General features: G+C 69.4%; 58 protein-coding genes and 2 tRNA genes (2 of these 60 cut by a window edge). 26 read left to right on the forward strand and 34 right to left on the reverse strand.

What is annotated here, in order from left to right:
• The 8 genes from sepIVA to BLW81_RS24930 all read right to left on the reverse strand — a co-directional run.
• Positions 1–622, reverse strand: partial view of a cell division protein SepIVA gene (sepIVA, locus tag BLW81_RS24895; RefSeq protein WP_083409503.1) — the 5' portion only. It extends 116 nt beyond the left edge of the window; 622 of the gene's 738 nt are visible here — the first part of the coding sequence; it begins with the start codon at positions 620–622; its stop codon lies off the left edge, out of view.
• A 284-nt stretch (positions 623–906) separates the two neighbouring features.
• On the reverse strand, positions 907–1,473 hold the full coding sequence (locus tag BLW81_RS24900; protein ID WP_083409504.1) for a hemerythrin domain-containing protein: 567 nt from the start codon (positions 1,471–1,473) through the stop codon (positions 907–909).
• Between the two features lie 85 nt (positions 1,474–1,558).
• Entirely contained in the window at positions 1,559–2,038 is a 480-nt protein-coding gene (coaD, locus tag BLW81_RS24905) for a pantetheine-phosphate adenylyltransferase (RefSeq protein WP_083409505.1), read from the reverse strand.
• A gap of 24 nt (positions 2,039–2,062) precedes the next feature.
• Positions 2,063–2,641 carry a 16S rRNA (guanine(966)-N(2))-methyltransferase RsmD gene (gene rsmD / locus BLW81_RS24910; protein WP_083410800.1) on the reverse strand — a complete coding sequence of 193 codons (579 nt, stop codon included), beginning with the start codon at positions 2,639–2,641 and terminating at the stop codon, positions 2,063–2,065.
• Positions 2,638–6,024, reverse strand: coding sequence for a pyruvate carboxylase (locus BLW81_RS24915; RefSeq protein ID WP_083409506.1), 3,387 nt, complete (start codon positions 6,022–6,024; stop codon positions 2,638–2,640). Before BLW81_RS24915 ends, rsmD begins: the two co-directional genes overlap by 4 nt.
• Before the next feature lie 34 nt (positions 6,025–6,058).
• Complete coding sequence (locus tag BLW81_RS24920; protein ID WP_083409507.1) at positions 6,059–6,688, reverse strand: vitamin K epoxide reductase family protein; 630 nt, start codon at positions 6,686–6,688, stop codon at positions 6,059–6,061.
• Complete coding sequence (locus tag BLW81_RS24925; protein WP_083409508.1) at positions 6,685–7,470, reverse strand: DsbA family protein; 786 nt, start codon at positions 7,468–7,470, stop codon at positions 6,685–6,687. The genes BLW81_RS24920 and BLW81_RS24925 overlap by 4 nt, the downstream gene beginning before the upstream one ends.
• A 34-nt stretch (positions 7,471–7,504) precedes the next feature.
• Entirely contained in the window at positions 7,505–8,599 is a 1,095-nt protein-coding gene (locus BLW81_RS24930) for an alpha/beta hydrolase (RefSeq protein WP_083409509.1), read from the reverse strand.
• Here BLW81_RS24930 and BLW81_RS24935 point away from each other — a divergent pair.
• Positions 8,598–9,428, forward strand: coding sequence for an aldo/keto reductase (locus BLW81_RS24935; RefSeq protein ID WP_083409510.1), 831 nt, complete (start codon positions 8,598–8,600; stop codon positions 9,426–9,428). The two genes, BLW81_RS24930 and BLW81_RS24935, sit on opposite strands and share 2 nt — an antisense overlap.
• Before the next feature lie 5 nt (positions 9,429–9,433).
• Positions 9,434–10,273, forward strand: coding sequence for an aldo/keto reductase (locus BLW81_RS24940; RefSeq protein ID WP_083409511.1), 840 nt, complete (start codon positions 9,434–9,436; stop codon positions 10,271–10,273).
• Positions 10,274–10,355: 82 nt separating this feature from the next.
• Here the strand turns inward: BLW81_RS24940 and BLW81_RS24945 are convergent, their stop codons facing one another.
• The 3 genes from BLW81_RS24945 to BLW81_RS24955 are packed head-to-tail and all read right to left on the reverse strand — an operon-like array spanning position 10,356 to position 14,901.
• On the reverse strand, positions 10,356–11,063 hold the full coding sequence (locus tag BLW81_RS24945; RefSeq protein WP_083409512.1) for an HNH endonuclease family protein: 708 nt from the start codon (positions 11,061–11,063) through the stop codon (positions 10,356–10,358).
• Entirely contained in the window at positions 11,060–13,270 is a 2,211-nt protein-coding gene (gene recG / locus BLW81_RS24950) for an ATP-dependent DNA helicase RecG (RefSeq protein WP_083409513.1), read from the reverse strand. The genes BLW81_RS24945 and recG overlap by 4 nt, the downstream gene beginning before the upstream one ends.
• A 2-nt stretch (positions 13,271–13,272) precedes the next feature.
• Complete coding sequence (locus BLW81_RS24955; RefSeq protein WP_083409514.1) at positions 13,273–14,901, reverse strand: fatty acid kinase ATP-binding subunit FakA; 1,629 nt, start codon at positions 14,899–14,901, stop codon at positions 13,273–13,275.
• 226 nt (positions 14,902–15,127) lie between these two features.
• Here BLW81_RS24955 and rpmB point away from each other — a divergent pair, with 226 nt between their 5' ends.
• Positions 15,128–15,322, forward strand: coding sequence for a 50S ribosomal protein L28 (gene rpmB, locus BLW81_RS24960; RefSeq protein ID WP_083409515.1), 195 nt, complete (start codon positions 15,128–15,130; stop codon positions 15,320–15,322).
• A gap of 60 nt (positions 15,323–15,382) precedes the next feature.
• Complete coding sequence (locus BLW81_RS24965) at positions 15,383–15,727, forward strand: hypothetical protein (RefSeq protein WP_083409516.1); 345 nt, start codon at positions 15,383–15,385, stop codon at positions 15,725–15,727.
• Here BLW81_RS24965 and BLW81_RS24970 read toward each other — a convergent pair.
• Complete coding sequence (locus tag BLW81_RS24970; protein WP_083409517.1) at positions 15,724–16,437, reverse strand: uracil-DNA glycosylase; 714 nt, start codon at positions 16,435–16,437, stop codon at positions 15,724–15,726. The genes BLW81_RS24965 and BLW81_RS24970 overlap by 4 nt on opposite strands.
• Positions 16,438–16,481: 44 nt before the next feature.
• A complete protein-coding gene (locus BLW81_RS24975) occupies positions 16,482–17,441 on the reverse strand; it encodes a thiamine-phosphate kinase (RefSeq protein WP_083409518.1) in 960 nt (319 codons plus the stop codon).
• A gap of 112 nt (positions 17,442–17,553) precedes the next feature.
• Between BLW81_RS24975 and BLW81_RS24980 the strand changes: the two genes are divergently transcribed.
• Complete coding sequence (locus BLW81_RS24980; protein WP_083410801.1) at positions 17,554–17,781, forward strand: Lrp/AsnC ligand binding domain-containing protein; 228 nt, start codon at positions 17,554–17,556, stop codon at positions 17,779–17,781.
• 10 nt (positions 17,782–17,791) lie between these two features.
• A complete protein-coding gene (locus BLW81_RS24985; RefSeq protein ID WP_235632089.1) occupies positions 17,792–18,361 on the forward strand; it encodes a DUF3515 domain-containing protein in 570 nt (189 codons plus the stop codon).
• Here the strand turns inward: BLW81_RS24985 and BLW81_RS24990 are convergent.
• The 3 genes from BLW81_RS24990 to BLW81_RS25000 form a co-directional block, all read right to left on the reverse strand.
• Positions 18,358–19,482 carry a D-alanine--D-alanine ligase family protein gene (locus BLW81_RS24990; protein ID WP_083409519.1) on the reverse strand — a complete coding sequence of 375 codons (1,125 nt, stop codon included), beginning with the start codon at positions 19,480–19,482 and terminating at the stop codon, positions 18,358–18,360. The two genes, BLW81_RS24985 and BLW81_RS24990, sit on opposite strands and share 4 nt — an antisense overlap.
• A 61-nt stretch (positions 19,483–19,543) precedes the next feature.
• Positions 19,544–20,647, reverse strand: coding sequence for a cystathionine gamma-lyase (locus BLW81_RS24995; RefSeq protein ID WP_083409520.1), 1,104 nt, complete (start codon positions 20,645–20,647; stop codon positions 19,544–19,546).
• Between the two features lie 3 nt (positions 20,648–20,650).
• Positions 20,651–21,649: an NAD(P)H-dependent glycerol-3-phosphate dehydrogenase gene (locus BLW81_RS25000; RefSeq protein ID WP_157897831.1), complete on the reverse strand. Its 999-nt coding sequence runs from the start codon at positions 21,647–21,649 to the stop codon at positions 20,651–20,653.
• A 43-nt stretch (positions 21,650–21,692) separates the two neighbouring features.
• On the opposite strand from BLW81_RS25000, the gene cofC reads away from it, so the two are divergent.
• The 3 genes from cofC to mutT1 are packed head-to-tail and all read left to right on the forward strand — an operon-like array spanning position 21,693 to position 25,498.
• Positions 21,693–22,337: a 2-phospho-L-lactate guanylyltransferase gene (cofC, locus tag BLW81_RS25005; RefSeq protein WP_083409521.1), complete on the forward strand. Its 645-nt coding sequence runs from the start codon at positions 21,693–21,695 to the stop codon at positions 22,335–22,337.
• Positions 22,338–22,390: 53 nt separating this feature from the next.
• A complete protein-coding gene (locus BLW81_RS25010) occupies positions 22,391–24,568 on the forward strand; it encodes an RNA degradosome polyphosphate kinase (RefSeq protein WP_083409522.1) in 2,178 nt (725 codons plus the stop codon).
• Positions 24,569–24,577: 9 nt separating this feature from the next.
• Positions 24,578–25,498, forward strand: a complete 921-nt coding sequence (mutT1, locus tag BLW81_RS25015) for an 8-oxo-(d)GTP phosphatase MutT1 (protein WP_083409523.1) — start codon at positions 24,578–24,580, stop codon at positions 25,496–25,498.
• Positions 25,499–25,624: 126 nt separating this feature from the next.
• Here mutT1 and BLW81_RS25020 read toward each other — a convergent pair whose 3' ends face one another.
• From BLW81_RS25020 to leuC, 3 genes are all read right to left on the reverse strand, one after another.
• Positions 25,625–26,257, reverse strand: coding sequence for an HU family DNA-binding protein (locus BLW81_RS25020; RefSeq protein WP_083409524.1), 633 nt, complete (start codon positions 26,255–26,257; stop codon positions 25,625–25,627).
• A gap of 193 nt (positions 26,258–26,450) precedes the next feature.
• Complete coding sequence (leuD, locus tag BLW81_RS25025; protein WP_083409525.1) at positions 26,451–27,044, reverse strand: 3-isopropylmalate dehydratase small subunit; 594 nt, start codon at positions 27,042–27,044, stop codon at positions 26,451–26,453.
• A gap of 11 nt (positions 27,045–27,055) precedes the next feature.
• Positions 27,056–28,510 carry a 3-isopropylmalate dehydratase large subunit gene (leuC, locus tag BLW81_RS25030; protein ID WP_083409526.1) on the reverse strand — a complete coding sequence of 485 codons (1,455 nt, stop codon included), beginning with the start codon at positions 28,508–28,510 and terminating at the stop codon, positions 27,056–27,058.
• 38 nt (positions 28,511–28,548) lie between these two features.
• Between leuC and BLW81_RS25035 the strand changes: the two genes are divergently transcribed.
• A complete protein-coding gene (locus BLW81_RS25035) occupies positions 28,549–29,250 on the forward strand; it encodes an IclR family transcriptional regulator (RefSeq protein WP_083409527.1) in 702 nt (233 codons plus the stop codon).
• Between the two features lie 47 nt (positions 29,251–29,297).
• On the opposite strand, the gene BLW81_RS25040 is transcribed toward BLW81_RS25035, so the two are convergent.
• The 4 genes from BLW81_RS25040 to BLW81_RS25055 all read right to left on the reverse strand — a co-directional run bounded on the left by BLW81_RS25040 (position 29,298) and on the right by BLW81_RS25055 (position 31,888).
• Positions 29,298–29,373, reverse strand: a tRNA-Glu gene (locus BLW81_RS25040).
• 62 nt (positions 29,374–29,435) lie between these two features.
• A tRNA-Gln gene (locus BLW81_RS25045) sits at positions 29,436–29,510 on the reverse strand.
• Positions 29,511–29,627: 117 nt separating this feature from the next.
• Positions 29,628–31,103, reverse strand: a complete 1,476-nt coding sequence (gltX, locus tag BLW81_RS25050; RefSeq protein WP_083409528.1) for a glutamate--tRNA ligase — start codon at positions 31,101–31,103, stop codon at positions 29,628–29,630.
• Positions 31,100–31,888, reverse strand: a complete 789-nt coding sequence (locus tag BLW81_RS25055; RefSeq protein WP_083409529.1) for a fumarylacetoacetate hydrolase family protein — start codon at positions 31,886–31,888, stop codon at positions 31,100–31,102. The genes gltX and BLW81_RS25055 overlap by 4 nt, the downstream gene beginning before the upstream one ends.
• Before the next feature lie 115 nt (positions 31,889–32,003).
• Between BLW81_RS25055 and BLW81_RS25060 the strand changes: the two genes are divergently transcribed.
• A complete protein-coding gene (locus BLW81_RS25060; protein WP_083409530.1) occupies positions 32,004–33,191 on the forward strand; it encodes an MFS transporter in 1,188 nt (395 codons plus the stop codon).
• On the opposite strand, the gene BLW81_RS25065 is transcribed toward BLW81_RS25060, so the two are convergent.
• Together BLW81_RS25065 and serA are read right to left on the reverse strand one after the other, a co-directional pair.
• Entirely contained in the window at positions 33,182–34,192 is a 1,011-nt protein-coding gene (locus BLW81_RS25065) for a 3-isopropylmalate dehydrogenase (RefSeq protein ID WP_083409531.1), read from the reverse strand. The two genes, BLW81_RS25060 and BLW81_RS25065, sit on opposite strands and share 10 nt — an antisense overlap.
• Positions 34,189–35,775: a phosphoglycerate dehydrogenase gene (gene serA / locus BLW81_RS25070; RefSeq protein ID WP_083409532.1), complete on the reverse strand. Its 1,587-nt coding sequence runs from the start codon at positions 35,773–35,775 to the stop codon at positions 34,189–34,191. Before serA ends, BLW81_RS25065 begins: the two co-directional genes overlap by 4 nt.
• Before the next feature lie 30 nt (positions 35,776–35,805).
• On the opposite strand from serA, the gene BLW81_RS25075 reads away from it, so the two are divergent.
• The 11 genes from BLW81_RS25075 (at position 35,806) to BLW81_RS25125 (ending at position 45,454) form a co-directional block, all read left to right on the forward strand.
• On the forward strand, positions 35,806–37,260 hold the full coding sequence (locus tag BLW81_RS25075) for a phytoene desaturase family protein (RefSeq protein ID WP_235632090.1): 1,455 nt from the start codon (positions 35,806–35,808) through the stop codon (positions 37,258–37,260).
• A 113-nt stretch (positions 37,261–37,373) separates the two neighbouring features.
• Positions 37,374–38,507 carry a polyprenyl synthetase family protein gene (locus BLW81_RS25080; protein ID WP_083409534.1) on the forward strand — a complete coding sequence of 378 codons (1,134 nt, stop codon included), beginning with the start codon at positions 37,374–37,376 and terminating at the stop codon, positions 38,505–38,507.
• The gene (gene crtI / locus BLW81_RS25085; RefSeq protein ID WP_083409535.1) at positions 38,507–40,015 is read left to right on the forward strand and encodes a phytoene desaturase family protein; all 1,509 of its coding nucleotides are present in this window, start codon (positions 38,507–38,509) and stop codon (positions 40,013–40,015) included. The genes BLW81_RS25080 and crtI overlap by 1 nt, the downstream gene beginning before the upstream one ends.
• Positions 40,012–40,959, forward strand: a complete 948-nt coding sequence (locus tag BLW81_RS25090; protein ID WP_083409536.1) for a phytoene/squalene synthase family protein — start codon at positions 40,012–40,014, stop codon at positions 40,957–40,959. The genes crtI and BLW81_RS25090 overlap by 4 nt, the downstream gene beginning before the upstream one ends.
• A 2-nt stretch (positions 40,960–40,961) precedes the next feature.
• Complete coding sequence (locus BLW81_RS25095; RefSeq protein ID WP_083409537.1) at positions 40,962–41,306, forward strand: lycopene cyclase domain-containing protein; 345 nt, start codon at positions 40,962–40,964, stop codon at positions 41,304–41,306.
• Positions 41,303–41,626 (forward strand): lycopene cyclase domain-containing protein, encoded by a 324-nt coding sequence (locus BLW81_RS25100; protein ID WP_083409538.1) that lies wholly within the window; start codon positions 41,303–41,305, stop codon positions 41,624–41,626. The genes BLW81_RS25095 and BLW81_RS25100 overlap by 4 nt, the downstream gene beginning before the upstream one ends.
• A complete protein-coding gene (locus BLW81_RS25105; protein WP_407662358.1) occupies positions 41,557–42,345 on the forward strand; it encodes a class I SAM-dependent methyltransferase in 789 nt (262 codons plus the stop codon). The genes BLW81_RS25100 and BLW81_RS25105 overlap by 70 nt, the downstream gene beginning before the upstream one ends.
• A complete protein-coding gene (locus tag BLW81_RS25110) occupies positions 42,342–43,859 on the forward strand; it encodes an FAD-dependent oxidoreductase (RefSeq protein ID WP_083409540.1) in 1,518 nt (505 codons plus the stop codon). Before BLW81_RS25105 ends, BLW81_RS25110 begins: the two co-directional genes overlap by 4 nt.
• The gene (locus tag BLW81_RS25115) at positions 43,856–44,863 is read left to right on the forward strand and encodes a DUF5914 domain-containing Rieske (2Fe-2S) protein (protein ID WP_083409541.1); all 1,008 of its coding nucleotides are present in this window, start codon (positions 43,856–43,858) and stop codon (positions 44,861–44,863) included. The genes BLW81_RS25110 and BLW81_RS25115 overlap by 4 nt, the downstream gene beginning before the upstream one ends.
• A 37-nt stretch (positions 44,864–44,900) precedes the next feature.
• A complete protein-coding gene (locus BLW81_RS25120; protein ID WP_083409542.1) occupies positions 44,901–45,110 on the forward strand; it encodes a hypervirulence associated TUDOR domain-containing protein in 210 nt (69 codons plus the stop codon).
• An 8-nt stretch (positions 45,111–45,118) separates the two neighbouring features.
• Positions 45,119–45,454: a DUF3140 domain-containing protein gene (locus tag BLW81_RS25125; protein WP_083409543.1), complete on the forward strand. Its 336-nt coding sequence runs from the start codon at positions 45,119–45,121 to the stop codon at positions 45,452–45,454.
• Here the strand turns inward: BLW81_RS25125 and idi are convergent.
• Together idi and BLW81_RS25135 are read right to left on the reverse strand one after the other, a co-directional pair.
• Entirely contained in the window at positions 45,420–45,992 is a 573-nt protein-coding gene (gene idi, locus BLW81_RS25130) for an isopentenyl-diphosphate Delta-isomerase (RefSeq protein ID WP_235632091.1), read from the reverse strand. The genes BLW81_RS25125 and idi overlap by 35 nt on opposite strands.
• A gap of 55 nt (positions 45,993–46,047) precedes the next feature.
• Positions 46,048–46,884, reverse strand: a complete 837-nt coding sequence (locus BLW81_RS25135; RefSeq protein WP_083409544.1) for a MerR family transcriptional regulator — start codon at positions 46,882–46,884, stop codon at positions 46,048–46,050.
• Positions 46,885–47,018: 134 nt separating this feature from the next.
• Between BLW81_RS25135 and BLW81_RS25140 the strand changes: the two genes are divergently transcribed.
• Positions 47,019–47,450, forward strand: a complete 432-nt coding sequence (locus BLW81_RS25140; protein WP_083409545.1) for a hypothetical protein — start codon at positions 47,019–47,021, stop codon at positions 47,448–47,450.
• 52 nt (positions 47,451–47,502) lie between these two features.
• Here the strand turns inward: BLW81_RS25140 and ilvC are convergent, their stop codons facing one another.
• The 3 genes from ilvC to BLW81_RS25155 form a co-directional block, all read right to left on the reverse strand.
• Positions 47,503–48,504, reverse strand: a complete 1,002-nt coding sequence (gene ilvC, locus BLW81_RS25145; RefSeq protein ID WP_173839747.1) for a ketol-acid reductoisomerase — start codon at positions 48,502–48,504, stop codon at positions 47,503–47,505.
• 62 nt (positions 48,505–48,566) lie between these two features.
• A complete protein-coding gene (gene ilvN, locus BLW81_RS25150) occupies positions 48,567–49,073 on the reverse strand; it encodes an acetolactate synthase small subunit (protein ID WP_083409547.1) in 507 nt (168 codons plus the stop codon).
• Positions 49,070–50,929 carry an acetolactate synthase large subunit gene (locus tag BLW81_RS25155; RefSeq protein WP_083409548.1) on the reverse strand — a complete coding sequence of 620 codons (1,860 nt, stop codon included), beginning with the start codon at positions 50,927–50,929 and terminating at the stop codon, positions 49,070–49,072. The genes ilvN and BLW81_RS25155 overlap by 4 nt, the downstream gene beginning before the upstream one ends.
• Positions 50,930–51,232: 303 nt before the next feature.
• On the opposite strand from BLW81_RS25155, the gene BLW81_RS25160 reads away from it, so the two are divergent.
• Positions 51,233–51,580: a PH domain-containing protein gene (locus BLW81_RS25160; protein WP_083410805.1), complete on the forward strand. Its 348-nt coding sequence runs from the start codon at positions 51,233–51,235 to the stop codon at positions 51,578–51,580.
• Here the strand turns inward: BLW81_RS25160 and BLW81_RS25165 are convergent.
• On the reverse strand, positions 51,577–52,407 hold the full coding sequence (locus BLW81_RS25165) for a DoxX family protein (RefSeq protein WP_083409549.1): 831 nt from the start codon (positions 52,405–52,407) through the stop codon (positions 51,577–51,579). The genes BLW81_RS25160 and BLW81_RS25165 overlap by 4 nt on opposite strands.
• 137 nt (positions 52,408–52,544) lie before the next feature.
• Between BLW81_RS25165 and BLW81_RS25170 the strand changes: the two genes are divergently transcribed.
• Positions 52,545–53,666, forward strand: coding sequence for a PQQ-dependent sugar dehydrogenase (locus BLW81_RS25170; protein ID WP_173839675.1), 1,122 nt, complete (start codon positions 52,545–52,547; stop codon positions 53,664–53,666).
• Between the two features lie 4 nt (positions 53,667–53,670).
• Here the strand turns inward: BLW81_RS25170 and BLW81_RS25175 are convergent, their stop codons facing one another.
• Together BLW81_RS25175 and BLW81_RS25180 are read right to left on the reverse strand one after the other, a co-directional pair.
• Positions 53,671–53,988, reverse strand: coding sequence for a DMT family transporter (locus BLW81_RS25175; protein WP_083409551.1), 318 nt, complete (start codon positions 53,986–53,988; stop codon positions 53,671–53,673).
• A 6-nt stretch (positions 53,989–53,994) separates the two neighbouring features.
• Positions 53,995–54,735: a 3-oxoacyl-ACP reductase family protein gene (locus tag BLW81_RS25180; RefSeq protein WP_083409552.1), complete on the reverse strand. Its 741-nt coding sequence runs from the start codon at positions 54,733–54,735 to the stop codon at positions 53,995–53,997.
• A 101-nt stretch (positions 54,736–54,836) separates the two neighbouring features.
• On the opposite strand from BLW81_RS25180, the gene BLW81_RS25185 reads away from it, so the two are divergent.
• Complete coding sequence (locus tag BLW81_RS25185; RefSeq protein ID WP_083409553.1) at positions 54,837–55,436, forward strand: TetR/AcrR family transcriptional regulator; 600 nt, start codon at positions 54,837–54,839, stop codon at positions 55,434–55,436.
• A 13-nt stretch (positions 55,437–55,449) separates the two neighbouring features.
• Here the strand turns inward: BLW81_RS25185 and gatB are convergent, their stop codons facing one another.
• Positions 55,450–55,778: the end of an Asp-tRNA(Asn)/Glu-tRNA(Gln) amidotransferase subunit GatB gene (gatB, locus tag BLW81_RS25190; RefSeq protein ID WP_083409554.1), read on the reverse strand. It continues 1,174 nt past the right edge of the window; 329 of the gene's 1,503 nt are visible here — the last part of the coding sequence; its start codon lies beyond the right edge, outside the window; it ends in the stop codon at positions 55,450–55,452.

Raw genomic sequence — 55,778 nt, forward strand, 5'->3', positions numbered from 1 at the left:
CGTAGATGTCGCATTCGCCGCGCAACCGGTCGGCCTCGGCATGCGCCGAGTCGATCAGCCGGGTCGCCTCGGCGGTCGCGGTCTGCACGATCTCGGTCTGCGACACCAGCCGCTGCTGTTCCTTGATGCCTTCCTGCACGGCCTTCTCGTAGGCGAGGTTGCCGCTCTCGATGAGCCGGTCGGCCTCAGTCTTGGCGCGCCCGGTGCTGGCCTCGTACTCGCGCTTCGCGGTCGCCGCGATGCGGGTGGCCTCGTCACGGGCCTCCACGACCATCCGTTCGCTGTGCTGACGCGCCTCGGCGACCATCCGGTCGGCCTGGGCCTTGGCGTCGGCCAGCAGCCGATCGGCCTCGGCGCGCGCGTGGTTGACCACCGAGTCGGCCTCGGCGGTGGCTGTCGAGACCATCGAATCGGAGTGTTCCTTGGCCTCGCGCAGCATCCCGTCGCGCGCGTCGAGCACATCCTGGGCGTCGTCGAGCTCACCGGGAATCGCGTCCTTGATGTCGTCGATCAACTCGAGGACATCACCGCGGGGCACCACACAGCCGGCCGTCATCGGCACGCCGCGGGCTTCTTCCACAATCGCGCTCAGTTCGTCGAGCGCCTCAAAAACTCGGTACACGGCAACACCCTCCAGGCGTAGTTGACGGTTACTAGTGTGCCTGGTGTTACGCCTGTGACTCAGCTTTCCGGGCGGTGTGTCGCCTCCGACGTCGGAAAATCGTGGATTGCTGTGTCTACCACTTCCCAGGCTGCAACTGCTGACTGAATTGCTGTCCGAATTATTTCAACCGGCGATCAGGCGGGTCGGACGAGGCTACGCCGCTGATGCCGAACCTGAGCTTGTGTGCGAGGAATCGGCGATTTTTCGAACGCAAGCTCAGGTTCGGCGGCAGCAAGGAGGGCCTACTTGAGCGCGCCGCCGATCAGGTCGCGCGCCCGGTCGAGCATCGACGCGAACGGCCCGACCGCGAAGTTCGCCTTGGCCGACTCGACACCGGCGTGCGGATGCGTCGGCGCGATGGCCTCGGCGGCCTGCACCGCGCCGGCCATCCGCTTGAGGTCCGCATCGTCGAGCTCTTTCGACAGCCGGTTAAACTCCTCGCGCTCCTCGTGTTCGGCGTGGTCGATCACGTCGTCGCGGAACTTGGTCAGCTCGTCAATGAACTCCTGCGAACCAATGTCCATCTTCTCCAGCCGCGACAGGAATTCCTTGGCCTCGTGCTCTTCCTTGAGCCGGGCGTCGACGATCGCGTCGCCGTCGTCGACCGCCATGCGCGCCCGCGGATGCACCACCATCTCCTCGGCGGTCTCGTGCACGGCGAGCAGTTGGCGCAGGTCGGTGAAGGCCTTCTCGCGGGCCTTCGTCTCGGAGGCGTTGAGCACCTCTTCGAACAAGTCCTTGATCAGGTTGTGCTGGTCGGTCAGAAACTTGACCACGTCATCGGTGTTCTGGACGAAGGTTTCGGCCATGGCGGGACTCCTGCGAATTTTCAGGTTGTGGTTGGGCGCGCGAAGGGGCTGTGCGCCTTAGCCGACTACCCGGGCAGGCGAACCGTTAACCCTGCCGCAGCTTGGCCTGCACCCGCTCGTTGACCGGCGCGGGCAACAGGTCGGAGACGTCGCCGCCGAGCGAGGCGACCTCCTTTGCCAGCGACGACGACACGAACGAGTACTGCGGCGTGGTGGCCACGAAGAAGGTGTCGACGCCGGCGACGTGCTTGTTCATCTGCGCCATCTGCAGCTCGTACTCGAAGTCGGTGCCGGTGCGCAGCCCCTTGACGATCGCCGTCAGTCCCCGCTGCCTGGCGAAGTCGACGACCAGGCCCTGACCGGATTCGGCCCGCAGGTTGGGCAGGTGCCGGGTGGATTCCTCGATCATCGCGATGCGCTCGTCGAGGGTGAACATGCCCTTCTTGTTGGGGTTGACGAGCACCGCGACTACCACCTCGTCGAACTGCGCGGCCGCGCGTTCGAAGACGTCGATGTGGCCGAGGGTCACCGGGTCGAAGGAACCCGGGCATACCGCGCCGCTCATGACCGAAGACGCTAGCAGGGCGGCTCAGCCGTCTCGGCCGTCGTACTGCGCCAGTTCCAGGCGGGTGTCGCCATAGCTGCGCGACGGCCACACGTGCCAGCCGTGCGGCCAGTCCAGGGCCGCGCCGTGCGCCGAGCGCTCGACGACGACGACCGTGCCCGCCGTCGCCCATCCGCCACGGACCAGCGCGTCGATCACCGAAACCACCTCCGCCGCGGCGACGTCATACGGCGGATCGGCGAGCACCAGGTCGACCGGGCTCGCCGCGCCCGCGGCCACCACGGCCGGCACTGAGCCGCGCCGCACCGCCGCGCCGGTCACGCCGAGCGCGGTGATGTTGTCCTTGATGACGCCTGCCGCGCGCCCGTCGGACTCGACGAACAGCGCCGAGGCCGCACCGCGGGAAAGCGCCTCCAGCCCAAGGGCGCCCGATCCCGCGTACAGGTCGAGCACGGCCGCGCCGTCGAGGTCCACCCGTGCGGCCAGCACGTTGAACAGCGACTCGCGCACCCGGTCGGTCGTCGGCCGGGTACCTGTGCCGGATCGCTGCTGGGGCACCGCGATCCGGCGCCCGCCCAGCGCGCCGCCGATGATGCGGGTCAGCTGACCACCACCAGCAGATCCCCGCCCTCGACCTGGGCCGTCGCCGACACCGCCACCCGGTCCACCTTGCCCGCCTTCGGCGCGGTGATCGCGGCCTCCATCTTCATCGCCTCGATGGTGGCGACGGTCTGGCCGGCCTGCACCTCGTCGCCGGCGGCCACGCTGACCGTGACCACGCCGGCGAACGGCGCGGCGATGTGGTCGGCGTTGGACCGGTCGGCTTTCTCGGCGGCCGGGATGTCGCTGGCCACACTGCGGTCGCGCACCAGCACCGGGCGCAGCTGACCGTTGAGGATGCACATCACGGTGCGCATCCCGCGCTCGTCGGGGTCGGAGATCGCCTCGAGCCCGATCAGCAACTCGACACCGCGTTCCAACTGGACCCGGTGTTCCTCACCGTGCCGCAGCCCGTAGAAGAACTGGTTCGCCGACAGGCTGGAGGTGTCGCCGAACTGCTCGCGGTGCGCCTCCAATTCCTTTGTGGGGCCGGGAAACAGCAACCGGTTCAGCGCGGCCTGCCGCTTGGGCCCGGCCTGTGCGAGCACCGCCTCGTCCTCGGCGTCGAGCTCGACCTGCGGTTTGGCCGGTGCCCGCCCGTCCAGCGCCTTGGTCCGCAGCGGTTCGGGCCAGCCGCCCGGCGGGTCGCCGAGTTCACCGCGCAGGAACCCGATCACCGAGTCGGGGATGTCGAAACGCGCCGGGTCTGAGGCGAACTCCTCGGCGCTGACGCCGGCGCCGACGAGTGCCAGCGCGAGGTCGCCGACCACCTTCGACGAGGGGGTCACCTTCACGAGCCGGCCCAGCACCCGGTCGGCTGCGGCGTAGCTGGCCTCGATGTCCTCGAAGCGGTCACCGAGGCCCAGCGCGATAGCCTGCTGCCGCAGGTTCGACAGCTGCCCGCCGGGGATCTCGTGGTGATACACCCGGCCCGTCGGCGCAGGCAGCCCAGATTCGAACGGCGCGTACACCTTTCGCAGCGCCTCCCAGTACGGCTCCAGATCGCACACCGCCTGCAGCGACAGCCCGGTGTCGTACTCGGTGTGGGCGGTGGCCGCCACGATCGAGCTCAGCGCCGGCTGGCTGGTGGTGCCCGCCAGCGGCGCCGACGCGCCGTCGACCGCGCTGGCACCGGCCTGCCACGCCGCCAGGTAGGTGGCGAGCTGGCCGCCCGGGGTGTCGTGGGTGTGTACGTGCACCGGCAAATCGAATCGCGCACGCAACGCGCTGACCAACGTGTGCGCCGCCTGCGGCCTCAGCAGCCCGGCCATGTCCTTGATCGCCAGCACGTGCGCGCCGGCCTCGACGATCTCGTCGGCCAACCGCAGGTAGTAGTCCAGTGTGTAGAGGTTCTCCCCCGGATCCGACAGGTCGCCGGTGTAGCTCATCGCGACTTCGGCGATGGACGAACCGGTTTCGCGGACCGCGTCGATCGCCGGGCGCATCGAGTCGACGTTGTTGAGCGCGTCGAAGATCCGATAAATGTCGATCCCTGTCGCGGTGGCCTCGGCGACGAACGCCTGGGTCACCGTCTCCGGATACGGGGTGTAGCCGACGGTGTTGCGGCCGCGCAGCAGCATCTGCAGACAGATGTTCGGCAGCGCCTCACGCAGCGCGGCCAGCCGCTCCCACGGATCTTCCTTCAAAAAGCGCAGCGCCACATCGTAAGTCGCGCCGCCCCAGCATTCGATCGACAGCAGTTGCGGCGTCATCCGCGCGATGTAGGGCGCGACCATCAGCAGCCCGGTGGTGCGGACCCGGGTGGCCAGCAGCGACTGGTGGGCGTCGCGGAACGTCGTGTCGGTGACGCCGACGGGCCCCGAATCGCGCAGCCAGCGGGCGAATCCCTCCGGACCCAGCTCGGTCAGCAGCTGCTTGCTGCCCGCCGGCGGCGCGGCGCCGAGGTCGATGTCGGGCAGCTTGTCCTGCGGGTACACCGACGCGGTACGCGGGCCATGCGGCTGGTTGACCGTCACCTCGGCCAGGTAGTTGAGGATCTTGGTGCCGCGGTCGGCCGGGGTGCGTGCGGTCAGCAGGTAGGGCCGCTCGTCGATGAACGACGTGCTGACCCGGCCGGCACGGAAGTCGGCGTCGTTGACCACCGCCTGCAGGAACGGGATGTTCGTCGACACGCCGCGGATGCGGAACTCGGCGAGCGCTCGGCGCGCCCGCGCCACCGCGGTGCCGAAATCGCGTCCGCGACAGGTCAATTTGACCAGCATCGAGTCGAAGTGCGCGCTGATCTCCGCGCCCAGGTGCGTGCCGCCGTCGAGTCGGATGCCGGCGCCGCCGGGTGTGCGGTAGCCGGTGATGCGGCCGGTGTCGGGCCGGAAACCGTTGGCCGGGTCCTCGGTGGTGATGCGGCACTGCATGGCGAACCCGCGCGGAGCCGTCATCATGTCCTGGCCGAGCCCCAGAGTTTCCAGCGTCTCCCCGTCGGCGATGCGCAACTGGCTCGAGACGAGGTCGACGTCGGTGATCTCCTCGGTGACGGTGTGCTCGACCTGGATGCGCGGATTGCACTCGATGAACACGTGGTGTCCGCGTTCGTCGAGCAGGAACTCCACCGTGCCCGCGTAGGTGTAGTCGATCTGGCGGGCGAACGCCACCGCGTCGGCGCAAATCCGTTGCCGCTGTTGCTCGGACAGGTTCGGGGCCGGGGCCATCTCGATGACCTTCTGATGGCGGCGCTGCACACTGCAGTCCCGTTCGAACAGGTGCATGATGTTGCCCTGGCGGTCGGCCAGGATCTGCACCTCGATGTGCCGCGGGTTGAGCACCGCCTGCTCGAGATACAGCGTGGCGTCGCCGAACGCGGACTCGGCTTCGCGCGCCGCGGCCTCGATCGCGTCGGGCAGCGCGTCGATGTCGGCCACGCGCCGCATCCCGCGCCCGCCACCCCCGGAGACCGCCTTGACGAACAGCGGGAACTCCATGTCGCGTGCAGCGGCGAGTAACTCGTCGGCCGACGCCGACGGCGCCGAGGACCGCAGCACCGGCAGCCCCGCCGCGCGGGCCGCCTCGATCGCGCGCGCCTTGTTGCCGGTCAGCTCCAGCACCTGCGCGCTGGGGCCGATGAACGTGATCCCGGCCTCGGCGCACGCGGCGGCCAGCGCCGGGTTTTCGGACAGAAACCCGTAGCCGGGATAGACCGCGTCGGCGCCGGCGTGTTTGGCGACGCGGATGATCTCGTCGACCGAGAGGTAGGCCCGCACGGGATGGCCGGTGTCGCCGATCTGGTACGACTCGTCAGCCTTCAGGCGGTGCAGGGAGTTCCGGTCCTCGTGCGCGTAGACCGCGACGGTGCCGATGCCCATCTCGTAGGCAGCACGGAACGCGCGGATCGCAATCTCGCCGCGATTGGCGACGACGACTTTGGAGATCACACGCTACCTTAACCCCCGGCCGCTGGGCGCAGCCTCAGAGCAGGGTGGACCAGTAGTACCAGAACCGGACCAGGATCATCAGCACCAGCGCCGTGAACCACAGCGCGACCAGCGACCAGCGCCAGGTGTAGAGGATCCGCGCGACCGCGTTGCCCTGCTGCGGCCGCAAAGCGACCGCGGCGACGACGACCAGCAGCGGGATCACCACCGCCCACACCACCATGCAGTACGGGCACAGCGCACCGATGCGGTACAGGCTCTGGAAGATCAGCCAGTGCACGAACGCGACACCCAGCAGCGTCCCGACGGCCAGCCCGGACCAGTACCACCGCGGCAACTGGACGCGGGCGAGCGCGAGCACGCCGCTGACCAGCACGACCGTGAACGCGACGATGCCGATCAGCGAGTTGGGGAAACCGAACGCCGACGCCTGCGGGGTGATCATCACCGAACCGCACGACAGCACCGGGTTCAGGCTGCAGGACGGCACGTACTCGGGATCGATCAGCAGCTCGATCTTCTCGACCGTCAACGCCACCGCCGCGGCCAGCCCCAGCACCCCGGCGATCAGGATCCACACCGCGCTCGGGCGCCCGACCGGTACCCCGGCAGGCCGGTGGGCCGCCGGTTCGGTCGGCGAGGCGTCGGGCGCGGTGACGGTCACGGGGCCGGCGGGGCCTGCGGCGGCGTCGGGTCCGGATTCGGCGGCGGCGCGCCGGCGTCGAGCGCGGGCACCTCACCGACGATCTTCTCGATCTCGGCGATCAACGCGTCCGGCGACGACGGCCGCCAGTCCTGGCCGTTGATCCGGATCGTCGGGGTCGAGTTCACCTCGGTCGCCTTGGCCAGGCCCTTGACCATGTCCTCGTAGCGGCCGTTGTTGATGCAATTGGGCACGTCACCGGCCACACCCGCCTGGCGGGCGACCTCGACGAGCCGGGCGTTGTCGGGGAACGGGCCGACCCCCTCGGCGGGCTGCTGGGCGTACAACGCGCCGTGGAAGCGGCGGAACGCCTCCTTGTCGGCGTCGGCGACGCAGTAGGCGGCGTTGGCCGCACGCGTCGAGTAGCCCTGGCCCTGCCGGTCCAGGATGGAGACCATGTAGTAGTCGGCGGCCACGGCGCCGCTGTCGATCAGCTTGTTGATCGTCGGGCCGAACTGCTTCTCGAAGTTGCCGCACGCCGGGCACAAGAAGTCCTCGTAGAGCGACAGCACGGCCTTGGGTTCGGTGCTGCCCTCCGCGGTGATGACGTTGCTCGACGCCACCCGGATCGACTTGGCTTCGCCCTCCCCCGGCTTGTCCTCTTTGGTCATCACGACGTACCCCACCACCGCGGCGGCGAAGATGATGACGACTGCGGTCAACGCGATCTGGATCGCCAGGTTGCGCTTCCGATCGGCCGCCTTCAGGTCGTAGCGCGGGGTCTTCTTCGGTTTCGTGGCCACGGGGTAAGCGTACCGGCGGCGGTTTCGCGTCCGGTCAGACGCGGGCCAGATGGGCGCGCAGGGCCGAGATCATGTCGGCGACGGCGGTCGCGCTGCCGCCGCCGACCGCGAACATGCTGGCGAATCCGTGGATCAGTGACCCGGCGGGCCGGAAGTCCACCGGCACCCCCGCGGCACGGAGCGCCTCGGCGTACCGGTTGCCCTCGTCGCGCAGCGGATCGAAGCCGCCGGTCAACACCAGCGCGGGCGCCAGTCCGGACAAGTCGTCGGCGAGCGCGGGTGACACGACGGGGTCGGTCACCGCGACCGTCGCGCCGGCGACGTACTTGTCACAGAACCACTCGAGGTCGGCCTTGGTGAGGAAGTAGCCGCGGGCGAACAGCGTCTGCGACCGCGTGTGACCGCTGAGGTTGGTCCACGGGTAGATGAGCAGCTGCAGCGCCGGCGTCGGGAGGCTTTCGTTGCGGGCGCGCTGCGCGACGACGGCGGCGATGTTGCCGCCCGCGCTGTCGCCGCCGACCGCGACGCGGCCCGGGTCGGCGCCCAGTTCGGCGGCGTGCTCGAGCGCCCACTGGTAGGCGGCAAAACCGTCGTCGGCCGCGGCCGGCGCCTTGTGTTCGGGTGCCAGGCGGTAGTCGACGGCGAGCACGTGCACGGCGGCGTCGCGGCAGATCAGGCGGCACAGGTCGTCGTGAGAGTCCAGGTCGCCAAGCACGAACCCACCGCCGTGGAAGAACACCAGGAGCGGGGCGTCGGGCGCGGCGGTGGCGTAGTGCCGGGCCGGGATGGGTCCGATCCCGCCCGCCACCGACAGGTCGGTGACCGCCGCGACCGGGATGAACGAGTCGAAGCCCGCGGACAGGCCGCGCAACTGCGCGCGGGCGGCGATCACATCATCGGGTCCGCTGAGGCCGTCGATGCCGACCAGTTTCTGCCCGGCCAGCAGCAACTGCAGCGTGGTGTCGAGGGTGTTGCCGTCGATGGTCACCGAGCGGCCGCCGAGCAGGAGTCGTTTGACCGCGTCCGGAATGCGCGGCAACGTGCGCAGCGTGACGCCTGCGGCCGCGTTGACCAGCGCCTCACGACGGCCCGGGCTCCAGGCTTCGCGAGCTGGCAGACTCTGGGTCATGGCATCTCCCTCGATCACGCTGAATGACGGTAACTCGATCCCCCAGGTCGGTCTGGGCGTGTGGCAGACCCCGCCCGAAGACACCGAACGAGCCGCGGCCACCGCGCTGGAGGCCGGGTACCGACACATCGACACCGCCGCCGCCTACCGTAACGAGCGCGAGGTCGGCCATGCGCTCGCGCAGTCCGGCGTGCCGCGCGACGAGGTCTTCATCACCACCAAGCTGTGGAACTCCGATCAGGGTTATGACACCACGCTGGCCGCGTTCGACAAGAGCATGGAGCGGCTGGGTCTCGAGTACCTCGATCTGTATCTGATCCACTGGCCGATGCCGAAGACGAACAAGTTCGTCGACACGTTCAAGGCCTTCGCCGAGCTGCGGGAGCAGGGCCGCATCCGCTCGATCGGCGTCAGCAATTTCGAGCCCGAGCACCTGCGCACGCTCATCGACGCGACCGGCATCGTGCCGACCGTCAACCAGATCGAGCTGCACCCGCTGCTGCAACAGCAGGAGCTGCGGGAGGCGCACGCTCAGCTGGGCATCGCGACCGAGGCGTGGAGCCCGTTGGGGCAGGGCTCGCTGCTGTCGAATTCCACCGTCACCACCGTTGCCGAGGCGCACGGCAAAACGCCCGCGCAGGTACTGATTAGGTGGCATATCCAACTCGGCAATATAGTCATCCCGAAATCCGTGACCCCCGAGAGAATCGTGAGCAATTTCGACGTGTTCGATTTCGAGTTGAGCGAGCAGGACATGGCGTCCATCTCGTCGCTCGGCGACGGCACTCGGATGGGTCCCGACCCCAGAAATTTCGAGTTCACAGGGTAGGTGACATGACCTCGTCGGCCACGATCCCCACGGTCACGCTCAACGACGACCACACGATGCCGGTGCTCGGCCTCGGCGTCGGCGAGCTGTCCGACGCCGAGACCGAACAGGCGGTGCTGGCGGCGCTGTCCGCCGGTTACCGTCTGATCGACACCGCCGCCGCGTACGGCAACGAGGAAGCGGTCGGTCGCGCGATCAAGGCGTCGGGGGTGCCGCGCGAGGAGATCTTCGTCACCACCAAGCTCGCGACGCCGGACCTGGGGTTCCAGTCCTCGCAGGACGCCTGCCGCGCCAGCCTCGAGCGGCTCGGCCTCGACTACGTCGACCTGTACCTGATCCACTGGCCCGCCGGTGAGCAGGGCAAGTACGTCGACAGCTGGGGCGGGCTGATGAAGCGCAAGGAGGTCGGCGACGCCAAGTCGATCGGCGTCTGCAACTTCCACGCCGAGCACCTGTCGAACGTCGTCGACCTGTCGTTCTTCACCCCCGCGGTCAACCAGATCGAGCTGCACCCGCTGCTGAACCAGGCCGAGCTGCGGGACATCAACGCCGGCTACGGCATCGTCACTGAGGCCTACGGCCCGCTGGGGGTCGGCCGGCTGCTGGACAACGAGACCGTCACCGCGGTGGCGCAGTCGCACGGCAAGACGCCGGCGCAGGTGCTGATCCGGTGGAGTCTGCAGCTGGGCAACGTGGTGATCCCCCGCTCGTCGTCGCCCGAGCGGATCGCTTCGAACCTCGAGGTGTTCGACTTCGAGCTCACCGACGACCAGATGGCCGCGCTCAACGGCCTCGACAGCGGCACCCGGTTCCGTCCGGACCCCGAAACCTACACCGGCACCTGAACTTCTCCTTGCCGAGCAGACGCAAAACGCCCTACTTTCAGAGCTTTTCGGGTCAATTTGCGACTGCTCGCGCTGAGAACAGCTAGCCCGTCGGGCAGGTGGCCGCGGCCTCGCGCAGCACCGTGGCCGACGGCGCGTCGACCGACAACCGGTATCCGCGCAGCACCTCGACGAACTGCATCGCGTACTGGCAGTGGAACGCGGCGTTCGGCGGCATCCACGCCGACGGCTCCTGATCACCCTTGTCCTGGTTGGCCGCACCAGCGACCGCGAGCAGATTGGCCGGGTCGTTGGCGAACCGCACCCGCATCTCCTCGGGCCAGCCGCGGGCGCCGAGGTCCCAGGCCAGCGCCAGCGGAACGATGTGATCGATCTGCACGTCCGCGCCGGTCTTCTCGCCGCGGGTGAACGGCACCACGGCATTGGTGTAGGGATCGATCAGCGTGCCGGTCGCAACGGCGTTGGGACAGCGCTTGATCGACACGAACGTCTTGTCGACCAGGTCGCGGTTGAGGACGTCGTTGCGGGTGTCGCAGCCGTTGTGCCCGCCGGGCGCCGACGTGTCGTCGGTCCAGCTGTCACCGAACGCCGCCCGACGGTAGTCGTGTCCCCGGATGCGCAGCGGTATCACCGGAATCCCCGCCAGCACGTCGGTCCCGGGGACGACGGTCGGGACGTCGGCCTCGGCGATGAACTCGGCGCGGTCGTGCGAGGACACCACGGTCTGCACGGCGACCGCCACGATCAGCGCGACGATCGCGGTCAGCCACAACAGGTACCGGCGTCTCATGCCTTGTCCAGGAACTCGACGCGGTCGTCGGTGAACGGCGCGGCCAGCGCCGCCATCCCGGTGTGCCCGGGATCCCGTTCGTAGAGCGCCGTGCAGAACTCGCGGGCCTCGACAATGAGTTCGAGGTGGGTCTGCAGGGACAAGAAGCGCAGGGTGATGGCGCGACCGGACTGGCTGTGCCCCAGCACATCCCCTTCCTGCCGCTCATCCAGATCGAGGTCGGCGAGCTTGAACCCGTCCAGCGTGGAGGCGACCGCGGTGAGCCGCTGGCCGGCCTTCGAGGTCTCTGGCAGCCGGGTGGCGAGCAGGCACAAGCTGGGGTGCTGGCCGCGGCCGATGCGGCCCCGCAACTGATGCAGCTGGCTGATGCCGAAGCGGTCGGCGTCCATCACCAGCATCACGGTCGCGTTCGGCACGTCGACGCCGACCTCGATCACCGTCGTGCACACCAGCACGTCGATGTCACCGGCGCGGAAAGCCGCCATCACCGCGTCCTTCTCGTCGGCGGGCAATCTGCCGTGCATCAGCCCCAGCCGCAGACCGGACAGCGGACCCCGGCTCAACCGGTCGAACAACTCGACCACGGTGATCGGCGGCGGGCCGCTGTCCTCCTTGTCCCCCTTGGGTTTGTCGTTCTCGTCGATCCGGGAGGCGACGATGTAGGCCTGCCGCCCGGCGCCGACCTCCTCGACGATGCGCTGCCACGCCCGCTCGAGCCACCGCGGCTTCTCCTTGAGGAAGATCGTGTTGCTGGTGATCGGTTGCCGTCCGCGCGGCAGCTCACGCAGCGTCGAGGTCTCCAGGTCGCCGTAATAGGTCAGCGCGACGGTCCGCGGAATCGGGGTCGCGGTCATCACCAGCAGGTGCGGTACCACCCCGTCGGGTGCCTTGCTGCGCAACCGGTCTCGCTGCTCGACACCGAACCGGTGCTGCTCGTCGACCACCACCATGCCCAGGCGTTGGAACTCGACCGCGTCCTGCAGCAGCGCATGCGTCCCGATCACGATGCCGGCCTCCCCGCCGGCGACCTCGGCCCGCACCGCGCGTTTCTGTTGCGCCGACATCGATCCGGTCAACAACGCCACCCGCGTGGCCCCCTCCACACCGCCCAGCTGTCCGGCCATCGCCAGCGGGCCGAGCACATCGCGGATCGACCGGGCATGTTGGGCGGCAAGCACTTCCGTGGGCGCGAGCAGGGCGCACTGGTAACCGGCGTCGACCATCTGCAGCATCGCCAGCACCGAGACGATCGTCTTACCTGAGCCGACCTCGCCCTGCAGCATGCGATTCATCGGCCGCGTGCCCGCCAGTTCGGCGGACAGCACGTCCAGCACGTCGCGCTGGCCCGCGGTCAATTCGAACGGCAGCCGTCCGCGCATCGCGGCCACCAGCCCGTCGTCGCGCGGCGCCACCGCCGGACCGGATCCGCTGAGCTCACTGTGGCGCCGTTCGGCCAGCGCCCACTGCAGTCCGAGCGCCTCGTCGTAGGTCAGCCGCGCGATCGCCGCGTCCCGCTCGGCAGACCTCTCGGCGGTGTGGATGGCCCGTAGCGCCTCGTCCTCGGTGATCAGACCATGCTGCCGCAGAAAGGGTTCCGGTAAGGGTTCGGGGATCGGATCGAGCACGTCGAGCACCTGCCGCACACACGCGTAGATCTCCCACGTCTGCACCTTCTTGCTGGCCGGGTAGATGGGAAAGAAGTCTCGCTCGAAGGCAGCCAGCAGATCGTCACCTGTCGCGCCGGAGGCCTCGGCGACCGCCCTGAGTGATTTCGATCCGCGCACCCCGCCGCTCTCATGCAACACCAGAAACGCCGGATGGGTGAGCTGCATGGTGCGCCGGAAATAACCGACCTCGCCCGACAGCATCACCTTGGCGCCTTTCACCAGTGTCGACTTGAGGTACTTGACGTTGAAGAAGGTCGCCGTCACCGTCGGTTGCCGGTTGCCCAGAGTGACGACGAGGTATTCACGCCGCGGCTGCCGGTTCGTCCACTTCAGTTCCGCTTTGGTGATGACGTCGATGAACGTGACGTGGACGCCTTCCTCCAATTCCTCGCCCTCGCCTGCGACCGTCATCTCGTCGCTGTACTTGCGCGGGTAGTGGCGCAGCAGATCGTTGACCGTGCGGATCCCGAAGTGTTCCTCGAGCGGGTCGGCCGCTTTGCGGCCGATCACGAAGTCGAGACGGTCGGACAGTTTGGCCACGGCTACTCGACCCCGATCAGCAGCGCGTCGCCGCGGTGGCCGGTGTGATAAGTCACCAGATCGGCGCCCAGATGCCGGTGGTGCACGTGCTCCTGCAGCGCGGCCGCCACGCCGTCGTCGACGCCGCTTCCGGTCAGCACAGTGACCAACTCGCCGCCCGCGGCCAGCAGCAGATCGATCAAACCGGCGCCGGCGGCGACCAGATCGTCCCCGACGATCAGCACCTCGTCGCCCGAGATGCCAAGCCCGTCACCGGGTTTGCACATTCCGGCCCACGTCAGCGCTTCCTCGGTGGCCAGCCGCACCGAGCCGTGCCGGGCCGCCGCCGCGGCCCGCGCCATCGTGTAGCCGTCGTCGACCGCTTGACGCTCGGCGTCGTGGACCGCGAGCGCGGCAAGCCCCTGCACCATCGACGCCGCAGGCACCGGGACCACGTCGATCCCCCAGCCGATCGCGGCGGTGCAGCCCGCCACCAGCTCCTCGGCGGCCACGTAGCCGTTCGGCAGCACCATCGCCTGCCCGGCGTCGGCGTTGACCAGCGCGTGCAGCAGCTGTTTCGCGCTGACGGGCCCGTCCTCGGCGAGCCGCAGCACCTGCGCGCCCTCACCGGCGAACAGCTCCTCGGCGCCCGCACCGTCGACCACCGCCAGCACCACCCGCCCGCGCGACCATCCGGTGGCCGGCCGCACACCCCCGGTCAGCGACGTCACCTGGATGCGGCTGGGCGTGCCCACCGCGAGGCCCGCCTCGATCGCCGCGCCGGCGTCGTCGGCGTGCACGTGCACCGAGTAGTGCGCGGCACCGTCCTGCGACGCCGCGATGGCCACCGAATCCCCCAGCTGGTCGAGTTCGGCTCGCAACGTCTCGACACCCGCGGGGTCGCAACCGGAGAGCAGATACATCACCTCGTAGAGCGGGGTGGCCGCAGCGGGTGCCTGCACCTCGTGGTGCGGATGGGCCGGCAGGTACTCGGCGCGCCGCGGCGCCTGGCCGGTCAGCGTGGCGGTCATCGCGTCCAGCAGTACCAGCAGCCCCCGCCCACCGGCGTCCACCACGCCGGCCTCGGCCAGCACGTCGAGTTGCTTGGGAGTCTCGTCCAGCGACCGGGCCGCCGCATCGGCCGCATGCACCACGACGTCGGACAGCGCCGTGTCGTCGGCGACGGCGCGCTCGGCCGCCGACGCCGCGGCCTGCAGCACGGTGACGATGGTGCCGGGCACGGTCTCGCCCATGGACCCTTCGACCAGGGCCACCGCGTGCCGCATCGAGGCCGCCAGCAGCGGCCCGTCGAGCACCGCGATCGGCCCACCGCGGTCGGCGGCAGCCTCGGCGGTCACGTCGGCCAGCGCGCGCAGGATCTGCGACAGGATCACCCCGGAGTTGCCGCGGGCACCGTGCAGTGCGCCGCGGGCCAGCGCGCCCGCGACCTGCGCGACGTCGTCGCCACGCGTCAGCGCATCGGCCTGCGCCCACGCCGCACGCATGGTGAACAGCATGTTCGTCCCGGTGTCGGCGTCCGCGACGGGGAACACATTGAGCCGGTTGATCTCGTCGGTGTGGGTGATGAGCTCGCCGACGGCGGTGTGGGCCCATTCGGTCAGGGTGGCGGCATCGAGCCGTCGAGCCGACATGGGAAACCTCCACCAGGTGTGACGCCGCGTCGCGCACTCGCGGTGCGGGTCAGCCTAGTCATTGGACCTGACAACGGTGCCGCGACGTTCCCGCCGGTCCCGGGGTTGGGGACGGCATTTTGGTGATCCCCGGGGCTATCGGTATCCTGGTCAGGTTGTCGGGTCACGCGGCGCCCCGCGGTGCAGCGGCCCGAACCCCCACGTACTGATCTGAGGAGTTCTGCATATGGCTGCCGTGTGCGATATCTGCGGGAAGGGCCCCGGCTTCGGCAAGTCGGTCTCGCACTCCCATCGCCGGACCAGCCGTCGGTGGAATCCCAACATCCAGACCGTCCGCGCCGTGACCCGCCCCGGCGGCAACAAGCAGCGGATGAACGTCTGCACGTCGTGCCTCAAGGCCGGCAAGGTCTCCCGCGGCTGACGCCCGCGAGCATTCCGCGCTGAGCGTTTAGCACCGTCGGCGCCGGGGAAGCCCGCGCGCATGACGGCTCATCGAGCACGACCCACCCTGTTCGCGTTGGCTTCCGGTGCTGCGCTGGCGTCGCTGTTGGTCGCCTGCGGCGACGACTCCGGCGGCGATGGCACCACCACCTCGTCGACCACCGAGACGACGTCGGTCACCACGTCGGTCGAGGTGACGGTGTCGCCCAGCGCGCCCGAGACCACCCCCGCGGCGCCCGAATCGCCGGCGCCCACCACCGACGGTGACGGCACCGTCCAGGTGCCGGTACCCGACATCCCGTCGCCGCCGGCCATCCCGTCGCCGCCGGCGATCCCCTCGCCTCCGCCGATCCCGTCCCCGCCGCCGATCCCGGGCGTCGGTTAAACAGCGTCCTCGCGCTGGTCTTCGCGTGAGGGCAGCCGCCAGTCGATCGGTTCGGCGCCCATCTTCTCGAGCAGTTCGTTGGCGCGGCTGAACGGCCGCGATCCGAAGAACCCGCGCGACGCCGACAGCGGCGACGGATGCGGCGACTCGATCGCCACGCAGTCGGCGCCGTCGAGCATCGGCTTCAGCGTCGACGCGTCCCGGCCCCACAGCACCGCGACCAACGGCTGCTTCCTGGCAACGAGCGCGCGGATCGCGCATTCGGTGACGGCCTCCCAGCCCTTGCCGCGGTGCGACGCCGGGCTGCCCGGCCGAACGGTGAGCACCCTGTTGAGCAGCATCACCCCGCGCTCGGCCCACGGCGTCAGATCGCCGGTGGCCGGCGCGGGATGGCCGAGGTCACTGGCGTACTCCTTGAAGATGTTGTCCAGGCTGCGCGGCAGAGGGCGCACCTCCGGCGCCACCGAGAAACTGAGTCCCACCGCGTGTCCCGGCGTCGGGTAGGGATCCTGGCCGACGATCAGCACCCGCACCCGCTCCAACGGAAACGTGAACGCGCGCAGCACATTCTGACCGGCGGGCAGATAGGTGTGGCCCGCGGCGAGTTCGGCGCGCAAGAACTCACCCATCTGCGCGACCTGGCCGGCGACCGGTTCGAGCGCCTGCGCCCAGCCGTCGTCGACGAGTTCGGTCAGCGGCCGCGCGGTCATCGATGTCCTTCGGTCGTCGCGGAAGTCACGAGTCGCCACCCTAGCTAGTCGAAGGACTGCCAGCCGGGATTCCCCTGCCACGCCGCGTCGTCGACGAGCACCCGCGGCGGTCCGTCGAGCACCCGGCCGATCGGTGTCCACCCGTTCGGCGGCGCCTGAGGGAACGTCGCGACCAGCGCGTGGTCCTCCCCGCCGCCGAGCACCCACGCCATCGGGTCGACGTCGAGCGCGGCCGCGGCCTCGGCCAGCGCGTCGCGGTCGGCGGACAGCGCATCGGTTCGCAACCCGATGCCCACGCCCGAACCGTCGGCGATGTGCCCGAGGTCGGCGAGCAACCCGTCGGACACATCGGTCATCGCGGTCGCGCCGGCGTCGGCGGCGACGCGGCCCTGCCCGTATGGCGGCTCCGGCACGAGATGGCGGCCGAGCAGACCGTCGAACCGCTCGATCCCGTTGTGCCACAACGCATATCCGGCAGCTGAGCGGCCCAGCTCGCCGCACACCGCGACGGTGTCACCGGGTCGCGCGCCCGTGCGGCGCACCGGTTCGCGCCCGTCGAGATCGCCGAGCACGGTCACCGAGATGACCCACTGCGGGGCGCTGACCAGATCACCGCCGATGATCCCCGCGCCCAGCAGTCCGGCCTCGTGCCACATGCCGTCAGCCAACTCCAGCGCCAGGTCCGCCGAGGTGTCGGCGGGCGCGCCAAACGCCACCACGAACGCCGTCGCACGCGCTCCCATCGCCTCGACATCCGCGGCGTTCTGCGCGATCGACTTGCGCCCCACCTGATGTGGCGTCGACCAGTCGAGGCGAAAGTGGCGGTCCTGCACGAGCATGTCGGTCGAGACCACGGTCCGGCCGTCGGCCGCACGCAACACCGCCGCGTCGTCACCGGGCCCCACCGCGACGGCGTCGGGCTGGCGCCTGCCGGCGACCAACCGCTCGATCACGGCGAACTCGCCGACCTCGGCCAAGCTCTCGCCGGCGTCGTCGGTCGCCATGTCACCTCCTGACTCCGCGCCATGAACCCCGGACGGACCTGCGGTACGTTAAGCCCCTGCGGCGTGGAGTCTATGCAGCGCCAGGGAGGAACTACGGGTGGTCGAGGCTTTCATGCTGATTCAGACCGAGGTGGGCCGCGCCGAGGTCATCGCGAACCAGCTCGCCGCGCTGCCGGGAGTGCTGTCGGCCGAATACGTCACCGGCCCCTACGACGTCGTGGTCCGCATCGGCGCCGACTCGCTCGAGGAGATGACGGCCTCCGTCGTGCCCGCGGTGCAGCAGGTGACAGGAATCACCCGCACCCTGACCTGTCCGATCGCCAACGGAGCGCATCCCTAGAGTTGGATCCGTGCACGACGACACGGACACCGACACCGACGGGCCGCCGCGAACCCTGCTGATCGCCGCCGTAGTGGTGGCCGTCGCGGCTGTCGTCGTGCTCCTCGTGATCGCCGTCGCGCGCCAGCGGCCCGTCCCGACGCAGCCGGTCCCGCTCGTGGGCATCCCGGCGCCGCAGGCGAGCAGTCCCGACTGCGCCGCCGTCCTCGATGCACTGCCTGCCGAACTCGGCGACAGCACCCGCGCGCCGCTGGCCGAACCGGCACCGCCCGCCGCGGCGGCGTGGCGCTCCGGCGAGCAGGACGAGGCGATCGTCTTGCGGTGCGGGGTGGACCGGCCCGCGGAGTTCGTGGTCGGCGCGCCCGTGCAGGCGGTCGACGACGTGCAGTGGTTCCGGGTCGGAGAGGCGGGCATCGCCGACCCGGGCGCCGGGCGCAGCACCTGGTACGCCGTCGACCGCGGTGTCTATCTGGCGCTGACGCTGCCGCAGGGTTCCGGACCCACGCCGATCCAGCAGATCTCCGACGTGATCGCGAAAACGTTGCCCGCCAAGCCCGTCGAGCCGGCACCGGTCGGCTAGCGCAGCCCGGTGCCCCGCTTCAGCGCGGTCTCGACCATCGTCGCCAGCAGCGTCGGATAGTCGACACCGCTGGCCGCCCACATCCGCGGGTACATCGAGATGGTGGTGAAACCCGGCATCGTGTTGATCTCGTTGATCACCGGGCCGTCCTCGGTGAGGAAGAAGTCCACCCGCGCCAGGCCCTGACAGTCGATCGCGTTGAACGCGCGAATCGCCAACTGCCGCACCGTATCTGCGACGTCATCGTCGACCTTGGCGGGCACGTCGAGCTCGGCGGCGTCGTCGAGGTACTTGGTGGCGAAGTCGTAGAACCCGTCCTCGCGGCCCCGCACACCGGCGACCCGGATCTCGCCGACGGTGCTGGCTTCGATTCGGCCGTCGGGGAATTCGAGCACCCCGCATTCGAGTTCGCGTCCCGGCACCGCGGCCTCGACGATGACCTTGGGGTCGTGGCGGCGGGCCGACTCGATCGCGGCGGGCAGCCGATCCCAGGCGGTGACCCGGCTGACGCCGATCGAGGAGCCGCCGCGCGCGGGCTTGACGAACACCGGCAGGCCCAGCCGCTCGCGCTCGTCGAGGCTCAGCGTCTCCGTGCGGGGCCGCAGCACCACCTGGTCCCCGATCGGGAGGCCCTCGGCCGCCAGCAGCTTCTTGGTGAACTCCTTGTCCATGCCGGACGCGCTGGCCAGCACCCCGGCGCCGACGTAGGGCACGCCGGCCAGTTCGAGCAGACCCTGAATTGTGCCGTCCTCGCCGTAGGGCCCGTGCAGTACCGGAAACACCACATCGACGGCGCCCAGCAGCCGGCCCGCACCCTGCCCGAGCGACAACAGCTGCCCGCCGCGGCCGGGGTCGGCGGCCAGCGCCAGTTCGGTGCCCGATTCCGGGGTCACCTCGGGCAGCCGGCCGTCGGTGATCGCCATGGTGTCCGGTTGCGCGTCGGTGAGCATCCAAGCCCCGCCGGGGGTGATACCGACGGCGACCACGTCGAAGCGCTCGGGATCGAGGTTGCGCAGGATGCTGCCTGCGGAGACGCAGGAGATCGCGTGCTCGGAGCTGCGTCCGCCGTAGACGACGGCGACCCGGACGCGACCCGAGCCGGAATCAGGGCGGGCAGTCACAATCTGGAGAGGCTACCGTCCGGTCCCGCGCCGAGTCGTCCCGGATTTCTGACCTGCGCGTTCAGGACAGCGCCTGCTCGACGTCGGCGACCAGGTCGTCGGTGTCCTCGATGCCCAGCGAGATCCGCGCGAAACCGTCACCGACCGCGTCGCCCCAGCGGGCCCGCCGGTCCACCGAGGTGTGGATGCCGCCGAAGCTGGTCGAGGCCACCAGCAGCGCGCTGCGCCGCACCAGCGCGTCGACCGCGGCCGCGTCGGCCAACTCGACCGCGATCAACCCGCCGAACCGCTTCATCTGCGCGCGTGCCACAGCGTGGGCCGGGTCGTCGGGCAGCCCGGGATAGCGCACCGAGCGCACCGCCGGGTGTGTGTGCAACATCACCGCCAGCGCGGCGGCGTTCTGGCACTGCCGCTCGAACCGCAGACCGGCCGTGCCCAGGCTGCGCAGCACCAGCCACGCCTCGAACGCACCGAGCACCGCACCCGCCAGCAGCCGCTCGCGGGTCAGGGCCGTCATCAGATCGGTGCGACTGCTCGCGACGTAGCCGGCGACGAGGTCGCTGTGGCCCGACAGCGACTTGGTGGCGCTGGCCACCACCACGTCGGCGCCCAGCGACAGCGGTTGCTGACCGAGCGGGGTCGCGGTGGTGTTGTCGACGACCAGGGTCGCGCCGCGGCGCCGGCACTGCATGGCTAGCCGGTACAGGTCGACGACGTCGAGGCCCGGGTTGGCCGGGCTCTCGGCGAGGATCACGTCGGCGTCGGCCGACGCCTCACACATCTGCGCGCTGGTCGCTTCGATGACCGTGACGCCCTGGGCGGCAAGGTATTCCGATGCGTACTGGCGGACCTGGTAGTAGCCGTCGGCCGGGACGACGAGGGTGCTGCCCGGCTTGGCCAGCACCCGCAGCACCGCGGTGATGGCGGCCATCCCGGACGCGAACGCCAGCGCGGCGGTCGCGCCCTCGAGTTCGGCCAGCGCCGACTCCAGTTGCCGCCAGGTCGGGTTCGAGCTGCGCCCGTAGGTGTCCAGCTCGGCGGACTCGTCCTGCGACAGGTGGAAGGTCGCGGCCGAGACCGGCTGCGGGGCCACCGGCGCACCCGGGACATGTTCGGAGGCAACGGCTTTGACGCTGCGAGTGGAGTCGCCGTACTGACCGTCCATCGGTCACTCCGGCTTGGTGCTGCGCCCGAGGAGCAGGGCGACGGCCTCGTGCACCGACAGACCCTTGTGACACACCCGCACGACCGCGTCGGTCAGCGGCATCTCGACGTCGTAACTGGCGGCCAGCGCCAGCACCGACTGACACGACGCCACCCCCTCAGCGACGTGGCCACCGGTCGCCTGCAGCGCGGATTCCATCGTCCCGCCGCGGCCGAGGCGCTCACCGAAGGCCCGGTTGCGCGAATGCGGCGAAGTGCAGGTGGCGACGAGGTCACCGACACCGGCCAGCCCCGCCAGGGTCGCGGGCTTGGCGCCCAACGCGATTCCCAGCCGCATGATCTCGGCCAGCCCGCGGGTGATGATCGCGGCCGCGGTGTTCTCCCCCAGACCGACGCCCGCCGCCATCCCGCAGGCCAGCGCGATCACGTTCTTGCAGGCCCCACCCACCTCCGCGCCGATCACGTCGGCGTTGGTGTACGGGCGCAGATAGCCGGTCGACAACGCACGCTGCAGCGCCACCGCTCGACCCGAGTCGCTGCATGCTACGACGGTCGCTGCGGGTTGCTCGTCGGCGACCTCGCTGGCCAGGTTGGGCCCGGTGACCACGGCCACCCGCGACGGGTCGGCGCCGGTGACTTGCACGATCACCTGGCTCATCCGCATCAGCGTGTCGAGTTCGATGCCCTTCGCGAGGCTGACCAGCGTGACGTCGTCACCGATCAGTCCCTTCCACTGTCCGAGGTTGGTGCGCAGCGTCTGCGCAGGAACCGCGAGTAGCACCGTGCACGCGCCGTCCAGCGCCTCGGCGGGATCACCGGTCGCGCGGATGGTCTTGGGAAGCTCGATGTCCTCGAGATATCCGGCATTGCGGTGGGTGTCGTTGATCTCCTCGGCCAACTCCGGGCGCCGTGTCCACAACCGGACGTCGTTGCCGGCGTCGGCGAGCACTTTGGCGAGCGAGGTTCCCCACGCTCCAGCGCCCATCACCGCTGCCTCGACCACGCCATCAGACTATCGCGGGCCGTCGGCTGGCAGGATGACGCACATGAGCGGGTCACCCGAAGCCGACATCGGATTGGTGATCGCCGTCAAGCGCCTCGCGGACGCCAAGACGAGGCTGGCGCCGGCGTTCTCCGCCGCCCGCCGTGAACGACTCGTGCTGGCGATGCTCCTCGACACGATCAGCGCCGCGATCGCCGTCCCGGCGGTCCGCTCGATCACCGTCGTCACCCCCGATGATGCCGCCGCCGAGGCGGTGCGCCGGCTGGGCGCCCAAGTGTTCACCGACCCGACACCTGCCGGACACGGCGACCCGTTGAACAACGCAATCCTTGCCGCAGAACGGGAGATCCGTCGCCGGACCCCCAATATCGTTGTGCTGCAGGGTGATTTGCCCGCACTGCGAACCGACGAGCTGAGCGCAGCCATCGCCGACGCCCGCTCGCATCCGCGCAGCTTCGTCGGTGACCGGCACGGCACCGGCACGTCGGCGTTGTTCGGTTTAGGGGTGGAACTTCACCCGCTGTTCGGCGCGGATTCCGCCGCGCGTCACCGGTCTTCCGGCGCCGTCGAACTCACCGGCGCATGGCCCGGACTGCGCTGCGACATCGACACTCCCGAGGACCTGTTGGCGGCGCGCGCACTGGGCGTCGGCGCGGCGACCACCGCCGCCGCCGACGCTGTGACCTGAGGTCGCCGACCAACGCTGGCACGAGTGCCGGTGTTTAGGGAATCATCTGAGGCATGACCGAAGCCGAGACGCAGACCCGCGACAGCGGCACCCAGCCGAACTCCAGGGGCGCGGAGGACTCCGGCGATTCGGCACCCGGCGCACCGCCCGCGGCGACCTCCCCCGCGATCGACAACGCCTTGCCCGAGGACCGCTACCTCAACCGCGAACTGAGTTGGCTCGACTTCAACTCCCGCGTGCTGGCGCTCGCCGCCGACCCGTCGCTGCCGCTGCTGGAACGCGCGAAGTTCCTCGCGATCTTCGCCTCCAACCTCGACGAGTTCTACATGGTTCGCGTGGCCGGCCTCAAGCGGCGCGACGAGATGGGGTTGTCGGTGCGTTCCGCCGACGGGCTGTCGCCGCGCGAGCAGTTGCGCCGCATCAACGAACGCACCCAACACCTCGCCAACCGCCACGCGCACGTGTTCCTCGACTCGGTGCGCCCGGCGCTGGTCGACGAGGGCATCGTGATCGTGACGTGGGCCGAACTCGACGAGCCGGAGCGCAACCGGTTGTCGACGTACTTCCACGAACAGGTGTTCCCGGTACTGACACCGCTGGCGGTCGACCCGGCCCACCCGTTCCCGTTCGTCAGCGGCCTGAGCCTCAACCTGGCCATCACCGTCAAACAACCCGAGGACGGCGGCGCCCACTTCGCCCGAATCAAGGTGCCCGACAACGTCGAGCGGTTCGTCGAACTCGCGCCGCGGCCCGATGACGCACAGATCGTGCGGTTCCTGCCGATGGAGGAGCTGATCGCGGCGTTTCTGCACGTGTTGTTCCCCGGACTCGAGATCGTCGAACATCACGCGTTCCGGATCACCCGCAACGCGGATTTCGAGGTCGAAGAGGACCGCGACGAGGACCTGCTGCAGGCGCTGGAACGCGAACTGGCGCGGCGCCGGTTCGGGTCGCCGGTGCGCCTCGAGGTGTCCGACGACATGACCGAGAGCATGCTCGAACTGCTGCTGCGCGAACTCGACGTCGCCCCCGGCGATGTCATCGAGGTGCCCGGCCTGTTGGACCTGTCCTCGCTGTGGCAGGTCTACGACCTGGATCGGCCTGCGCTCAAGGACCGTCCGTTCGTGCCGGCGACACCGCCGGCGTTCGGCGAGCGCGAAACACCCAAGAGCATCTTCTCCACGCTGCGCGACGGTGACGTGCTCGTGCACCACCCCTACGATTCGTTCTCCACCACGGTGCAGCGGTTCATCGAACAGGCCGCCGCCGATCCGAACGTGCTGGCGATCAAGCAGACGCTGTACCGCACTTCCGGCGACTCGCCAATCGTCAACGCGCTCATCGACGCTGCGGCCGCCGGTAAGCAGGTCGTCGCGCTGGTGGAGATCAAGGCGCGGTTCGACGAGCAGGCCAACATCAAATGGGCCCGCGCGCTCGAACGTGCGGGGGTGCACGTGGTGTACGGGTTGATCGGGCTCAAGACGCACTGCAAGACCTGCCTGGTGGTGCGCCGGGAGGGCTCGCTGATCCGCCGCTACTGCCACATCGGCACCGGCAACTACAACCCGAAAACCGCACGGTTGTACGAAGACATCGGGCTGCTGACCGCCGCGCCCGACATCGGCGCCGACCTCACCGACCTGTTCAACTCGCTGACCGGGTACTCCCGCAAGGACTCCTACCGCAACCTGCTGGTCGCGCCGCAGGGTGTGCGGCGCGGCATCATCGAACGCATCGAACGCGAGATCGCCGCCACGCGCGACGGTGCGGACGGCCGAATCCGGGTCAAGGCCAACGCGTTGGTCGACGAGCAGGTGATCGACGCGCTGTATCGCGCGTCGCAGGCCGGCGTTCGGGTCGAGGTGGTCGTGCGGGGTATCTGCGCATTACGGCCGCAGGCCGCCGGCTACTCCGACAACATCGTGGTGCGTTCGATTCTCGGCCGGTTCCTCGAACACTCGCGGATCATTCACTTCCGCGCCATCGACGAGTTCTGGATCGGCAGCGCCGACATGATGCACCGTAATCTCGACCGCCGGGTGGAAGTCATGGCCGAGGTGAAAGATCCGCGGTTGAAGCCGCAGCTCGACGAGATCTTCGAATCGGCGATGGATCCCGCGACCCGATGCTGGGAATTGGGTATGGACGGAAAGTGGACGGCATCGCCGAAGGAGGGGCAGACCGTTCGCGACCACCAGGTGTCGATGATGGAACGCCACCGGCAGCCGTGAGGAGTTGAGGTGTCGAAGGACACATCGAACGGCAGTCCTGCGCCGATCCTCGCCGCGGGCGCCGTGCTGTGGCGGCCCAACCATGACCTGAATGTGCCGGAAGTAGCGGTCATTCACCGCCCCCGTTACGACGACTGGTCACTGCCCAAGGGGAAAGTGGATCCCGGCGAGACCGAACCCGTGGCCGCGGTGCGCGAGGTGTGCGAGGAGACCGGGTACGCCGCGCGCCTGGGCCGGCGCCTCACCTCTGTGAGCTATCCCGTCGAGCAGGGCGTCAAGAAGGTGCGCTACTGGGCGGCCCGCCAGCTGCACGGCGAGTTCAGCCCCAACGACGAGGTCGACGAGCTCAAGTGGTTGCCGGTCGCCGAGGCGGCCAAACAGGTCGACTATCCGCACGACCGAAAGGTTCTGCGCCACTTCGTGAAGTATCCGGTCGACACCAAGACGGTGCTGATCGTGCGGCACGGCACGGCGGGCAGCAAGTCCCGCTACAAGGGCGACGACCGTAAGCGGCCGCTGGACAAGAAGGGCCGCGCGCAGGCCGAGGCGCTCGTCGGGGTGCTGCTGGCGTTCGGCGCCGACACGCTTTTCGCCGCCGACCGGGTCCGCTGCACAACGACGCTGGCGCCGTTGGCAGATGAATTGAACACGACGATCGCCGCCGACGAGCTGCTGACCGAGGAGGCCTACGCCGAACATCGCAAGGCGGCGCGGCAACGGTTCCTGGAGATCGCTGACTCGCCGGGCACACCCGTGATCTGCACGCAGGGCAAGGTGATTCCGGATCTCATCGGATGGTGGTGCGACCGCGACGGCGTCCGGCCCGACAAGTCACGCAACCGCAAGGGCAGCACGTGGGTGCTGTCGTTGCACGACGGGAAATTGGTGGCCGCCGATCACATGGGCAGTCCGCTGGCGGTGATGGTCTGACGCCGCCGCGAATGAATCCAAACTGCGGGGGCGAATCAGTCGCCCGGTAGCGGCTTTTGGCTGACCGAGCCCCGAATGCACAAACACGCCGTGGGTCTGGTGACCCACGGCGTGTTCGAGTGGAACTTACTTGCGGCCGCGCTTGGCGGGCGCCTTCTTGGCTGCGCTCTTCTTGGCCGGCGCCTTCTTGGCGGCGGTCTTCTTCGCGGCAGTCTTCTTGGCCGGCGCCTTCTTGGCGGCGGTCTTCTTGGCTGCGCTCTTCTTGGCCGGCGCCTTCTTGGCGGCGGTCTTCTTCGCGGCAGTCTTCTTGGCCGGCGCCTTCTTGGCGGCGGTCTTCTTGGCTGCGGCCTTCTTCGCCGGCGCCTTCTTGGCGGCGGTCTTCTTGGCCGCGGACTTCTTCGCCGGCGCCTTCTTGGCCGCCTTACGAGCGGTGCCCGCCGTGACGCCTCGCTTCACTGCTGGTCCTTCCGCCGGGAGGCGCTGCGCCCCAGAGACAACCGCTTTGAACTGTGCGCCGGGACGGAACGCCGGCACGGACGTGGGCTTCACCCGAACGGTCTCGCCGGTGCGCGGGTTACGCGCGACACGGGCGGCGCGACGGCGCTGTTCGAAGACGCCGAAGCCGGTGATGGTGACGCTGTCACCCTTGTGAACCGCACGCACGATGGTGTCAACGATGTTCTCCACCGCAGCGGTTGCCGACCGACGATCCGAGCCCAACTTCTCCGTGAGTACGTCGATGAGCTCTGCTTTGTTCATGCATAACCTCCGGAAACCAGTGGTCCACTTTGGACCGACTAGAGGACACGGTAAACCCATTCCCCATTGATTTCCAAGAGCCACGCGCAGTTTCAAGCGCAGCTAGCGAACTTTCTTGCCCCCCTTGACCTCCTGAGGGCACCCCCGAAAACGGGGTTCCGAGACGGCGATTTCGGCCCGCCGGCGGCCGAAATCAGGCCGGGAGCGTCCGCGGTTTCCAGTCCGGCCTGGCCGCTTCGTAGGCCGCGATTTCATCGCATTTCCGCAGCGTAAGACCTATATCGTCGAGTCCCTCGAGCAGCCGCCAGGCGGTGTAGTCGTCAATCCTGAACGGCACCATCACCGTTCCAGCAGAGACCGTTCGATCTTGAAGATTCACAGTGATTTCCAGGCCGGGCTGCTGCTCGATGAGCTTCCATAAAATTTCTACATCATCTTGCGCGATTTCGGCCGCCAGAAGGCCCGCCTTGCCCGCATTGCCGCGGAAGATGTCGGCGAACCGCGACGAGATCACGACCCGGAATCCGAAATCCATGAGCGCCCAGACGGCGTGCTCGCGTGAGGAACCGGTGCCGAAATCTGGCCCGGCGACCAACACCGAACCCCTGTCGAACGGGGGCAGGTTCAACACGAACGACGGGTCGTTGCGCCAGGCGGCGAACAGACCGTCCTCGAAACCCGTTCGGGTGACGCGCTTCAGGTAGACCGCCGGGATGATCTGGTCGGTGTCGACATTGGACCGGCGCAGCGGGACACCGATGCCGGTGTGGGTGCGGAAGGGTTCCATGAGCTTTCTCCTCAGGCGGTCAGGTCGGCGGGCGAGGACAGCGTGCCGCGAACGGCGGTGGCGGCGGCGACGGCCGGCGACACCAGATGCGTACGGCCGCCCTTGCCTTGCCTGCCCTCGAAATTGCGGTTGGACGTCGACGCGCAACGCTGCCCGGGCGACAGCTGATCTGGATTCATCCCAAGGCACATCGAGCATCCGGCCTGCCGCCATTCGGCGCCTGCCGCCGTGAAGATCTCACCGAGGCCCTCGGATTCGGCCTGGGCTCGGACCCGCATGGATCCCGGCACGATCAGCATCCGGACGCCGTCGGCGACCTTGCGCCCCTGCAGCACGTCGGCCACGACGCGCAGATCCTCGATTCGGCCGTTGGTGCACGAACCGACGAACACGGTGTCGACGGTGATGTCCCGCATCGCCGTACCCGGACGAAGGTCCATGTATGCCAGGGCCTTTTCGGCGGCCTGGCGCTCTCCGTCGTCGAACATCAATTCGGGGTCGGGCACCGAATCCGCCAGCGGCACGCCCTGACCGGGGTTGGTGCCCCACGTCACGAACGGGCTGAGGGAGGCGGCGTCGAGGTAGACCTCGGTGTCGAATTCGGCTCCCTCATCGGTGCGCAACCGCCGCCAGGCGGCGACGGCCTCGTCCCACTGCGCGCCCTGCGGGGCATGCGGACGGCCGCGCAGAAACTCGAACGTGGTGTCGTCGGGCGCGACCATCCCGGCACGCGCCCCCGCCTCGATGCTCATGTTGCAGATCGTCATCCGGCCTTCCATCGACAGGGATTCGATGGCGCTACCCCGGTATTCGATGACGTGGCCCTGTCCCCCGCCGGTACCGATCTTCGCGATCACCGCGAGGATGATGTCCTTGGCGCTGACCCCGGGCGGCAATTCACCGTCGACGTTGACCGCCATCGTCTTGAACGGGCGCAACGACAACGTCTGCGTCGCGAGCACATGCTCGACCTCCGAGGTGCCGATCCCCATCGCCAGCGCACCGAACGCGCCGTGGGTCGAGGTGTGGCTGTCACCGCACACGACCGTCATACCGGGCTGGGTCAGTCCGAGTTGCGGACCGATGATGTGCACGATGCCTTGTTCGGCATCGCCCATCGGATGCAGCCGGATGCCGAACTCCTCACAGTTGCGTCGCAGGGTTTCGACCTGAGTGCGCGACACCGGATCGGCGATCGGCTTGTCGATGTCGATCGTCGGCACGTTGTGGTCCTCGGTGGCGATCGTCAGATCCGGCCGCCGCACCGGACGCCCGGCCAACCGCAGTCCGTCGAACGCCTGCGGACTGGTCACCTCGTGCACGAGATGCAGATCGATGTAGATCAAGTCGGGCTCGCGGGCCGACCCCTCGCCGGCACCCGGGACGACGACATGGTCGGCCCACACCTTCTCGGCCATGGTGCGCGGCTTGTTGTCGCGGACTGCGCTGGACACATCGCTGGACATTCGCACTATCTCACAATCTGGGACGCTAGTATCTCCTTATGAGACAGGATAGCGGCATCGGCGTTCTGGACAAAGCCGTGGGCGTGCTGCACGCGGTCGCCGACTCTCCCTGCGGGCTGGCCGAACTGTGCGAGCGCACCGGGCTGGCGCGCGCGACCGCGCACCGGCTGGCGGCGGGGCTGGAAGTCCACCGCCTGCTCACCCGAAACGGCGACGGCCGCTGGCGGCTGGGGCCGGCGGTGACCGAACTCGCCGGCCACGTCAACGATCCGTTGGTGGCCGCGGGTGCGGTGGTACTGCCCCGGCTGCGGGAGCTCACCGGTGAGAGCGTGCAGCTCTACCGCCGGGAAGGGACGTCGCGGGTCTGCGTCGCGGCGCTGGAACCACCGGCCGGGCTGCGCGATACCGTGCCCGTCGGCACGCGGCTGCCGATGACGGCCGGGTCGGGCGCCAAAGTCCTGCTGGCATATGCGGACCCGGCCACCCAGGAGGCGGTGCTGCCGACGGCCAAGTTCACCGACCGCACACTGGCAGAGGTCCGCAAACGCGGCTGGGCGCAGAGCGCCGCCGAACGCGAACCGGGTGTGGCCAGCGTCTCGGCGCCGGTGCGCGACGGCCGCGGGACCGTGATCGCCGCGGTGTCGGTGTCGGGCCCGATCGACCGGATGGGCCGACGGCCGGGCGCGCGGTGGGCGGCCGACCTGCTGGCCGCGGCGGAGGCGCTGACCCGGCGGTTGTAGAAACGACTCGAGACTGCGCGATCTGTGCGCAGTCTCGTGGCGACCGGTGGTACCCCCGATGGGATTCGAACCCACGCTACCGCCGTGAGAGGGCGGCGTCCTAGGCCGCTAGACGACGGGGGCTAGAACTGTTTTCCGGATGGCCAGCATATCTCAGGGAGATTTGTCGGCCTAATCGCGGTGGTTGGCTGGGGTACCAGGACTCGAACCTAGAATGGCTGAACCAGAATCAGCTGTGTTGCCAATTACACCATACCCCATTGGCGACCCGTAACCGCTGGTCACGGACCTTTTTCGGCCTTCTCACCCGGCGAGTGGATCCCGTCGCGTGTTGTGTGGGCCGACGTGCAGACTACCAAAGATTCGCGGGCCGATTTTCACGCCTCCGTCGCCGCGGCGGCGTGCTCGCGGCCGGCCCGCAGTCGGGCCAGGCTCCGCTCCCGCCCCAGCAGGTCGAGCGATTCGAACAGCGGCGGGCTGACCGAGGCGCCGGTGGCGGCGACGCGGATCGGGCCGAACGCCTTGCGCGGCTTGAGCCCCAGGTTCTCCAGCAGCGCGTCCTTGAGCGCCGCTTCGATCGCCGGGGTGGTCCACTCGCCGACGTGGTCCAGCGCGGCCAGCGCGGCGTCGAGCACCTCGACGGCCCCGGCCTTCAACTCCTTGGCCGCCGACTTCTCGTCGAGGGTGAACTCGTCGTCGTTGAGGAACTTCAACAGATCCCACGCGTCGCCGAGCACCACGATGCGGGTCTGCACCAGCGCGGCCGCCTCGGCGAACCGCGCGTCGTCGAGGCCGGTGTCGTGGCCGTGGGCCGCGAAATACGCCGCCAGCCGGGCGGTGAAGTCCTGCTCGCCGAGCATCCGGATGTGTTCGGCGTTGAGCGCGTCGGCCTTCTTCTGGTCGAAGCGCGCCGGGTTGGAGTTGACGTCGGCGACGTCGAACGCGGCCACCATCTCCTCGAGGCTGAACACGTCGCGGTCCTCGGCGATGCCCCACCCCAGCAGGGCCAGGTAATTCAGCAGCCCCTCGGGGATGAACCCGCGGTCGCGGTGCAAGAACAGGTTCGACTGCGGATCACGCTTGGAAAGCTTCTTGTTGCCGTCGCCGAGAACACTTGGCAGATGCGCGAATTCGGGAATGCGTTCGGCGACGCCGATCCGGATCAGCGCCTCGTACAGTGCGATCTGGCGGGTGGTCGACGGCAACAGGTCCTCGCCGCGCAGCACGTGGGTGATCTTCATCAGCGCGTCGTCGACCGGATTGACCAACGTGTACAGCGGTTCCCCGGTGCCGCGGGTCAGCGCGAAATCAGGGACGGTGCCCGCCGGGAACGTCGTCTCGCCGCGGACCAAATCACGCCACCCGATGTCCTTGTCCGGCATCCGCAACCGGACCACCGCGCCGCGCCCCTCGGCTCGAAACGCCGCGCGCTGCTCGTCGGTCAGGTCCCGGTCGAAGTTGTCGTAACCCAGTTTCGGGTTGCGTCCGGCCGCCAGGTGCCGAGCCTCGACTTCCTCGGCCGTCGAGAACGATTCGTAGGCCTCCCCCGCCTCGAGGAGGCGGTCGATCACGTCGCGGTACAGGTCGAGCCGCTCGGACTGCCGGTAGGGCCCGTAGGGGCCGCCGACCTCGGGGCCCTCATCCCAGTCCAGGCCGAGCCAGCGCAACGCGTCGAGCAGCGCGAGGTAACTCTCCTCGGAATCGCGCGCGGAGTCGGTGTCTTCGATGCGGAACACGAACGCCCCGCCGGTGTGCCGCGCGTAGGCCCAGTTGAACAGCGCGGTGCGGATGAGGCCGACGTGCGGCGTGCCCGTCGGCGACGGGCAGAACCGCACCCGGACGGTGTCACTCATGACTTCCCCTTGCGGACAACGGGATTCGACAGGGTTCCGATGCCCTCGACGGTGATGCTGACGGTGTCGGAGTCTTCGATCGGGCCGACACCCGCCGGGGTGCCGGTCAGGATCAGGTCACCGGGCAGCAGCGTCATCACCCGCGAGATCCATTCGACGATGGCGCCCACGTCGTGAATCATGTTCGATGTCCGGCTGTCCTGTTTGACCGCGCCGTTGACCTCGGTGCGGATCGCGAGGTCCGCCGGGTCGAGGTCGGTGACGATCCACGGCCCGATGGGGCAGAACGTGTCATGGCCCTTGGCGCGGGTCCACTGACCGTCCTTCTGCTGCTGATCGCGCGCGGACACGTCGTTGCCGATCGTGTAGCCGAGGATGTTCTCGGCCGCCCGCGCGGCGGGCACGTCCTTGCACGGACGCCCGATCACCACGGCCAGTTCCCCCTCGAAGTGAACGGGATTGGCGTCGGCGGGCAGCTGGATCGGCACGTAGGGCCCGATGATCGCGGTGTTGGGTTTCATGAAGATGACCGGGTCGTCGAATGTGCCGCCGCCCATCTCCTCGATGTGTGCGGCGTAGTTCTTGCCGACGCAGACCACCTTGCTGGCCAGGATCGGCGCCAGCAGCCGGACGTCGGCCAGCGGCCACTGTCGCCCGGTGAACTGCGGGGTGCCGAACGGATGTTCGGCGATCTCGCGGGCGACTGCCTGGGTGGGATCGTCGGGCGGGCCCTCGATGCTGACGAAGGCGACCCCGTCGGGACTGGCGATTCGGCCAAGGCGCATGCGGTCAGCCTAATCGCCGCGGTCGTCCGCGGCTGCGACCGCTCCCCTCGAGGCTTCGTCTCACTATATGAAACCGAAGTTTCGGACTATGAGACGCCTGTGCCACGATGGTGCGATGACCGTCGAATCCATCGGCACCGTGCGGCGATGGTCGATGCTGGGCATCGCGTTGGCGGCCACCACGAGCGCCAACGTGTTCATCAACGGCGCGGCCTTCCTCATTCCCACACTGCACACCGAACGCGGCCTCGACCTGGCCGCGGCCGGTCTGCTGTCCGCCATGCCCAGCTTCGGTCTGGTTCTCACGCTGATCGCGTGGGGTTACGTGGTGGACCGGGTTGGTGAACGATTCGTGCTGACCGTGGGTTCGGCGCTGATCGCCGCCGCGGCGTTCGCGGCCGCGGCGGCGGACTCGCTGTTCGCGGTCGGTGCGTTCCTGCTGCTCGGCGGGATGGCTGCGGCGAGCAGCAACTCGGCCAGCGGTCGACTCGTCGTCGGCTGGTTTCCGCCGCACCAGCGCGGCCTGGTGATGGGCATCCGGCAGACGGCCACCCCGCTCGGAGTCGGGTTGGGCGCCTTGGTGATTCCGCGGCTGGCCGAGAGCCACGGCGTGTCGGCGGCGCTGCTGTTCCCCGCGGTGGTGTGCGCGGTCTCGGCGGTCGTGTGCCTGATCGCGGTGGTCGACCCGCCCCGGCCGCCGCGCTCGGAGGCGCCCGTCGAGCATCTGGCCAACCCCTATCGCGGTTCGGCGCTGCTGCTGCGCATCCACGCGGTCTCGGTGCTGCTGGTCGTTCCGCAGGCAGTCGTGTGGACCTTCACGTTGGTGTGGTTGATGACCGACCACGGCTGGTCGGCGGCGTCGGCCGGCGCGGTGGTGACGGTGGCGCAGGTGTTCGGGACCGCCGGCCGGATCGCGGCCGGCTATTGGTCGGACCGGCTCGGCGAGCGGTTGAAACCGATCCGCTGGATCGCCGCCGCGGCTGCGGTGTCAATGGCGCTGCTCGCGCTCTCCGACTGGGTGGGTTCACCGGTCAGTGTCGCGCTGGTGGTGATCGCCTCGGTGATCACGGTGTCCGACAACGGGTTGGCGTTCACCGCGATCGCCGAGATCGCCGGGCCGTTCTGGAGCGGGCGCGCGCTGGGCACACAGAACACCAGCCAGCATCTTGCCTCGGCCGCGGCGGCCCCGCTGTTCGGGGCGCTGATCGGCGTGGCGGGCTATCCGGCGGCGTTCGCGGCGAGCGCGGTGCTACCGCTGCTGGCGGTTCCGCTGGTGCCGGCGAACTCCCCGACTCAGAGGTAGCCCGCGATCCGTTCGCCGACCTGCGTCGTAGACAGCTTCTCGTCGCCGCGGGTCGCCAGGTGCTGCTCGACGGCCTTGTCCACGCGGGCGGCCGCGTCGGCCTCGCCGACGTGGGCCAGCAGCAGCGCGACGGACATGATCGCCGCGGTCGGGTCCGCGATCCCCTGGCCAGCGATGTCGGGCGCACTGCCGTGCACGGGCTCGAACATCGACGGGTTAATCCGGGTGGCGTCGATGTTGCCGCTGGCCGCCAGGCCGATACCACCGCAGACGGCGGCCGCCAGGTCGGTGATGATGTCGCCGAAGAGGTTGTCGGTGACGATGACATCGAACCGGCCGGGATCGGTGACCATGTGGATGGTCGCCGCGTCGATGTGCTGGTAGGCGACCTCGACGTCGGGGAACTCCGCGCCGACTTCGGCGACCACGCGCGACCACAGGCCGCCCGCGAACGCCAGGACGTTGGTCTTGTGCACCAGCGTCAGGTGTTTGCGCCGGCCCTGCGCCCTGGCGAACGCATCGCGCACCACCCGCTCGACTCCGTAGGCGGTGTTGACACTGACCTCGGTCGCCACCTCGTGGGCGGTGCCGGCGCGCAGCACACCGCCGTTGCCGGTGTACGGACCCTCCGTGCCCTCCCGGACGACGACGAAGTCGATGTCGGACACCGCTGAAAGCGGGCTGCTCACACCGGGATACAGCCGGCCCGGCCGCAGGTTGACGTGGTGGTCCAGCGCGAACCGCAGTTTGAGCAGCAGGCCCCGCTCCAGCACGCCGCTGGGCACCGAGGGGTCGCCGATCGCGCCGAGCAGGATCGCGTCGTGGCCGCGCAGCTCTTCGATGGTCGCTTCGGTGAGGAGCTCACCGGTGGCGTGGTAACGCCGTGCGCCGAGGTCGTATTCGGTCTTGTCGACGCCGGGCAGCACCGCGTCGAGCACCGTGACGGCCTCCCCGATCACCTCGGGTCCGATGCCGTCACCGGCAATGATCGCCAGTTTCACGTCAGGTCCACCACTTCGAGCAGTTTGGCGCCGACCTCCTCGGAGATCGTGGTGCGCACCTCGGCGGGCACCTCGCGGTCGATGCGCAGCAGGATCGTCGCGCCCGGGCCCTCGGCGTCCTCGCTCAACTGCGCGGCGTGGATGTTGATGCCCGCCGACCCCAGGATGGTGCCGATCTTGCCGAGCGTGCCGGGCTGATCGACGTAGTTGACGATGAGGTAGACGCCCTCGGCGCGCAGATCGAAGTTGCGGCCGTTGATCTGGACGATCTTCTCCACCAGCTGCGGTCCGGTGAGCGTGCCCGCGACGTTGGCGGTGGTGCCGTCGCCGTAGACCGCGCGCACGTCGACCACGCTGCGGTGGTTCGGGCTCTCCGAGGCGGTGCTGATGTCGGCCTCGACGCCGCGCTCGGCGGCCAGCGACGGCGCGTTGACGAACGTCACCGGATCCTCGATGACGGCGGAGAACAGTCCGCGCAGCGCCGAAAGTCGAAGCACCTCAACTTCTTCGGAGGCGAGCTCGCCGCGCACCTGCACCGACAGCGAGACCGGCAGCTCGCTGCACAGCACCCCGACGAGCAGGCCCAGTTTGCGGACCAGGTCCAGCCACGGCGCGACCATCTCGCCGACGACACCGCCGCCGACGTTGACCGCGTCCGGCACGAACTCACCGGCCAGCGCGAGCTTCACGCTCGCCGCGACGTCGGTGCCCGCGCGGTCCTGCGCCTCGCCGGTGGACGCCCCCAGGTGCGGCGTCACGACCACCTGCGGCAGGTCGAACAACGGGCTCTCGGTGGTCGGCTCCTTGGCGAACACGTCGAGCCCGGCTCCGCGCACATGCCCGGACCGCACGGCGTCGGCGAGCGCGTCCTCGTCGATCAGCCCGCCGCGCGCGGCGTTGACGATGATCACCCCCGGCTTGGTCTTGGCGAGCGCCTCTTTGCCGATCAGTCCCGCGGTTTCGGGCGTCTTGGGCAGGTGCACCGAGATGAAGTCGGCGCGCCCGAGCAGCTCGTCGAGCGTCAGCAGCTCGATGCCCAGTTGGGCGGCGCGGGCAGCCGAGACGTACGGGTCGTAGGCGACGATGTGGGTGCCGAACGCGGCCAGCCGCTGCGCCACCAACTGCCCGATGCGGCCCAGGCCCACCACACCGACGGTCTTGCCGAAGATCTCGGTGCCCGAGAACGACGAGCGCTTCCAGGTCCTGGCGCGCAGCGACGCGTCGGCAGCCGGGATCTCGCGGGCCGCCGCCAACAGCAGCGCCAGGGCGTGTTCGGCGGCGCTGTGGATGTTGGAGGTGGGCGCGTTGACCACCAGCACGCCGCGGGCGGTGGCGGCCTCGACGTCGACGTTGTCCAGGCCGACGCCGGCGCGGGCGACGATCTTCAGTTTGGGGGCGGCGGCCAGCACCTCGGCGTCGACGGTGGTTGCCGAACGCACCAGCAGCGCGTCGGCCTCGGGCACCGCGGCCAGCAGCTTTTCGCGGTCCGGGCCGTCGACCCAGCGGACCTCCACCTGGTCGCCGAGGGCGGCGACCGTCGACTCGGCCAGTTTGTCGGCGATCAATACAACGGGCAGACTCACGCGGTCAGCCTAATGGGCTTGAATGGTCCGGTGGCCAGTGGGAGAACCGCCAACGCGGATGTCACCGTCGTCGGCAGTGGACCCAACGGTCTGGCCGCTGCCGTCGTCTGCGCGCGAGCCGGGCTGTCGGTGCAGGTGTTCGAGGCCCAGCCGACGCTCGGTGGCGGCGCCCGCACGCTGCCCGACCCCGAGTTCCCCGGCGTCTCGCACGACATCTGTTCGGCGGTGCACCCGCTGGCGCTGGCCTCGCCGTTCCTTGCGGAGTTCGACCTGCCGGCGCGCGGGGTGCGCCTGGAGACGCCCGAGGTGTCCTACGCCAATCCGCTGCCGGGGGCGCGCGCGGCGATCGGCTACCGCGATCTCGACCGGACCGCAGCCGAACTCGACGACGGCCGGTCGTGGCGGCGGCTGCTGGGACCGCTGGTGCGCGACGACGCCGCGGTCGTCGACCTGCTGCTCGGCGACAAGCGCTCGATCCCGGCCAACCTGATCGCCGCCGTGCGGATCGGGCTGCGGCTGCTCGAGCAGGGCACCCCGGCGTGGCGCACCCTGTCCGGCACCGATGCCCGCGCACTGTTCAGCGGCGTTGCCGCGCATGCGATTTCGCCTATGCCGTCGCTGGTGTCCTCGGGCGCGGGGCTGATGCTCGCCACGCTGGCGCACACCGTCGGCTGGCCCATTCCGGTCGGCGGCAGCCAAGCCATCGCCGACGCGTTGGCCGCCGACCTCGTCGCGCACGGCGGCATCATCGTCGCGGGACAGGAAGTGACCGAACCGCCCGCCGGGGTCACGCTCTACGACACCGCCCCGACCGCGCTGCTGAACATCTACGGCGACCGCGTGCCGCCGCGGTACGCAAAGGCGTTGCGCCGCTACCGATTCGGCCCCGGGGTGGCGAAGGTGGACTTCGTTCTGAGCGGCGACATCCCGTGGTCGGACGAGCGGCTGGCGAACGCCCCGACGCTGCACATGGGCGGCACCCGCGAGCAGATGGCCGACGCCGAACGGGAGATCGCGGCGGGCCGGCACCCGGAGTGGCCGATGGTGCTCGCCGCCGTGCCGCATCTGGCCGACGCGAGTCGCATCGACGCCGACGGCAGGCGCCCGCTGTGGACCTACGCGCATGTGCCGTCGGGATCCACGGTGGACCAGGCCGACCGGGTGATGCGCATCTTCGAACGTTTCGCGCCCGGATTCCGTGACGTCGTCGTGGCCGTCCGGTCCGTGCCCGCCGCGCGGCTGGCCGAGCACAACGCCAACCTCGTCGGCGGCGACATCGGCGTCGGCGGCACCACCCTGCTGCACGCCCTGGCCGGACCCACGCCGCGGATCAATCCGTGGAGCACGCCGATCCCGCGGGCCTATCTGTGCTCGTCGGCGACGCCACCCGGCAGTGGCGTGCACGGGATGGCCGGCTACTTCGCCGCGCGCACGGTGCTGCGCCGCGAGTTCGGCATCAAGAGGATGCCCTCGCTGACGCCCTGACCCTATCGATGCAGATTCGATGCATAACTGCGCGAGTTCCGGGTACCCGGGTTGAGCGCAGCCAGACGGGGTACTTGCCTCGCATCGAGTGAAGGGGTCGCTGCTTGAGCGGTTTGAGCGGTTTGAACGGACACACCAGCGCCCCGGTGCTGGCAATAGCGCACCCATCCACTCCGGAGCTTCTGGTCTCTGGTTTCCCGGAGTGGCGCGCCGCGCTGCGCGACTCCGTGCTGACCGCCCTCGCCGACTTCGTCCGCACCCGGTGCGCCGACGACCTCGCCGGCGCGGGCGTCGACGCCGCCGCCGATGTGCTGACCTCGTTCGTCGACGGCGGCAAGTGTGTGCGGTCGACCTTCATGTACCTGGGCTGGCTGTGCGGCGCCGCCGACGACGTCTGCGCGCTGCGGGCGGCCGCCAGTTTCGAACTGCTGCACACCTTCGCGCTGCTGCAGGACGACGTGATGGACGGCGCCACCCTGCGCAGAGGCCGCCCCGCGGCACACGTGCGGTTTGCCGACTGGCATCGCGAGCGGGCGCTGTCGGGTTCGGCCGACCGTTTCGGCGAAGCCGCGGCCGTGCTGCTCGGGGACCTGTGCCTGGTGTGGGCGGAGCGGATGATGCGCGAAAGCGGGGTGCCCGCCGCGGCGTTGGGGCGCGCGTGGCCGCAGTACGACGCGATGCGCACCGAACTCGCCGTCGGGCAGTTCGCAGATCTCGTCAACGACGCCGCCGGTTTCCCGGAGCTGGACCAGGTCCTCGATGTGCTGCGCCGCAAGTCGGGCAACTACACCGTGCGCAGGCCGCTGGAGATCGGCGCAGCGATGGCCGGGTGCACCCCTCCGGTGCTCGAACAGCTCGGCGGCTACGGCGAAGCGGTCGGTGAGGCCTTCCAGTTGCGCGACGACGTGCTGGGCATCTTCGGATCCCCGGAGATCACCGGCAAGCCGGCCGGGAGCGACCTCTCCGAGCACAAGGCGACAAGCGTGGTGGTGGCCGCCTACCGGCTCGCCGACACCCCGACCCGGCGCCGGCTCACCCAACTGATGAGCTCCCCCGACCTCGACGACGCCGACCTCCGGCAGTGGCGCGCGCTCATCGTGACCACCGGCGCGGTGGAATGGGTTGAACAGCTTATCGATTCGCGTCTGGCCCACGCCCTGGACCTGGTCGACGGCGGGCATTTCGACGCGACGCTGCGCTCCGCACTGGCCGACATGGCTGCCGCCTGCACCGAGCGGGCCGCGTGATGCGCACCGTCGAGGGGCGCACCGAACGAGTGGTCGTGGTCGGCGCCGGGCTGTCCGGACTGGCCGCCGCGCTGCACCTGGCCGGGCGCGGACGCACCGTCACCGTCGTCGAACGCGGTCAGCATCCCGGCGGGCGGGTGGGGCGCGCCGACATCAACGGCTACCGTCTCGACACCGGCCCGACCGTGCTGACGATGCCCGACATCATCGACGACGCGTTCGCCGCCGTCGGCGGAACCCTCGGCGACCGACTCGACCTCATCAAGGTCGACCCCGCCTACCGCGCGTCGTTCGCCGACGGCAGTGCGCTGCACGTGCACAGCGACGCCGACGCCATGGCCGCCGAGATCGAGCGGTTCGCCGGACCCGACCAGGCCGACGGCTACCGGCGGCTGCGGGCCTGGCTGACCAAGCTGTATCAGGTCGAGTTCGACGGGTTCATCGCGGCGAACTTCGACTCGCCGCTGTCGCTGGTGACCCCGCAGCTGGCGCGGTTGGCCGCGATCGGCGGATTCCGCCGGTGGAACAAGATGGTGCACCGCTACATCACCGACGAGCGCCTCGCGCGGGTGTTCACCTTCCAGGCGCTCTACGCCGGCGTCCCGCCGCACCGCGCGCTGGCGGTGTACGCCGTCATCGCCTATATGGACACCATCGCCGGGGTGTACTTCCCGCGCGGCGGCATGCGGGCACTGCCCGACGCACTGGCCGCGGCGGCCTCCGATGCGGGTGTCGAATTCCGTTACGGCTCAGCGGTATCGGCGCTCGAGCGGGCGGGCGATCGGGTCACCGCCGTCTGCACCGACGGTGGCGACCGCATCCCCGCCGACACCGTCGTGCTGACCACCGAACTGCCCGACACGTACCGGCTGCTCGGCCGCACGCCGCGACGGGCGCTGCGGCTGCGGCCGGCGCCGTCGGCCGTCGTCGCCCACGTCGGCTGCCGCGCCCCGGCCGTCGACACCGACCACCACAACATCATCTTCGGCAAACAGTGGGAGCAGACGTTCACCGACATCATCGACGACGGCCGCGTCATGGCCGACCCGTCGCTGCTGGTGACGCGGCCCACCGCAGGCGACCCGTCGCTGGCACCGCCGGGCCGCGACCTGCTCTACGTGCTCGCGCCCGCCCCGAATCTCGATGTCGGACAGGTCGACTGGGCTGTAACCCGCGATAGCTACGTCGCGCAGATGATGGACAACGTCACCACGCGGTTGCCTCAGCTCGGCGCCGACGCCGAGGTGCTGCATGTCGTCGACCCCGCGGACTGGGCACGCCAGGGCATGGCCGCGGGCACGCCGTTCGCGTTGGCGCACACCTTCAGTCAGACCGGCCCCTTCCGCCCGGCCAACACCGTGCGCGGCATCGCCAATGTCGTGCTGGCGGGTTCGTCGACCGTCCCCGGCGTCGGCGTGCCCACCGCTCTGCTCTCCGGGCGGCTGGCCGCCGACCGAATCACCGGCCTGCCAACCCGGCAGACCCGTACCCAGGTGGTGTCCCCATGATCGGATCCGAACTCGACGCCGCAGGCGTACACGACCCGGCGCTGCGCGACGCCTACCGGCGGTGCCGCACGATCAACGCCGAACATGGCCGGACGTTCTTCCTGGCCACCAGACTTCTTGCCCCCGAACAGCGTCCGGCGGTGCACGCCCTGTACGGGTTCGCCCGCCGCGCCGACGACATCCTCGACGACTTCGACCCCGTCGTCAGCATGTCCGAACGCGCCGAGCAGCTGCAGCGGCTGGCCACCCAGCTGTTCAACCGCCTGGCCCAGGGCAGTTGCGACGACGGTGATCCGGCCCTGGCCGCCGTCGTGCACTGCGCGCGCCGCTACGGCATCCCATGGGAGCTGTTCGACGACTTCCTCGGTTCGATGCGGATGGACCTGACCGTCACCGACTATCCGGACCGCAGCGCACTGGACCGCTACATGTACGGCTCGGCCGAGGTGATCGGGCTGCAGCTGCTGCCGGTGCTCGGGACCGTCGGACCGCGCGAGGAGGCCGCGCCCTACGCCGCCGCGCTCGGAAAGGCGTTCCAGCTGACCAACTTCCTGCGCGACATCGACGAGGACCTCGAACGGGGCCGGGTCTATCTGCCCGCCGACGAGCTCGCCGTCCACGGCGTCGACCGTGACGTGCTGATGTGGTGCCACGAGAACCGCCGCACCGACGCCAAGGTGCGCCGTGCGCTCGTCGAACAGCACGCGATCACACGACGCGTGTATGACTATGCGCAGCACGGTATCTCGAAGCTCAGCCCACGCTCGCGGCCGTGTGTGTCGGTGGCGATGACCCTGTACTCGGAGATCTTGGACCGCATCGAGCAGATCGACTTCGCCGTCTTCACCGAACGCGCGACCGTCGGCACCGGCCGCCGGCTCCGCGTCGGCGGCGCCGGCCTGCTCAAGGCGTGGGGCGCCCGGCGCCGGAATCACGGGGCGTGACGATGGACCAGTGGCAGTACCTGCTCGTACTGGCCGCCTGTCTCGCGCTGACGGCGCCACTGGAACTTCTCGGACCCGGGGTCTACCGGCAGGCGGGCCGCGCCGCACGCGCGATCCTTCCGGTGGCGGCGGTGTTCGTGGTGTGGGACGCGATCGCGATCGTCGCCGACGTCTGGACCTACAACCCGCGCTACGTCACCGGCGCCGACATCCTGGGCGTGATGCCGATCGAGGAACTGCTGTTCTTCCTCGTGATCCCGCTGTGCGCGCTGCTGACCTACAACGCCGTCAGCACCATCCTGGGCCGGCTGAAGCGGGCGAAGGACCGCTCGGAGCAGACCACGTGAGCGGCTTGGGATACGCGCTCCCGGCCGTGCTGGCGGTGATCGCGGTATGTGTCTGGGAGTTGGGCTTTCTGCGCACCGGCCTGTTCCGCAAGACCGCGTACTGGATGTCGATCGCGATCGTGCTGGGCTTCCAGATCCCCGTAGACGGGTGGTTGACCAAGCTCAGCTCACCCATCGTGATCTACGACGAACAGCACACCACCGGTGTGCGATTCCCCTTCGACATCCCCGTCGAGGATTTTCTGTTCGGCTGGGCGTTGGTGACAGCGGTCCTGCTGCTGTGGGAGCGGCAGCGCGTCGTGAGGAAGGAAAAATCGTGACGGTCAACGCGAGCGGCGACCCGGCCGATGTGCCCGCCGCCTTCGACGAGGGCGCGCACGCCTACGACACGCTGGTCAACGCCAACCCCGGCTATCACGACCATCTGAGGATCTCCGCGCAGCGGATGCGGCTGCCCGACGAGGGGCGCGGGCTGCGGCTGCTCGATGCCGGCTGCGGCACCGGCGCCTCCACGGCCGCGCTGCTCGCCGCGGCGCCGCAGGCCGAGATCATCGGCGTCGACGGTTCGGCTGGCATGCTCGCCGAGGCCAGGGCCAAACAATGGCCGACGTCGGTTCGGTTCGTGCACAGCCGGATCGAAGACCTCGCCGATGCCGGCGTCTCCGGCCCGTTCGACGGTATCTTCGCCGCTTACCTGATGCGCAACCTGCCCGATGCCGATGCTCAACTGCGCGAGTTCCGTTCACTGCTGCGGCCCGGCGCGACGCTGGCCGTGCACGAGTACTCGGTGCGGGACTCGCGGCTGGCCACGGCGGTGTGGAACGCGGTCTGCTACGCGATCATCATCCCGAGCGGGCGGATCCGCAGCGGCGATGCGTCGCTGTACCGGTATCTGCGGCGCAGCGTCAACCGGTTCGACGGCGCCGCCGGATTCCGGGACCGGTTGCAGCGCACCGGGTTCACTGCGGTGCGTAGTGAAACCATGCCGGGCTGGCAGCGCAACATCGTGCACACCTTCCTGGCCGAGGCGCCGCGATGACCGATCGGCGTCGCGTCGTTCACGCCGCGCCGCCGGGCCTGCCCGACGCCGGTGCGCTGCGTGACCGGCCCCGCGTGGTGGTGGTCGGCGCCGGGATCGCCGGTCTGGCGGCGGCGACCGGGCTGGCCGAACGCGGGGTGGCCGTGGACGTGCTCGAGCGCGAGGGTTACCTCGGCGGGCGGGTCGGGGGGTGGACCGAACAGCTCGAGGACGGCACCGCGGTGGCGATGAACCGCGGCTTCCACGCGTTCTTCCGGCAGTACTACAACCTGCGAAAACTGTTGCGCCGCATCGATCCCGGGCTCGGAATGCTGACGCCGGTGCCGGACTACCCGCTGGTCGACGGGCAGGGCAGACGCGACACGTTCCGCGGGCTGCCGCAGACACCGCCGCTGAACGCACTGGCGTTCGCGCTGCGCAGCCCCACCTTCCGGCTGCGCGACCTGGCGCAGCTCAACGCCCGCGCGGCGGCGCCGCTGGCCGCGGTGCGCGTGCCGGGCATCTACACCGAGCTCGACGATGTCGACGCCGACACGTTCCTGCGCGACATCAACTTCCCGCCCGCGGCGCGGCATCTGGCTTTCGAGGTGTTCTCGCGCAGCTTCTTCTCCGAGCCGGCCGACCTGTCGGCAGCCGAGCTCGCGACGATGTTCCACATATACTTCCTGGGTTCGAGCGAGGGCCTGGTGTTCGACGTGGCGAACGCGAATTTCGAGGCCGCGCTGTGGGGGCCGCTGCGGGACTATCTCCATTCGCGGGCAGTGCGCGTGCACACCGGCGTCTCGGTCACCGACGTAAAGGGTGGATCGCGATTCGTCGTCGGGACGGACACGGGCGACGACGTCACCGCCGACGGCGTGGTGCTGGCCACCGATGTGGCCGGCCTGCAACGCATCGTCGCCGCGTCGCCGGATCTCGGCGACCCGTCGTGGCGGTCGCGGATCGCCGCGCTGCGCACCGCGGCGCCGTTCGTCGTGCAGCGGCTGTGGCTCGACCGCCCCGTGAACCCGGACCGCGCCGCGTTTCTCGGGACGGGCGGGCGGCCTCCGCTGGACAATGTCAGCGTGCTCGACAGATACGAACGCGAGGCGGTCACTTGGGCGCGGCGCACCGGCGGTTCGGTGGTCGAATTGCATTCGTATGCGGTCACCGACGGCGTCGCCGATGTGACCAGCCGCCTGCTGCCGCGCCTGCACGAGCTCTACCCGGAGACCAAGAACGCCAACATCGTCGGCGAGCGGGTGCTGTGCCGCAACGACTGTCCGCGGTTCGCGCCCGGCGACTTCGCCACGCGCCCACCGGTGGCCACCCCGACTCCGGGCGTCGCGCTCGCCGGCGACGGTGTCCGCATCGACCTGCCGGTCGCGCTGATGGAACGCGCCGCCACCACCGGGTGGGCGTCGGCCAACCTGCTGCTCAGCCGCTTCGGCATCACCGGACACGACCTGTACACCGTGCCCACCCAGGGTCGCTTCGCACCGCTGCGGCGACTGGCCGAAAGGCAGCACCGATGAAGAAGTTGAAGGAACTGACCGCTCGGTTCGCGAAAACCTCGCCGTTCGAGGTGCTTCCGCGCACCTCGTGGTCTGGTCAGGTGCCCACCTACGCCGATGCCGAACCCGCGCTGATCAACTCGGCGCTGCGCCGTTCCGCGGGGAGGCCGAGCGGGAACTGGTACGTGTTCGCGGCCAGCGACGACATCGGCAAGAAACCGGTCGCCGCGACAGTGGGCGGTGTCGAGCTGGTCGCGTGGCGCACCGCCGACGGCACCCTGGTCGTCGGACCGGCAGCCTGCCCGCATCTCGGCGCCGACCTGTCCACCGGGTCGGTCGAGTGCGGGGTGTTGATCTGCCCGTGGCACGGCCTGCGCTTCGACGGCGGACGCACCTGGGGCTGGCGCGCCTACCCCGCCCACGACGACGGTGTGCTCGCCTGGGTGCGGCTGGACCGGCTGGGCGGCGAAACCCCTACGGATGAACCGATAGTGCCGAAGCGGCCGGACGGTGTGCGGCTGTCGGCGGTGACCCGGCTGGACGGCACGTGCGAGCCGGCCGACGTGATCGCCAACCGGCTCGACCCGTGGCACGGCGCCTGGTTTCACCCGTACTCGTTCGCCCGCCTCGAGGTGCTGTCGGCACCGCCCGCCGACGACGAGCTCGCCGAGGACGCAGACCGCTTCCTCGTCGCCGTCACCTTCCACATCGGGCGTCTCGGCGTCCCGGTGATCGCCGAGTTCACCGCGCCGGAACCGCGCACCATCGTGATGCGCATCGTCGACGGCGAAGGCGCGGGCAGCGTGGTCGAAACCCACGCCACTCCCCTGGGTCCCGGTCCCGACGGGCTACCGCGCACCGCGGTGATCGAAGCGGTCATCGCGCATTCGGACCGGCCCGGGTTCGTGCACGCGCTGCGCGGCGCTGCGGTGATCACACCGATGATGCGCAGTGCGGCGACCCGGCTGTGGCGCGACGATCTCGCCTACGCCGAACGGCTCTACCGCATGCGCGCCCGGGCGTAACCCGTTTCACAGCAGGCGCCCCGGGTATACGCCCCCAATGAGCAAGGACATCAGCAAGGGCGACAAGGTGCAGTGGAAAAGCCACGGCAGCACCGTCACCGGAACTGTCGAAGAGAAGATCACCTCGGACACCGAGGCCGCGGGTCGCACGGTGCGTGCGGATTCCGACAATCCGCAGTACCGGGTGCGCAGCGACAAGAGCGGCCGCGACGCCGTCCACAAACCGGAATCGCTGAAGAAGAAGTAGCGGCACCGATGGGCAGTCAGGACAACGACACCACGTACGCCGAATTCAAGGACACCGTCAACATGACGGCAGCCGAGCTCGAGAAGTGGCTCGACACACCCGAATCCAAAGAGGTGGGCCAGAAGTGCGGTGACGGCGAGTCGACCGGGCACGCGAGCGGCCGGCGGATCATCGAGTTGTTGCGGACGAAGAAGTCAGATCTCAGCGACGACGACTTCGCGCACATGCGCAAGGTGGTCGGCTACGCGCACCGGCACCTGGCGCAGAAACCGCAGGGCAACACCACCGAATCGGCCTGGCGGTATTCGCTCATGAACCGGGGTCACGATCCGCGAAAGGACTAGCGTCATCCAGCAGCGGGATCTGCTCCATCGCCCACGGGCTGATCGCCCACGGCAGTCCGGCCGCTGAGCGCAGCTGATCCCAGGACACCCACATCCACTCCATGACCTCCGACGGGTCGGCCTGGATCGCGGTGTCGCAGCGCGCCACGAACACCGGGCAGATCTCGTTTTCCACCGTGCCGTCGGCGGCGACCGCGCGATACCGGAAATCGGGCAGCACGCACCGGGGCGCCTCGATGGTCACGCCGAGTTCCTGACGGGCGCGGCGCCGCACCGCCTCGTCGACCTGCTCCCCCGGTGCGGGATGCCCGCAGAACGAGTTCGACCACACCCCGGGCCAGGTCTGCTTGCCGAGCGCGCGGCGGGTCAGCAGCACACGCCCGTCGCTGTCGAACAGATAGCACGAGAAACCCAGGTGCAGCGGTGTTGCCGCGTGGTGCACCGTCGTCTTGGCGGCGCTGCCGATGGGGCGGCCATCCTCGTCGAGCAGGATCACGGACTCGCCGTCGGTGGCCACCGTCGCTGCAGTCGTCGTCACAGACACCCCGTCTACATACCCACAATTGGCGATTCGAAATGATGCCGGCGTCGGGTCATGCCGACCGCTCCCACCGGTGCAGCGCGTCGCGCAGGCTGGTCACGCGCACGCCCGGCGCGGGCTGCGGCACGTGGTCCCACCCGGGGCCGCCCAGCAGGACCTGCGCGTGCCTGCTCACCGCGCGCACGGTGTCGATGTCGGCGGTGTCGCGGGTGTGCGACCACAACACCGCGGTGACCGGCGTCGTCAGCCGGGCGATCGCGTCGATCATGGCCCACGCGGGCACGTCGGCCCCGAGCATCACCGCGCCGTGGCCCCGTTCACCGAGCGCGGCCCGCAACGCCTCCAGCGGCAACACGTGCGTTTCGCGTGCGGTGCAAGCCAATACGACCGACGTATCGGCTCCTGCCGGCGCCAGCGGCGCGCGTTGCAACGTCCGCGCCACCGCCCACGACAGCGCGTGTTCGACGTCGACGCAGCCGCCCTGCTGCTCCTGGCGGGACACGATCGCTGCGTAGGCGGGCCGTACGACGAGCTCCCAGGTGTCGAGCACGCCGAAGTGCTGCAGATGGGATTCGAGCAGCCGGCCCAGCGACAGCAAGTTCAGGTCGAGCGCGGCGGTCAGCAGCGCGTCGATGTCCCCGCGCGGCGGCATGATGGACTCGCCCGCCAGCTGGGCTGCGCTGCGGCGGCTGACGCCGTCGCGGATCAGCTCGTGCATGCGCTGCACGGCCTTGACGTCGTTCTCGCTGTAGAGCCGGTGGGTGCCCGGGGTGTGTTGCGACGGGCCGATACCGTAGCGCTGGCTCCAGCTGCGCAGTGTCGCGGTCGGCACGCCGACGCGTTCGGCCACGACGCGGACCGTGTACTTCGGCTGATCAGCGTCGGACATCGGGGCTGCTCACGGCGGTATCGACGGGGACAGAGTAGACCGCGGCACCCGCAGGCAAACCCGATCAATGCACTATCGATGCGGACATTCGCATTGTGGATAGAAACCCGGGCGGAAGCGGGTACAGGTCAGCCATGACCCAGACAGACGAACAGCACAGCCGCCCCGAGGGCCTCGACGACGCGACGGTCGAGGCCGTCGGCGGGGTGTCGGAGGCGTTGGAGTGGGTGGAACGCGCCCGCGGACACCTGTACTCGTTTCACCAGCTGATGGGTCGCGCCGACCTGCTGCTCGGAGAGGCGTGCGACAAGCTGCGCGAGGCCGGCCACGACAGCATCGCCGAACGGCTGGAGGAAGAGGTCGTCGGACGCAATGTGCTCTACGGGCGCTGGACGTTCCAGATCGTCGAGGATTTCGACGACAGCTACTGGTCGGTGTTCCGCGACCACGAGCGCCGGGTGCGCGACGAGTTGCAGCAGGGTCGCAGGCACGTCTTCGAGTCGGAAATGAAGGAGCGGCGCCGCACCCAGGGTCGCCCCGGGCACGAACGCCGCCCCAACGAGTGATTTCGGTGCACTACCGATCGCCCCGCGACAGGTAGTGCACCGAAATCGCCAATTAAGCCGTCTCGGTGATGGGCCGGTCGACCCAGCTCATCAGGTCGCGCAGCTTCTTGCCGGTCACCTCGATCGGATGCTCGGCGTTCTGCTTGCGCAGGCCCTCGAGTTCCTTGTTGCCGCCCTCGACGTTGGCGACCAACCGCTTGACGAAGGTGCCGTCCTGGATGTCCTTGAGGATGTCCTGCATGCGCTTCTTGGTGTCGGCGTCGATGACACGCGGGCCGGACAGGTAGCCGCCGAACTCGGCGGTGTCGGACACCGAGTAGTTCATCCGCGCGATCCCGCCCTCGTACATCAGGTCCACGATGAGCTTGAGCTCGTGCAGCACCTCGAAGTACGCCATCTCCGGGGCGTAGCCCGCCTCGACCATGACCTCGAAACCGGTCTTGACGAGTTCCTCGGTGCCACCGCACAACACGGCCTGCTCGCCGAAGAGATCCGTCTCGGTCTCCTCCTTGAAGGTGGTCTTGATGACACCGGCACGCGCGCCGCCGATCGCCGCGGCGTACGACAGTGCCAGCGCCTGGCCCTCACTCTTGGGGTCCTGGTCGATCGCGATCAGGCAGGGCACACCCTTGCCGTCGACGAACTGACGACGCACCAAGTGGCCGGGCCCCTTGGGGGCGACCATGCCGATGGTGACGTTGGCCGGCGGCTTGATCAGGCCGAAGTGGATGTTGAGGCCGTGGCCGAAGAACAGCGCGTTGCCGTCTTCGAGGTTCGGCTCGATGTCGTTTTTGAAGATCTCGGCCTGCGCGGTGTCGGGCGCCAGCAGCATGATGACGTCGGCCCACTTGGCGACCTCGGCGGGCGTGTCGACCTCGAGCCCCTGCTCGGTGACCTTCTCGCGCGATTTCGAACCCTCCTTGAGCCCGACCTTCACCTCGACGCCGGAGTCGCGCAGGCTCAGCGAATGCGCGTGACCCTGGCTGCCGTATCCGATGACGCCGACCTTGCGTCCCTGGATGATCGACAGGTCCGCGTCGTCGTCGTAGAACATCTCTACTGCCACTGAATTTCCTTATCTACTCACTGATTTGGGGTTACTCACCCGGTGTGGGCTTACTTGGCGGTACCGATGCCGCGGGGGCCGCGCGACAGCGACACCACGCCGGACTGCACGATCTCGCGGATTCCGTAGGGCTCCAGCACCCGCAGCAGCGCCTCGAGTTTCTCGGGCGTGCCGGTCGCCTCGATCGTCAACGACTCGGTCGAGACGTCGACGACCTTGGCGCGGAACAGGTTCACGGCCTCGATGACCTGGCCGCGGGTGGACGCGTCGGTGCGCACCTTGATCAGCGCCAGTTCCCTCGCGACCGAGTTGTCCTCTTCCTGCTCCACGATCTTGATCACGTTCACCAGCTTGTTGAGCTGCTTGGTGATCTGCTCCAGCGGCGCTTCCTCGACGCTGACGACGATCGTCATCCGCGACATGTTCTTCTGCTCGGTCGCGCCGACCGCCAGGGACTGGATGTTGAACCCGCGCCGCGAGAACAGCGACGCGACGCGCGCGAGGACGCCGGGCTTGTCCTCGACGAGCACCGACAGCGTGTGCGTGGTGGTGCTCATGCGTGGCCCTCCTCGTTGTCGAACAGCGGGCGGATACCGCGCGCGGCCTGGATCTCGTCGTTGCTGGTGCCCGCGGCGACCATCGGCCAGACCTGGGCGTCGGCGCCGACGATGAAGTCGATGACCACCGGGCGGTCATTGATCTCGCGTGCCTGACGGATCACGTCCTCGACGTCTTCGGCACGCTCACAACGCAATCCGACGCAGCCCAGCGCCTCGGCCAGCTTGACGAAGTCCGGGATGCGGCGCGAGTGCGTCGCCAGATCGGTTTGGCTGTACCGCTCTTCGTAGAACAGCGTCTGCCACTGCCGCACCATGCCCAGGTTGCCGTTGTTGATCAACGCCACCTTGATCGGCGCGCCCTCGACCGCGCAGGTGGCCAGTTCCTGATTGGTCATCTGGAAGCAGCCGTCGCCGTCGATCGCCCACACCTCGGCCTCCGGGCGCCCGAACTTGGCGCCCATCGCGGCGGGCACCGCGAAACCCATGGTGCCCAGCCCGCCCGAGTTGAGCCAGGTCTTGGGGTTCTCATAGGAGATGAACTGCGCGGCCCACATCTGGTGCTGGCCCACGCCCGCGACGTAGACGGCCTCGGGCCCGGCCATCTTGCCCAGTGTCTCGATGACGTACTCCGGGGACAGGCTGCCGTCGCTCTGCGGTCCGTAGCTCAGCGGGTAGGTCGCCTGCACCCCGCGCAGGTACTCCCACCAGTTGTCCATCGTCAGCGACGTGCCGTCGCGGCGCAGCGCCGCGATCAGTTCGCCGATGACCGCCTTGACGTCACCCACGATCGGCACGTCGGCGTGGCGGTTCTTGCCGATCTCGGCGGGGTCGATGTCGGCGTGGATCACCTTGGCGTCCGGTGCGAACGACTCCAGCTTGCCGGTCACCCGGTCGTCGAAGCGGGTGCCCAGCGCGATCAGCAGGTCGCTGCGCTGCAGTGCGGCCACCGCGGCCACCGTGCCGTGCATGCCCGGCATGCCCATGTTCTGCGGATGGCTGTCGGGGAACGCGCCGCGCGCCATCAGTGTGGTGACCACCGGGATGCCGGTCAGCTCCGCCAGGTCGAGCAGCTCGGCGCTGGCGTCGCCGCGGATCACGCCGCCGCCGACGTAGAGCACCGGCTTGCGCGACGCGGCGATCAGCTTGGCGGCCTCGCGGATCTGGCGGTTGTGCGGCTTGGTGTTGGGCTTGTAGCCCGGCAGGTCGATGCGCGGCGGCCAGCTGAACGTGCACTGCGCCTGCAGCACGTCCTTGGGGATGTCGACGAGCACCGGGCCCGGCCGGCCCGAGGACGCGATGTGGAACGCCTCGGCGATGGCCTGCGGGATGTCGTCGCCGTTGCGCACCAGGAAGTTGTGCTTGGTGATCGGCATCGTGATGCCGGAGATGTCGGCTTCCTGGAAGGCGTCGGTGCCGATCAGGCCGCGACCGACCTGACCGGTGATCGCCACCACCGGGATCGAGTCCATGTGCGCGTCGGCCAGCGGCGTCACCAGGTTCGTCGCGCCGGGACCCGAGGTCGCCATCATCACGCCGACCTTGCCGGTCGCGTGCGCGTAGCCGCTGGCGGCGTGACCGGCGCCCTGCTCGTGGCGGACCAGCACGTGACGCAGTTTCTGGGAGTCGAACAGCGGGTCGTAGACCGGCAGCACGGCACCACCGGGGATTCCGAAGATCGTGTCGACGTCGAGCTCCTCCAGCGACCGGATCACCGCCTGCGCACCGGTCATCTGCTGGGGCGCAACGCGTTTGGCGGGCGCGGGTGCTGATTTGGCCGGCGGCTGGCCCGCATGCCCGTCGTCGGGCACGGTCGCCACCGCCTGCTCCAGCGGTCGTGTTGTGGGTGCGCTCACGGTGTTCGTTCTCCTAAATCCTGTTTCGGATCCGTGTCTAGGGTCTCAAATCGGTGGTCGGGCAAGAAAAAACCCCCGTCAGCTGGGCTGCTGTACGAGGGTCGCGCGTCGATGCTGGTGGCTATGCCCGAGTGTGGGCCAGCGCATCAACGCGCTTCCCAATTACTACGAGCGTCCCCAGGGTCTGCATAACTGTCGACGGTAGCCTCCGCACTGGTCACAGGTCAAATTGCGGGTCGATGCGAAGATGGCCGGGTGACTTCCGACGCCGATCCCACCCCCGTCGTCATCCGGATCTCCCCGATGGCGCATTTCGCCGTCGCGTTCCTGGTGCTGGGCCTGCTGACGCTGGTCCTCGCGGGTCTGCCGTGGGTGCTGGCGCTGCTGGTGATCCCGGCCGGGCTGTCGGCCTATGTGGTGCGCAACCGCACCGTCGCCGACCGCGACGGCGTGACCGCGCGCACGCTGCTGAGCAGCGAGACCGTGCGGTGGGACGACGTCGACGGCCTGCGGTTCGGCAAGGGCTCGTCGGCCTACGCCCATCTCAAGGACGGCCGAGACATCCGCCTGCCCGCGGTCACCTTCGCGACGCTGCCGCTGCTGACCGAGGCCAGCGGCGGGCGGGTGCCCAATCCGTACTCGACGGACTAGGCGAACGGATTGCCGCCGTTGAGGACGACCCAGATCGCCACGCCCGCGCCGACGCCGAGCACCAGCGCGACGAACGATCCGACGAACGGCCGCCGCGCCCAACCCCGGCCGGCGTCGAACCCGTAGCGGCCCGGCCCGGTCAGCACCAGCACCGCGACGGCGCAGGCGAGGAAGACCTGGTACTCGTGCCCGTCGGTGAGGAAGTCCGAGAGCCGGGCCTCTTCGTGGGCGGTCATCGCCTCGGCGAGCACGCCGGTGACCAGATAGGCCAGCGCTCCTGCGGCAGCCACGGGGGTGAACAGCCCGAGGATCAGCAGCACGCCGGCGGCGATCTGGCCGCCGGTGGCGACGTAGGTCAGGATGTCGGAGTAGCGGAAGCCCATGTCGGACAGCTCGGATTGCCAGCCGTCGAGGCCGGGCCCGCCCCACAGGCCGAACGCCTTCTGCAGGCCGTGGCCGATGAACAGCACGCCGATCGCCAGCCGCAGCAGCAGCAGGCCGAGGTCGAGGGTGCCGCGCCGGTCCGATCCGCGGGTCAGTGGGTCGGGCTCGATCTCGGCCGGTTCGGCGCCGTAGCCGCCCATGGCGTGCCGTCCGCCGGGCTGCACGTAGGGCAGTGGTTCGGGCTCGTTGAGCAGGCCGAACGCGGGTGCGGCGGGCGCGGCGGCACCGGCGTCGTAGTGCGGTATCGCGGTCGTTTCGAAGTCGCCGCCGTAGTTGGCCGCCGGAAGATCGTCCTCGGGGTCGACCAGGCTCGCCGACACCGGTCGCCCGGCCGCGTCGTCGGGCCGCTGCCAGGTGCGTGGGTCATTGGGATGACTGGTCACATGGCCAGGGTAAGTGCAATTCACCCGGTAGCCGCGTATTGGCGCGGCGCTTCTGCACTCCAATTCGCGAGCTCAACAGGGCTGCGGGCGCGGGTGCGCGTGGCACGCCCGGCGGAATGATCCGTAACCTGGCTCGCATGAATGTGCGCCGGCCGCTGCGGGGTGTGTTCGCTGTGCTGTGCGCGGCGTTGCTCGTCGGGTCCGGATGTGCGCGTTTCGACGATGCGCAGTCCCAGCCGTTCACCACCGAACCCGAGCTCGCGCCGGGTCCGACGTCGACACCGCCGCCGCCACCCCCACTGCCGGCGACCCCGTTTCCCAAGGAGTGCCCGGCGCCGGGCGTGATGCAGGGCTGCCTGGAGAGCACCAGCGGCCTGATCATGCTGCCCGACAGCCAGTCGGCGTTGGTGGCCGAGCGCACGACCGGTGTGGTCAAGGAAATCTCGGTGCGGGCCGAGCCGAAGGTCAAGACCACGCTGCCGGTCGACGGTTCCGGTGATGGCGGGTTGATGGACATCGTGATGTCGCCGACCTATCAACAGGACCGGCTGATGTACGCCTATGTCAGCACCCCGAGCGACAACCGCGTGATCCGCATCGCCGACGGCGACATCCCCAAGCCGATCCTGACCGGCATCCCGAAAGGGCCGAGCGGCAACACGGGTTCGTTGATCTTCACCAGCCCGACGACGCTGCTCGTGCAGACCGGGGACGCGGGCAACCCGGCCGACGCCGGCAATCCGGGCTCCCTGGCAGGCAAGCTGCTGCGCATCGAGCAGCCCACCACGGTCGATCAGGCCCCGACGACGACCGCGCTGTCCGGCCTGGGCGCCGGGGGCGGCATGTGCATCGACGCCTCCGACGGCTCGCTGTACGTCACCGACAGCACCCCCACCGGTGACCGGCTGCAGCGGATCACCAAGGACTCCAAGACCTCGACGGTGTGGACCTGGCCGGACCGGCCGGGGGTGGCCGGTTGTGCGGCGCTCGACGGCACGGTGCTGGTCAACCTGGTCAACACCAAACAGACCGTCGCGGTGCGGATGGCGCCCGAAACCGGCGCGGTCACCGGCGATCCCGAGGTGGTCCGGCAGGACCAGCACGGCCACGCGTGGGCGTTGGCGATGTCGCCGGACGGCAACGTGTGGGGCGGCACGGTGAACAAGACCGCGGGCGACGCGCAGAAGCTCGACGACGTGGTGTTCCCCTTGTTCCCGCAGGGCGGCGGCTTCCCGCGCAAGAACGAGGACGCCACGTAATCCGTCACCCGTCAACGAGTCTCAACCCGACGATCCCGGTGACGATGACGGCCAGGAACACCATGCGTCCGACGCTGGCGCACTCACCGAGCAGGATCATCCCCGCCACCGCGACCCCGACCGCGCCGACCCCGACCCACACCGCGTAACCGGTTCCCGCGGGCAGGTGGCGCAGCGCCACCGTCAGCAGCACGAAGCTCAGCAGCGCGGCGGCGACGCCGATCACGCTGGGCCACAACCGTGCAAAGCCGTCGGACTGTTTGAGCGCGATCGCCCAGACGATCTCGAGCAGGCCCGCGACGACCAGGATCACCCACGCCATCGCGCGTCACGCATTCGTTCCACCGTCGACGGTGAGAACCGCGCCGGTGATGTTGGCCGCGCGGTCTCCGGCGAGAAACGCAACGGTGTCGGCGATCTCGCCGGGCGCGGCGTAGCGCTTGAGCGCCGACAAGGCGCGCTGACTGTCGGCGCCCGGGGCGTCGGCCGGGTTCATGTCGGTATCGGTGGAGCCCGGCTGCACGAGGTTGACGGTGATGGCGCGCTCCCCCAGGTCCCGGGCCAGGCCGCGGGTGAAGCCGAGCAGCGCGGCCTTGCTCATCGCGTACAACGTCACGCCCGGTGCCGGCACCCGCTCGGCGAGATTGCTTCCGATGCTGATGATCCGACCGCCGTCGGGCATGTGCCGCACCGCCGCCTGACTCGCGAGATAGACCGCGCGCACATGGATGTCGAGGGTGCGGTCGACCTCCTCCAGCGGCACGCCCTCGATCGGCCCGAAGGGGAACACCCCGGCGTTGTTGACCAGGATGTCGAGGCCGCCGAACGCGGCGGCGGTCTCGTCGACCGCGGCGATGACGTCCCCGGCGACGGCGCTGTCGGCCCGGATTGCCAGCCCGCGCCGACCATGCGCGGCGATCCGGTCGACCACCGCGTCGGCACGCTCCTTGGACTGCGCGTAGGTCACCGCGACGTCGGCGCCCAGCTCGGCCAGCCGGACCGCGATCTCGGCGCCGATCCCGCGGCTGGCCCCGGTCACCAGCGCTGATTTTCCGGACAGTTCAGCCATCCCAGCCTCCTCATATTTTTGTATCGATCACTAAATAATTGAGCCCGCACCGTACACTTGTCAATGGTTTTCTTGTCGGTCGTTACAGAAAGGTAGGTGCGATGGCCACCCGCGGCAGACCTCGCGCGTTCGACCGCGCCGAGGCACTGCGCCGCGCCATGGAGGTGTTCTGGGAACACGGGTACGAGGCCACCTCGATCAGCCACCTGACCGCCGCCATGGGCATCAACTCGCCTAGCCTCTACGGCGCGTTCGGCTCCAAGGAGACACTGTTCCGCGAAGCCGTCGCCCACTACGACGCGACGGAGGGTGCCGCGGTGGCCGCGGCACTGCGGGATCTGCCGACTGCCCGCGAGGCCATCGCAGAGTCGTTGCGCCACAACGCGATCGCCTTCACCGAGCCCGGGCTGCCGCCGGGCTGCATGATCGTGCTGTCAGCGTGTACCGACCGCAGCCAGACCGTGCACAACCATCTGTCGGGTCTTCGGCTCGAACTGGAAAAGGACTTCGCCGAGCGCATCGAACGCGGGATCGCCGACGGCGACGTCCCGGCCGGGGCCGACGCCGCGACGATCGCCGCGTTCTACAACACCGTCAACCACGGCATGGCGATCCAGGCCCGCGACGGCGCCGACCGCGCGAAGCTGTCGGCGATCGCGGAGTCCGCCATCGCGGCCTGGGACGCTCTGGTGTCGACCTGATCGGGCCGTCGGCTCAGCTGCAGGCCGCGAGCACCAGTTCGCGCACGCGAGCCGCGTCAGCCTGCCCCTTGGTGGCCTTCATCACCGCGCCGACGATCGCTCCCGCGGCCTGCACCTTGCCGCCGCGGATCTTCTCGACCACATCGGGATTGGCGGCCAGCGCCTCGTCGACGGCCGACTGCAGCGCGGAGTCGTCGCGCACGACCTCCAGACCGCGGTCCTTCATCACCTGCTCGGGCTCACCTTCGCCGGCGAGCACGCCCTCGACGACCTGACGAGCCAGCTTGTTCGACAGCTTGCCGTCGTCGACGAGCGCGACGACCGTGGCCACCTGTGCCGGCG

It is taken from the genome of Mycolicibacterium rutilum (genome assembly GCF_900108565.1).
Lineage (GTDB): Bacteria > Actinomycetota > Actinomycetes > Mycobacteriales > Mycobacteriaceae > Mycobacterium > Mycobacterium rutilum.

Coding starts and splice junctions, on each gene's coding strand:
- BLW81_RS25140 (WP_083409545.1), top strand. CDS start 47,019: ATGACCCAGACAGACGAACAGCACAGCCGCCCCGAGGGCCTCGACGAC.
- BLW81_RS24965 (WP_083409516.1), top strand. CDS start 15,383: ATGACGGCTCATCGAGCACGACCCACCCTGTTCGCGTTGGCTTCCGGT.
- BLW81_RS25185 (WP_083409553.1), top strand. CDS start 54,837: ATGGCCACCCGCGGCAGACCTCGCGCGTTCGACCGCGCCGAGGCACTG.
- gltX (WP_083409528.1), bottom strand. CDS start 31,103: ATGAGTGACACCGTCCGGGTGCGGTTCTGCCCGTCGCCGACGGGCACG.
- BLW81_RS25035 (WP_083409527.1), top strand. CDS start 28,549: ATGAGACAGGATAGCGGCATCGGCGTTCTGGACAAAGCCGTGGGCGTG.
- BLW81_RS25110 (WP_083409540.1), top strand. CDS start 42,342: ATGACCGATCGGCGTCGCGTCGTTCACGCCGCGCCGCCGGGCCTGCCC.
- BLW81_RS25160 (WP_083410805.1), top strand. CDS start 51,233: ATGGCGCATTTCGCCGTCGCGTTCCTGGTGCTGGGCCTGCTGACGCTG.
- BLW81_RS24980 (WP_083410801.1), top strand. CDS start 17,554: ATGCTGATTCAGACCGAGGTGGGCCGCGCCGAGGTCATCGCGAACCAG.
- BLW81_RS24975 (WP_083409518.1), bottom strand. CDS start 17,441: ATGGCGACCGACGACGCCGGCGAGAGCTTGGCCGAGGTCGGCGAGTTC.
- BLW81_RS25115 (WP_083409541.1), top strand. CDS start 43,856: ATGAAGAAGTTGAAGGAACTGACCGCTCGGTTCGCGAAAACCTCGCCG.
- BLW81_RS25060 (WP_083409530.1), top strand. CDS start 32,004: ATGACCGTCGAATCCATCGGCACCGTGCGGCGATGGTCGATGCTGGGC.
- BLW81_RS25180 (WP_083409552.1), bottom strand. CDS start 54,735: ATGGCTGAACTGTCCGGAAAATCAGCGCTGGTGACCGGGGCCAGCCGC.
- BLW81_RS24970 (WP_083409517.1), bottom strand. CDS start 16,437: ATGACCGCGCGGCCGCTGACCGAACTCGTCGACGACGGCTGGGCGCAG.
- BLW81_RS24935 (WP_083409510.1), top strand. CDS start 8,598: ATGGCATCTCCCTCGATCACGCTGAATGACGGTAACTCGATCCCCCAG.
- BLW81_RS24900 (WP_083409504.1), bottom strand. CDS start 1,473: ATGGCCGAAACCTTCGTCCAGAACACCGATGACGTGGTCAAGTTTCTG.
- BLW81_RS25120 (WP_083409542.1), top strand. CDS start 44,901: ATGAGCAAGGACATCAGCAAGGGCGACAAGGTGCAGTGGAAAAGCCAC.
- leuD (WP_083409525.1), bottom strand. CDS start 27,044: ATGGAACCCTTCCGCACCCACACCGGCATCGGTGTCCCGCTGCGCCGG.
- BLW81_RS24945 (WP_083409512.1), bottom strand. CDS start 11,063: ATGAGACGCCGGTACCTGTTGTGGCTGACCGCGATCGTCGCGCTGATC.
- coaD (WP_083409505.1), bottom strand. CDS start 2,038: ATGAGCGGCGCGGTATGCCCGGGTTCCTTCGACCCGGTGACCCTCGGC.
- ilvN (WP_083409547.1), bottom strand. CDS start 49,073: ATGAGCACCACCACGCACACGCTGTCGGTGCTCGTCGAGGACAAGCCC.
- BLW81_RS24995 (WP_083409520.1), bottom strand. CDS start 20,647: ATGGACGGTCAGTACGGCGACTCCACTCGCAGCGTCAAAGCCGTTGCC.
- BLW81_RS25125 (WP_083409543.1), top strand. CDS start 45,119: ATGGGCAGTCAGGACAACGACACCACGTACGCCGAATTCAAGGACACC.
- cofC (WP_083409521.1), top strand. CDS start 21,693: ATGAGCGGGTCACCCGAAGCCGACATCGGATTGGTGATCGCCGTCAAG.
- rpmB (WP_083409515.1), top strand. CDS start 15,128: ATGGCTGCCGTGTGCGATATCTGCGGGAAGGGCCCCGGCTTCGGCAAG.
- BLW81_RS24955 (WP_083409514.1), bottom strand. CDS start 14,901: ATGTCGGCTCGACGGCTCGATGCCGCCACCCTGACCGAATGGGCCCAC.
- BLW81_RS25090 (WP_083409536.1), top strand. CDS start 40,012: ATGATCGGATCCGAACTCGACGCCGCAGGCGTACACGACCCGGCGCTG.
- BLW81_RS24940 (WP_083409511.1), top strand. CDS start 9,434: ATGACCTCGTCGGCCACGATCCCCACGGTCACGCTCAACGACGACCAC.
- ilvC (WP_173839747.1), bottom strand. CDS start 48,504: ATGTTCTACGACGACGACGCGGACCTGTCGATCATCCAGGGACGCAAG.
- BLW81_RS25135 (WP_083409544.1), bottom strand. CDS start 46,884: ATGTCCGACGCTGATCAGCCGAAGTACACGGTCCGCGTCGTGGCCGAA.
- BLW81_RS25055 (WP_083409529.1), bottom strand. CDS start 31,888: ATGCGCCTTGGCCGAATCGCCAGTCCCGACGGGGTCGCCTTCGTCAGC.
- BLW81_RS25095 (WP_083409537.1), top strand. CDS start 40,962: ATGGACCAGTGGCAGTACCTGCTCGTACTGGCCGCCTGTCTCGCGCTG.
- BLW81_RS25010 (WP_083409522.1), top strand. CDS start 22,391: ATGACCGAAGCCGAGACGCAGACCCGCGACAGCGGCACCCAGCCGAAC.
- BLW81_RS25175 (WP_083409551.1), bottom strand. CDS start 53,988: ATGGCGTGGGTGATCCTGGTCGTCGCGGGCCTGCTCGAGATCGTCTGG.
- BLW81_RS25020 (WP_083409524.1), bottom strand. CDS start 26,257: ATGAACAAAGCAGAGCTCATCGACGTACTCACGGAGAAGTTGGGCTCG.
- crtI (WP_083409535.1), top strand. CDS start 38,507: ATGCGCACCGTCGAGGGGCGCACCGAACGAGTGGTCGTGGTCGGCGCC.
- BLW81_RS24930 (WP_083409509.1), bottom strand. CDS start 8,599: ATGACCCAGAGTCTGCCAGCTCGCGAAGCCTGGAGCCCGGGCCGTCGT.
- BLW81_RS25170 (WP_173839675.1), top strand. CDS start 52,545: ATGAATGTGCGCCGGCCGCTGCGGGGTGTGTTCGCTGTGCTGTGCGCG.
- leuC (WP_083409526.1), bottom strand. CDS start 28,510: ATGTCCAGCGATGTGTCCAGCGCAGTCCGCGACAACAAGCCGCGCACC.